At 42.9% G+C, this 57,671-nt stretch carries 52 protein-coding genes and 1 pseudogene (1 of these 53 running past the window's edge); 15 read left to right on the top strand and 38 right to left on the bottom strand.

What is annotated here, in order from left to right; genetic code table 11:
- The first annotated feature begins 216 nt into the window (after positions 1 to 216).
- Positions 217 to 2,148, top strand: coding sequence for a chitobiase/beta-hexosaminidase C-terminal domain-containing protein (locus tag ACYVRA_RS02135; protein ID WP_461251103.1), 1,932 nt, complete (start codon positions 217 to 219; stop codon positions 2,146 to 2,148).
- A 576-nt stretch (positions 2,149 to 2,724) separates the two neighbouring features.
- On the opposite strand, the gene ACYVRA_RS02140 is transcribed toward ACYVRA_RS02135, so the two are convergent.
- A complete protein-coding gene (locus tag ACYVRA_RS02140; RefSeq protein ID WP_461251104.1) occupies positions 2,725 to 3,267 on the bottom strand; it encodes a hypothetical protein in 543 nt (180 codons plus the stop codon).
- A 167-nt stretch (positions 3,268 to 3,434) separates the two neighbouring features.
- Between ACYVRA_RS02140 and ACYVRA_RS02145 the strand changes: the two are divergent.
- Positions 3,435 to 4,046 (top strand): annotated as a pseudogene (locus tag ACYVRA_RS02145) (master DNA invertase Mpi family serine-type recombinase).
- Between the two features lie 99 nt (positions 4,047 to 4,145).
- Here ACYVRA_RS02145 and ACYVRA_RS02150 read toward each other — a convergent pair.
- The 9 genes from ACYVRA_RS02150 to ACYVRA_RS02190 all read right to left on the bottom strand — a co-directional run bounded on the left by ACYVRA_RS02150 (position 4,146) and on the right by ACYVRA_RS02190 (position 15,730).
- Positions 4,146 to 5,825, bottom strand: a complete 1,680-nt coding sequence (locus ACYVRA_RS02150) for an ammonium transporter (RefSeq protein WP_461251105.1) — start codon at positions 5,823 to 5,825, stop codon at positions 4,146 to 4,148.
- A 211-nt stretch (positions 5,826 to 6,036) separates the two neighbouring features.
- The gene (locus tag ACYVRA_RS02155) at positions 6,037 to 8,127 is read right to left on the bottom strand and encodes a glutamine synthetase III family protein (RefSeq protein WP_461251106.1); all 2,091 of its coding nucleotides are present in this window, start codon (positions 8,125 to 8,127) and stop codon (positions 6,037 to 6,039) included.
- A 577-nt stretch (positions 8,128 to 8,704) separates the two neighbouring features.
- On the bottom strand, positions 8,705 to 9,265 hold the full coding sequence (locus tag ACYVRA_RS02160) for a hypothetical protein (RefSeq protein ID WP_461251107.1): 561 nt from the start codon (positions 9,263 to 9,265) through the stop codon (positions 8,705 to 8,707).
- 120 nt (positions 9,266 to 9,385) lie between these two features.
- Positions 9,386 to 10,657: a flagellar motor switch protein FliM gene (gene fliM, locus ACYVRA_RS02165; RefSeq protein ID WP_461251108.1), complete on the bottom strand. Its 1,272-nt coding sequence runs from the start codon at positions 10,655 to 10,657 to the stop codon at positions 9,386 to 9,388.
- Positions 10,650 to 11,675 (bottom strand): flagellar motor switch protein FliG, encoded by a 1,026-nt coding sequence (gene fliG / locus ACYVRA_RS02170; protein WP_461251109.1) that lies wholly within the window; start codon positions 11,673 to 11,675, stop codon positions 10,650 to 10,652. Before fliG ends, fliM begins: the two co-directional genes overlap by 8 nt.
- A gap of 93 nt (positions 11,676 to 11,768) precedes the next feature.
- A complete protein-coding gene (locus tag ACYVRA_RS02175) occupies positions 11,769 to 12,479 on the bottom strand; it encodes a tetratricopeptide repeat protein (protein WP_461251110.1) in 711 nt (236 codons plus the stop codon).
- A gap of 472 nt (positions 12,480 to 12,951) precedes the next feature.
- Positions 12,952 to 13,416 carry a tetratricopeptide repeat protein gene (locus ACYVRA_RS02180; RefSeq protein WP_461251111.1) on the bottom strand — a complete coding sequence of 155 codons (465 nt, stop codon included), beginning with the start codon at positions 13,414 to 13,416 and terminating at the stop codon, positions 12,952 to 12,954.
- An 88-nt stretch (positions 13,417 to 13,504) separates the two neighbouring features.
- Entirely contained in the window at positions 13,505 to 15,415 is a 1,911-nt protein-coding gene (locus ACYVRA_RS02185; RefSeq protein ID WP_461251112.1) for an SUMF1/EgtB/PvdO family nonheme iron enzyme, read from the bottom strand.
- Between the two features lie 129 nt (positions 15,416 to 15,544).
- A complete protein-coding gene (locus ACYVRA_RS02190) occupies positions 15,545 to 15,730 on the bottom strand; it encodes a hypothetical protein (RefSeq protein ID WP_461251113.1) in 186 nt (61 codons plus the stop codon).
- 144 nt (positions 15,731 to 15,874) lie between these two features.
- Between ACYVRA_RS02190 and ACYVRA_RS02195 the strand changes: the two genes are divergently transcribed.
- Complete coding sequence (locus ACYVRA_RS02195) at positions 15,875 to 16,192, top strand: helix-turn-helix domain-containing protein (RefSeq protein WP_461251166.1); 318 nt, start codon at positions 15,875 to 15,877, stop codon at positions 16,190 to 16,192.
- A gap of 86 nt (positions 16,193 to 16,278) precedes the next feature.
- Positions 16,279 to 16,605: a helix-turn-helix domain-containing protein gene (locus tag ACYVRA_RS02200; protein WP_461251114.1), complete on the top strand. Its 327-nt coding sequence runs from the start codon at positions 16,279 to 16,281 to the stop codon at positions 16,603 to 16,605.
- 308 nt (positions 16,606 to 16,913) lie between these two features.
- Here the strand turns inward: ACYVRA_RS02200 and ACYVRA_RS02205 are convergent, their stop codons facing one another.
- The 7 genes from ACYVRA_RS02205 to ACYVRA_RS02235 all read right to left on the bottom strand — a co-directional run bounded on the left by ACYVRA_RS02205 (position 16,914) and on the right by ACYVRA_RS02235 (position 23,971).
- Entirely contained in the window at positions 16,914 to 17,303 is a 390-nt protein-coding gene (locus tag ACYVRA_RS02205; protein ID WP_461251115.1) for a DUF6508 domain-containing protein, read from the bottom strand.
- A 70-nt stretch (positions 17,304 to 17,373) separates the two neighbouring features.
- Positions 17,374 to 18,165, bottom strand: a complete 792-nt coding sequence (locus ACYVRA_RS02210; RefSeq protein ID WP_461251116.1) for an ADP-ribosylglycohydrolase family protein — start codon at positions 18,163 to 18,165, stop codon at positions 17,374 to 17,376.
- A 246-nt stretch (positions 18,166 to 18,411) separates the two neighbouring features.
- Positions 18,412 to 19,245 carry an Rpn family recombination-promoting nuclease/putative transposase gene (locus ACYVRA_RS02215; RefSeq protein ID WP_461251117.1) on the bottom strand — a complete coding sequence of 278 codons (834 nt, stop codon included), beginning with the start codon at positions 19,243 to 19,245 and terminating at the stop codon, positions 18,412 to 18,414.
- 92 nt (positions 19,246 to 19,337) lie between these two features.
- Positions 19,338 to 21,077, bottom strand: a complete 1,740-nt coding sequence (aspS, locus tag ACYVRA_RS02220; protein ID WP_461251118.1) for an aspartate--tRNA ligase — start codon at positions 21,075 to 21,077, stop codon at positions 19,338 to 19,340.
- A 70-nt stretch (positions 21,078 to 21,147) separates the two neighbouring features.
- Positions 21,148 to 21,930, bottom strand: a complete 783-nt coding sequence (locus ACYVRA_RS02225; protein ID WP_461251119.1) for a transglutaminase family protein — start codon at positions 21,928 to 21,930, stop codon at positions 21,148 to 21,150.
- Positions 21,927 to 22,616 (bottom strand): alpha-E domain-containing protein, encoded by a 690-nt coding sequence (locus tag ACYVRA_RS02230; RefSeq protein ID WP_461251120.1) that lies wholly within the window; start codon positions 22,614 to 22,616, stop codon positions 21,927 to 21,929. The genes ACYVRA_RS02225 and ACYVRA_RS02230 overlap by 4 nt, the downstream gene beginning before the upstream one ends.
- Positions 22,598 to 23,971 carry a circularly permuted type 2 ATP-grasp protein gene (locus tag ACYVRA_RS02235; RefSeq protein ID WP_461251121.1) on the bottom strand — a complete coding sequence of 458 codons (1,374 nt, stop codon included), beginning with the start codon at positions 23,969 to 23,971 and terminating at the stop codon, positions 22,598 to 22,600. The genes ACYVRA_RS02230 and ACYVRA_RS02235 overlap by 19 nt, the downstream gene beginning before the upstream one ends.
- A 247-nt stretch (positions 23,972 to 24,218) precedes the next feature.
- Between ACYVRA_RS02235 and ACYVRA_RS02240 the strand changes: the two genes are divergently transcribed.
- The 5 genes from ACYVRA_RS02240 (at position 24,219) to ACYVRA_RS02260 (ending at position 27,154) form a co-directional block, all read left to right on the top strand.
- Positions 24,219 to 25,157, top strand: coding sequence for a M14 family metallopeptidase (locus ACYVRA_RS02240; protein ID WP_461251122.1), 939 nt, complete (start codon positions 24,219 to 24,221; stop codon positions 25,155 to 25,157).
- Positions 25,150 to 26,094 (top strand): M14 family metallopeptidase, encoded by a 945-nt coding sequence (locus tag ACYVRA_RS02245; RefSeq protein WP_461251123.1) that lies wholly within the window; start codon positions 25,150 to 25,152, stop codon positions 26,092 to 26,094. Before ACYVRA_RS02240 ends, ACYVRA_RS02245 begins: the two co-directional genes overlap by 8 nt.
- Positions 26,095 to 26,247: 153 nt before the next feature.
- Positions 26,248 to 26,463, top strand: coding sequence for a DUF3791 domain-containing protein (locus ACYVRA_RS02250; RefSeq protein WP_461251124.1), 216 nt, complete (start codon positions 26,248 to 26,250; stop codon positions 26,461 to 26,463).
- A complete protein-coding gene (locus ACYVRA_RS02255) occupies positions 26,460 to 26,960 on the top strand; it encodes a DUF3990 domain-containing protein (RefSeq protein WP_461251125.1) in 501 nt (166 codons plus the stop codon). Before ACYVRA_RS02250 ends, ACYVRA_RS02255 begins: the two co-directional genes overlap by 4 nt.
- The gene (locus ACYVRA_RS02260) at positions 26,960 to 27,154 is read left to right on the top strand and encodes a hypothetical protein (protein WP_461251126.1); all 195 of its coding nucleotides are present in this window, start codon (positions 26,960 to 26,962) and stop codon (positions 27,152 to 27,154) included. Before ACYVRA_RS02255 ends, ACYVRA_RS02260 begins: the two co-directional genes overlap by 1 nt.
- A 21-nt stretch (positions 27,155 to 27,175) precedes the next feature.
- On the opposite strand, the gene ACYVRA_RS02265 is transcribed toward ACYVRA_RS02260, so the two are convergent.
- The 7 genes from ACYVRA_RS02265 to ACYVRA_RS02295 all read right to left on the bottom strand — a co-directional run bounded on the left by ACYVRA_RS02265 (position 27,176) and on the right by ACYVRA_RS02295 (position 32,701).
- On the bottom strand, positions 27,176 to 27,487 hold the full coding sequence (locus tag ACYVRA_RS02265) for a nucleotidyltransferase domain-containing protein (protein WP_461251127.1): 312 nt from the start codon (positions 27,485 to 27,487) through the stop codon (positions 27,176 to 27,178).
- The gene (locus ACYVRA_RS02270; protein WP_461251128.1) at positions 27,466 to 27,858 is read right to left on the bottom strand and encodes a HEPN domain-containing protein; all 393 of its coding nucleotides are present in this window, start codon (positions 27,856 to 27,858) and stop codon (positions 27,466 to 27,468) included. The genes ACYVRA_RS02265 and ACYVRA_RS02270 overlap by 22 nt, the downstream gene beginning before the upstream one ends.
- Positions 27,859 to 27,949: 91 nt before the next feature.
- Positions 27,950 to 29,386, bottom strand: coding sequence for an Asp-tRNA(Asn)/Glu-tRNA(Gln) amidotransferase subunit GatB (gatB, locus tag ACYVRA_RS02275; protein ID WP_461251129.1), 1,437 nt, complete (start codon positions 29,384 to 29,386; stop codon positions 27,950 to 27,952).
- Complete coding sequence (gatA, locus tag ACYVRA_RS02280; protein ID WP_461251130.1) at positions 29,383 to 30,870, bottom strand: Asp-tRNA(Asn)/Glu-tRNA(Gln) amidotransferase subunit GatA; 1,488 nt, start codon at positions 30,868 to 30,870, stop codon at positions 29,383 to 29,385. Before gatA ends, gatB begins: the two co-directional genes overlap by 4 nt.
- Before the next feature lie 14 nt (positions 30,871 to 30,884).
- On the bottom strand, positions 30,885 to 31,172 hold the full coding sequence (gatC, locus tag ACYVRA_RS02285; protein ID WP_461251131.1) for an Asp-tRNA(Asn)/Glu-tRNA(Gln) amidotransferase subunit GatC: 288 nt from the start codon (positions 31,170 to 31,172) through the stop codon (positions 30,885 to 30,887).
- 18 nt (positions 31,173 to 31,190) lie between these two features.
- The gene (gene asnA, locus ACYVRA_RS02290) at positions 31,191 to 32,198 is read right to left on the bottom strand and encodes an aspartate--ammonia ligase (RefSeq protein ID WP_461251132.1); all 1,008 of its coding nucleotides are present in this window, start codon (positions 32,196 to 32,198) and stop codon (positions 31,191 to 31,193) included.
- Positions 32,199 to 32,323: 125 nt separating this feature from the next.
- Positions 32,324 to 32,701: a RidA family protein gene (locus ACYVRA_RS02295; RefSeq protein WP_461251133.1), complete on the bottom strand. Its 378-nt coding sequence runs from the start codon at positions 32,699 to 32,701 to the stop codon at positions 32,324 to 32,326.
- Positions 32,702 to 32,808: 107 nt separating this feature from the next.
- On the opposite strand from ACYVRA_RS02295, the gene ACYVRA_RS02300 reads away from it, so the two are divergent.
- Positions 32,809 to 33,534 (top strand): DUF4116 domain-containing protein, encoded by a 726-nt coding sequence (locus tag ACYVRA_RS02300; protein WP_461251134.1) that lies wholly within the window; start codon positions 32,809 to 32,811, stop codon positions 33,532 to 33,534.
- Positions 33,535 to 33,548: 14 nt separating this feature from the next.
- Here ACYVRA_RS02300 and ACYVRA_RS02305 read toward each other — a convergent pair whose 3' ends face one another.
- The 3 genes from ACYVRA_RS02305 to ACYVRA_RS02315 all read right to left on the bottom strand — a co-directional run bounded on the left by ACYVRA_RS02305 (position 33,549) and on the right by ACYVRA_RS02315 (position 36,257).
- Positions 33,549 to 34,775, bottom strand: coding sequence for a VWA domain-containing protein (locus ACYVRA_RS02305; RefSeq protein WP_461251135.1), 1,227 nt, complete (start codon positions 34,773 to 34,775; stop codon positions 33,549 to 33,551).
- The gene (locus tag ACYVRA_RS02310) at positions 34,775 to 35,995 is read right to left on the bottom strand and encodes an AAA family ATPase (protein ID WP_461251136.1); all 1,221 of its coding nucleotides are present in this window, start codon (positions 35,993 to 35,995) and stop codon (positions 34,775 to 34,777) included. Before ACYVRA_RS02310 ends, ACYVRA_RS02305 begins: the two co-directional genes overlap by 1 nt.
- 61 nt (positions 35,996 to 36,056) lie before the next feature.
- Entirely contained in the window at positions 36,057 to 36,257 is a 201-nt protein-coding gene (locus tag ACYVRA_RS02315) for a Rid family hydrolase (protein ID WP_461251137.1), read from the bottom strand.
- Between ACYVRA_RS02315 and ACYVRA_RS02320 the strand changes: the two genes are divergently transcribed.
- Positions 36,193 to 36,471, top strand: coding sequence for a hypothetical protein (locus tag ACYVRA_RS02320; RefSeq protein ID WP_461251168.1), 279 nt, complete (start codon positions 36,193 to 36,195; stop codon positions 36,469 to 36,471). The two genes, ACYVRA_RS02315 and ACYVRA_RS02320, sit on opposite strands and share 65 nt — an antisense overlap.
- 100 nt (positions 36,472 to 36,571) lie before the next feature.
- Here the strand turns inward: ACYVRA_RS02320 and ACYVRA_RS02325 are convergent, their stop codons facing one another.
- Positions 36,572 to 38,782, bottom strand: coding sequence for a tetratricopeptide repeat protein (locus ACYVRA_RS02325; protein WP_461251138.1), 2,211 nt, complete (start codon positions 38,780 to 38,782; stop codon positions 36,572 to 36,574).
- 167 nt (positions 38,783 to 38,949) lie between these two features.
- Between ACYVRA_RS02325 and ACYVRA_RS02330 the strand changes: the two genes are divergently transcribed.
- The 3 genes from ACYVRA_RS02330 (at position 38,950) to ACYVRA_RS02340 (ending at position 40,721) form a co-directional block, all read left to right on the top strand.
- Positions 38,950 to 39,114 carry a hypothetical protein gene (locus ACYVRA_RS02330; RefSeq protein WP_461251139.1) on the top strand — a complete coding sequence of 55 codons (165 nt, stop codon included), beginning with the start codon at positions 38,950 to 38,952 and terminating at the stop codon, positions 39,112 to 39,114.
- Between the two features lie 90 nt (positions 39,115 to 39,204).
- The gene (locus ACYVRA_RS02335) at positions 39,205 to 39,849 is read left to right on the top strand and encodes an NYN domain-containing protein (protein ID WP_461251140.1); all 645 of its coding nucleotides are present in this window, start codon (positions 39,205 to 39,207) and stop codon (positions 39,847 to 39,849) included.
- A gap of 53 nt (positions 39,850 to 39,902) precedes the next feature.
- The gene (locus ACYVRA_RS02340) at positions 39,903 to 40,721 is read left to right on the top strand and encodes a viperin family antiviral radical SAM protein (protein ID WP_461251141.1); all 819 of its coding nucleotides are present in this window, start codon (positions 39,903 to 39,905) and stop codon (positions 40,719 to 40,721) included.
- A 160-nt stretch (positions 40,722 to 40,881) separates the two neighbouring features.
- Here ACYVRA_RS02340 and ACYVRA_RS02345 read toward each other — a convergent pair whose 3' ends face one another.
- From ACYVRA_RS02345 to carB (ACYVRA_RS02375), 7 genes are all read right to left on the bottom strand, one after another.
- Complete coding sequence (locus ACYVRA_RS02345; protein ID WP_461251142.1) at positions 40,882 to 42,021, bottom strand: bifunctional chorismate mutase/prephenate dehydratase; 1,140 nt, start codon at positions 42,019 to 42,021, stop codon at positions 40,882 to 40,884.
- Between the two features lie 50 nt (positions 42,022 to 42,071).
- Complete coding sequence (gene aroF / locus ACYVRA_RS02350) at positions 42,072 to 43,085, bottom strand: 3-deoxy-7-phosphoheptulonate synthase (RefSeq protein ID WP_461251143.1); 1,014 nt, start codon at positions 43,083 to 43,085, stop codon at positions 42,072 to 42,074.
- Between the two features lie 21 nt (positions 43,086 to 43,106).
- Positions 43,107 to 44,630 (bottom strand): glutamine-hydrolyzing GMP synthase, encoded by a 1,524-nt coding sequence (guaA, locus tag ACYVRA_RS02355; protein WP_461251144.1) that lies wholly within the window; start codon positions 44,628 to 44,630, stop codon positions 43,107 to 43,109.
- Between the two features lie 134 nt (positions 44,631 to 44,764).
- On the bottom strand, positions 44,765 to 45,160 hold the full coding sequence (locus ACYVRA_RS02360) for a GxxExxY protein (RefSeq protein WP_461251145.1): 396 nt from the start codon (positions 45,158 to 45,160) through the stop codon (positions 44,765 to 44,767).
- Between the two features lie 414 nt (positions 45,161 to 45,574).
- Complete coding sequence (locus ACYVRA_RS02365; RefSeq protein WP_461251146.1) at positions 45,575 to 47,155, bottom strand: hypothetical protein; 1,581 nt, start codon at positions 47,153 to 47,155, stop codon at positions 45,575 to 45,577.
- An 18-nt stretch (positions 47,156 to 47,173) separates the two neighbouring features.
- The gene (locus ACYVRA_RS02370; protein ID WP_461251147.1) at positions 47,174 to 48,850 is read right to left on the bottom strand and encodes a TDE2508 family outer membrane beta-barrel protein; all 1,677 of its coding nucleotides are present in this window, start codon (positions 48,848 to 48,850) and stop codon (positions 47,174 to 47,176) included.
- Between the two features lie 114 nt (positions 48,851 to 48,964).
- Positions 48,965 to 51,532 carry a carbamoyl-phosphate synthase large subunit gene (carB, locus tag ACYVRA_RS02375; protein WP_461251148.1) on the bottom strand — a complete coding sequence of 856 codons (2,568 nt, stop codon included), beginning with the start codon at positions 51,530 to 51,532 and terminating at the stop codon, positions 48,965 to 48,967.
- 480 nt (positions 51,533 to 52,012) lie between these two features.
- On the opposite strand from carB (ACYVRA_RS02375), the gene ACYVRA_RS02380 reads away from it, so the two are divergent.
- Entirely contained in the window at positions 52,013 to 52,279 is a 267-nt protein-coding gene (locus ACYVRA_RS02380; RefSeq protein ID WP_461251149.1) for a hypothetical protein, read from the top strand.
- A gap of 141 nt (positions 52,280 to 52,420) precedes the next feature.
- Here ACYVRA_RS02380 and ACYVRA_RS02385 read toward each other — a convergent pair whose 3' ends face one another.
- The 3 genes from ACYVRA_RS02385 to ACYVRA_RS02395 all read right to left on the bottom strand — a co-directional run.
- On the bottom strand, positions 52,421 to 53,632 hold the full coding sequence (locus ACYVRA_RS02385; RefSeq protein ID WP_461251150.1) for a hypothetical protein: 1,212 nt from the start codon (positions 53,630 to 53,632) through the stop codon (positions 52,421 to 52,423).
- Positions 53,633 to 53,729: 97 nt separating this feature from the next.
- On the bottom strand, positions 53,730 to 55,154 hold the full coding sequence (carB, locus tag ACYVRA_RS02390) for a carbamoyl-phosphate synthase large subunit (RefSeq protein ID WP_461251151.1): 1,425 nt from the start codon (positions 55,152 to 55,154) through the stop codon (positions 53,730 to 53,732).
- Positions 55,154 to 57,671, bottom strand: the 3' portion of a protein-coding gene (locus tag ACYVRA_RS02395) for a PEP/pyruvate-binding domain-containing protein (RefSeq protein ID WP_461251152.1). The gene runs 56 nt beyond the window's last position; only the last 2,518 of its 2,574 coding nucleotides appear in the window; its start codon lies beyond the right edge, outside the window; its stop codon occupies positions 55,154 to 55,156. The genes carB (ACYVRA_RS02390) and ACYVRA_RS02395 overlap by 1 nt, the downstream gene beginning before the upstream one ends.

The following is a 57,671-nucleotide window of genomic DNA, read 5'->3' on the forward strand; positions in this document are numbered from 1 at the left end:
GGGGGTGGGTGTCGGGGGCGGGGGGTTTTTTTTTTGGTGCTCCGCCCGCCGCTGGGGGCGGGGTGGTTATTTGCCCCCCCCCCCCCCCCCCCCATTCCATACCAGCCTAAAAGTAAAAAAACAACGAAATTTAAACTCTATTTTCCCAATATCCTCGGAAATAAGTCTTATAGTAAGGCTTTTTCATATAAAACAACAAAAAAAGGAGAAATTCGTATGAAAACACGGAAATTAATGACCTTGGCGGCTATTATAGCCATTCTAGGCGTTATCGGCGGTTTAACCGCTTGTAAAGAACCCGATTCAACGGTTAAAGTGGCAAGCGTCACATTAAATGAGACCGCCCTTACTATGACCGTAGGCGATGAAATAACGTTAACCGCCACCGTCGCGCCGAGCAACGCCACTAACCAGAACGTTGAATGGTCGTCAAGCGCGCCATCGGTCGTTTCGGTGTTAAACGGAAAAGTAAAAGCCCAAACAGCCGGAAGCGGGAACATCACCGTAAAAACACAGGACGGCGGCAAGACGGCAACGTGTACCGTTACTGTCAATAACCCGCAGCCTAACACCGTTACCACGCCGACCGCAACACCCGCAAGCGGGGAAGTCTCAAACAACACGGCAATCACCCTTGCAACCACGACCGCAGGGGCGGCGATATACTACACTCAGGACGGGACGGAGCCAAGCACGGCAAGCGCCCTCTACAGCGACAGCGCCAAGCCGGTCATAACGGCGGGCAAGCTGACATTGAAAGCGGTAGCCGTCAAAGAAGGCATGACCAACAGCGCGGTAATGACGGAAACTTACACGCTAACGCCGCCGCAGACAGCCGCCACGCCGACCGCAACGCCCGCAAGCGGAGTAGTCGCAAACGACACGGCAATCACCCTTGCAAGCGCAACCGCAGGTGCGGCGATTTACTACACTCAGAACGGGACGGAGCCAAGCACGGCAAGCACCCTCTACAGCGACAGCGCCAAGCCCGTCATAACGGCGGGCAAGCTGACATTGAAAGCGGTAGCGGTTAAAGAAGGCATGACCAACAGCGCGGTGATGACGGCGACTTATACTATTAAGACCTACATTGTAACTTTTAACGCAGACAATGGAACCGCTAATACTACACAAACCGTAGTAGAAGGTGGTACTGTAAATAAACCAACAGACCCAATTAAAATATATTCACCAATTGGATTATATGCAGGAACTCCACCAACTACTTGTACTTTTGTTGAATGGCAAAAAATTGACAATTCTGCATGGAACTTTACTACAGATATAGTTACAGCCAATGTTACCCTAAAGGCAAAATGGATAACTCCAACATCTATTGATTTAACAAATGAAACTGGAAATAACATTGTTGAAAAAGCTGTTTCTTATGTAAATACAAATAGTGGAAGTGAATACACACTTGTTATTGGTGAAGATTTAAGTAGTGTCGCTCCACAAACACTTAATCAGGATGATACTACACTTACAATAACAAGTGATGGAAATACTGAAAGAAAAATCACTCTTGGGAGTAATGGAGCCCTTTTTAGTGTTGGGGGGGAAGATGCTAGTAACGCTCGTAGCTCGAAATTAATAATTAACGGCTTCATAACATTGGAAGGAAAAATGGATAATGATAACCCATTAATTAGAGTATTATTCGGTGGCAGTCTTGATTTGGAAGGAAATTCTAAACTTACTGGTAATGGTATTCGTGGTTGTATGTATGCTTCTGGTGATTCATCTGGAGCTTCTGTAACTATAACGATAAAAGATAATGCGGAAATTTCTGGTAATAGTTCAACTGGAAATGTAAGGAGTGGCGGTATATGGATGTTAAACTATGTTACGCTTACGATGAGTGGCAATGCTTCAATTAAAAACAATACATCAGGCAACACGGGTGGTGGAGTGTCTATTGTTGGCAATGTCGGTTCTGTGTTCATCATGAATGGAGGAGAAATATCAAACAATTCTGCTGGTAATTATGGTGGTGGTGTATATATTAATATCGGAGGAACTTTCAGTGTATTAAATGAACAAGTGAAAGCTAATATTCACAGCAACACAGCACCAAATGGACCAAATGTATATAAATCTGATGATGGTACATTCACTGTTGGAGGTGTAACGGCTGATAGTTTTTAAAGAAAGCGCACGGGTTACTGACACCCAAATTCCATAGTGTACCATAACAGCCGACCACCGCTATATGTAGCGGTGGTCTTTTTAATTTAACTTTAAAAAAAAATATTTTCGATTTCGGTCAAGCAAAAAAGGTAGCGCAGGAGTAACCGACACCACTTTTTCATAGTAGTCAGTAACATCTAAAACTTTACAAAACATTATTCTCAAATTTTCTCTCGCAAAGACGCAGAGGACGCAAAGGACGCGAAGTTCCTGTTCGATGCCTCATTATTGATCAATATATATAATTTTAACAACAAATCTTAAAGGAAAAACGACGATCCTACGAACAACAACCTTTGCGCCTCTGCGCCTCTGCGAGAGGTCTTTTTGTAAACATTTAGTTGTTACAGACTAGTAGTGCCGTTATGCGAAATTTAAACACTACGGGTAGTGTCTATTGCTAATTGTTAATTGCTCATTGCTAATACTGCTTGAAGATGTATGCCTAATAATTCCTTGAGTGCAGCCTGCCCTGACTGTACTAAATAAATTCCTTGGGCATACATCATGTAGTAGTTCGTGGTAGAATTTTCCCTATGAATTACCGTCTAAAATTTTTGTAAGCGTAGGGAATGAAATCCAAAGAGTAACAGGATCACTTTTGCGCGTGTTGACTTTTAAGTGAATATATCCGCTTGGCAATTCCCAACAAGATTCATAGGTCCGCATCTCGTTAAGTAATCTTTCTAAACGTCCCGCAGACGGCGGAGTAGAACCGTACAGCGTTATAAGATCATCTTGTACGGCGGTATAGCATTTCATCAATTCTTCCAGATTATTAGTGTCAAAATAATAAGCTCCGCCTTCCAGTCCATTTTTGGAAAAATACACGACCATATACGCGCGATATCCCGCTACGGATATATCTTTGTAAATTAACGATTGAAAACCGTTTGACGTTTCAACATGAACAGGATTGCCCATTTTAGCCTTAAACGCTTCAATGCTTGTTCCCCATGTAAAGTCTTGTAATTTTACGGTTACTTCTTCCTGCGCGTACAGTGACATTGTTATTAACAACGCATAAATAAAAATTGGCAGCTTTTTAATGGTACACCCCCATTTTATTATCGGCATAACGCGTGGTATCATTTATTCTTTTTATTGCGATTGTTGGAACAGAAATTGATATTTAATGCGCCTGTTTCCCATACAAATCGAAAAAGCGTCATATGAACTGCTTTTTAGACGATAAGTAAAAAGACCTTTTTATGCGGTCATAATAATAATTTGGAGGTATAGCGATGACATATGGCTATATTAGAGTCAGCACTGACAAACAAACGGTTGATAATCAACGGTTTGAGATAGAACGGTTTTGCTCAAAAAACAATTTAATAATTGATGAATGGATTGAAGAAACAATAAGCGGATGTAAAACGCTAGACAAGCGGCGCTTGGGTTCGCTTCTTGAAGAGGTAAAGTCAGGCGACTTAATTATCTGTTCGGAATTATCAAGGCTTGGAAGAAATCTCTTTATGATCATGTCGATACTTAACCAGTTAATGATGAATGAAGTAAGAATATAGACAATAAAAGACAATTACAGGTTAGGTGACAACATCCAATCAAAAGTTTTGGCGTTTGCCTTCAGCTTGTCGGCTGAAATTGAACGTGAGTTGCTCTCTCAAAGAACAAAGGAAGCTCTTGCGCGTAAACGCGCCGAAGGCAAAATTTTGGGCAGGCCTTACGGCAAGAAATCTTCATGTGTAAAACTTTCCGGACGTGAGCAGGATATAAAATTACTTCTTGAAAGGCAGTTTTCAAAATCTGCGATAGGCAGGATATACGGCGTTAGCAGAATGACTGTGGCCGCTTTTCTGAAAGAAAGAATGATTTGTTGTAAGCGGCATTGAAATGGCGTTTACGCGCCTATACTTGTAAAAAAAAACGGCTGGAAACTCCAGCCGCTTTTTTATTACTAATATAATCAGCAATAGTTTACAAACAGTTTTTTATTCATTATCTTGCAGAGCGTCGTATCCTTGCTCTCCCGTGCGTACTTTAACGACATTTTCAATATCCGAAACGAATATTTTGCCGTCGCCAATATTGCCCGTATACAATACCTTTTTCACTGTGTCTATTACTGTTTGCGGCGGTATTTTACATACGATTATGTCAATTTGAACTTTGGGAAGCAGTTTAATGGTTACAGGAGCGCCGCGGTAATATTCGGTATGGCCTTTTTGCATACCATGACCGAGAACGTTGGTAACCGTAAGGCCTGTAATGCCGATGCTGTCAAGCGCGGTATGAAGCCTTGTAAGTTTGTTCTGATTGGTAATGATTGTAATTTTTGTCATCTTCGCGCCGGGCTTTGAGTTGTTTACAACAGGAATTGCCACGCTAGCGGGAACTGCTTCAGCGCTGGATGCGGAATCCGTTGCTACTGCCGTAGCAATCATGAAGTCCGCATAGCTGCTTTCGATGTTGTGTTCGGTAATATCCATACCGGCAATTTCTTCGGCTGGCGCAACGCGCAGTCCGATTGTTTTCTTGATTATCGTAAAGATGATGCACATGGTTATTCCAACCCACGCGGCTACTGAAACAACGCCAAGGCATTGAATTCCAACCATCGCCCATCCGCCGCCGTAAAACAGTCCGCCGTCAAGCGCGAAAAAGCCGGTAAGAATTGTTCCTGCCGCTCCGGCAAGACCGTGTACTCCGATTGCTCCGACAGGATCGTCAACCTTTAATATTTTGTCAACGAACTCTATGCCGAATACGATAACAAACGCCGCCGCGATGCCGATGCAGAACGCGCCGAACGGAGATACCGCGTCACACCCCGCGGTAATCGCCACAAGACCGGCAAGGGCGCCGTTCAGTGTCATAGATACATCAGGCTTTTTGTAGCGGATCCATGTAATGAACATGGTAAAGACCGCCGCAGTCGCTGCTGCCAAGTTTGTCGTAACGAAGATACTGGCGGCTGACACGATATTATCGTCTGTCATGGAAACGGTAGAACCGCCGTTAAATCCGAACCAACAGAACCAGAGAATGAAAACGCCAAGAGCGCCGAGCGTCAGGCTGTGTCCGGGAATCGCGCGCGACTCGCCTTTTTCTGAATACTTGCCGATACGGGGACCGACAATCGCCGCGCCGACCAATGACGCTATGCCGCCGACCATGTGTACCGCGGTAGAACCGGCAAAGTCATGAAAGCCGAGATCCGCAAGCCAGCCGCCGCCCCATATCCAGTGGCCTGAGATGGGATAAATCACGGCGCTGATGAGGAAGCTGTAAATACAGTAAGCCGAAAACTTTGTCCGCTCCGCCATCGCTCCAGAGACGATTGTTGCCGCTGTCGCGCAGAATACCGTCTGAAAGATCAGTAAAGCAGGCGTTGGAAATGATAAATCCAAAGCCGCGGCATAATCGCCTCTGACCATAAAGTCGATGCTGCCGATAACTTTACCGGTTCCAAACATTATCCCAAACCCGACCAGCCAGTAGGTTGGGGTGCCGATACAGAAATCCATCAAGTTTTTCATGACGATATTTCCGGCGTTTTTGGCCCGCGTAAAGCCCGTTTCTACCATAGCGAAACCAGCCTGCATAAAGAATACAAGAGCGGCTGCTATGAGTACCCACATTGTGTCAACTGAAGAAAAAATTGACTCCATAAAATCCTCCTAACAAAAAATTAAGGCATGTGCTATAAAAACACACGCCTTTGTGTGCAAAAATAAAAAATAATCCCCAATGGCGGTTTACGACGTTCCGCCAACGGCGGAATGTAGGGCGGCTACGCCGCCCGTAAACCGCTACGCTAAACGACGTTTTAATGTCGTTTAGCGTGTGTGTAAGCGACGTTTTAATGTCGCTTACACATGCTTACACAACGCTGTAAAGTATCTCGCCGTAATTCGGGTACGGCCAATATTTTTTCGCCACAATCGTTTCAAGCCCGTCTACGTCAATCCTAAGTTCCACCATTGCCGCGAAAACTTTCTCACGGTAGAAATTCGCCTGGTCCGCAATACCGCGTTCTTCTTTAGTTTCCAAAATCGCTTTTTCAAGCGTCGTTAATTTGTTAAGCAGACTGGCGGATAGTTTTGAAATGTTAGTTATCAAATTTTCCTCCAGCGAAGAATCATAGTAACCCAACGCTTTCTTTTTCTGAAGAAGCTTTAATAAATCATTTTGGTAGTCTACGCTGGCGGGGAAAATATCTCCCTTGACCATATCCACCATAGCAAGCGCCTCAATATGGATAGTTTTGCAATACGCTTCCATAAGTATTTCATACCGCGAGTGAATTTCCACTTCGGTAAAAACATGGTGCTTGGTAAACAACTCTATGCTCTTTTTGGAAATAAACGCGGGAAGCGCTTCAACTGTGGTTTTCAGATTGGACAATCCGCGCTTCGTCGCCTCGACTACCCATTCTTCCGCGTAGTTGTTGCCGTTAAAAACGATCCGCTTGTGTTCGCTGATTGTTTTCTTTATCAACGCCGCAAGGTCTCCCTTAAAGTTCTTCGACTTCTCAAGAGAATCCGCGAACTGGCTTAAAGTCTCGGCGACAATTGTGTTTAATACGATATTTGGTCCGCCAATTGAGAATGACGAGCCAACCATACGGAACTCAAACTTGTTGCCGGTAAACGCGAAGGGCGATGTGCGGTTGCGGTCTGTCGTGTCCTTGGGGAAGTGCGGCAAGACTGATACGCCGATTTCCATGTCGAGTTTTTCTTTGTTTTTATAACCTTTGCCTGATTCAATAGCTTCGATAATTTCAGTCAGTTCTTCGCCGAGGAACATGGAAACGATAGCGGGAGGCGCCTCGTTAGCGCCGAGTCTGTGATCGTTTCCAGCGCTCGCGACAGAAACCCTCAGTACGTCCTGATACTCGTCCACAGCCTTAATGACCGCTACTAAGAACAAAAGGAACTGCGCGTTATCATTCGGCGTATCGCCCGGCTCAAGCAGGTTTATGCCGGTGTCGGTACTGATTGACCAGTTGTTATGCTTACCGCTTCCGTTCACTCCGGCAAACGGTTTTTCGTGAAGCAGACAAACAAGGTCATGCCTGTCCGCGATGCTTTTCATCAGTTCCATCGTCAACTGGTTGTGGTCTGTAGCGATATTTGTCGTTGTGAAGATTGGCGCAAGCTCGTGCTGGGCGGGAGCGACTTCGTTGTGCTTTGTTTTCGCGTACACGCCAAGTTTCCAGAGTTCTTCGTCAAGCTCCTTCATAAAAGCTGATACGCGCGGTTTGATGGTGCCAAAATAATGATCCTCAAGCTCCTGACCTTTTGGCGGTTTTGCGCCGAACAGAGTTCTGCCTGTGTAAATCAGATCGGGGCGTTTAAGAAATACTTCTTTATCGATAAGGAAATATTCCTGCTCGGGACCGACGGTTGTAAGGACGCGCTGCGCGGTCGTGTCGCCAAATAGCTTAAGAACGCGGATTGCCTGTTTGCTGATCGCTTCCATTGAACGGAGCAGGGGAGTCTTCTTGTCAAGCGCTTCGCCCGAGTACGAACAGAACGCTGTTGGGATGCACAAAGTCCCGTCTTTGATGAACGCGAAAGAAGTTACATCCCAAACGGTGTAGCCCCTTGCCTCGAAAGTGGCGCGTATGCCGCCCGATGGGAAACTTGACGCGTCCGGCTCGCCGCGGACAAGCTCTTTCCCCGAAAACTCCATGATGATTTTCCCGTCGTTTGTCGGCGAAATAAAGCTGTCATGCTTTTCCGCCGTCGTGCCGGTCATGGGCTGGAACCAGTGCGTAAAATGGGTTGCGCCGTTTTCAACCGCCCAGTTTTTCATAGCGTTGGCGACAACATTGGCAATATCAAGCTCCAAATGCGTGCCTTTTGACATTGTCTTTTTTAATGCCTTAAACACATCCTTAGGAAGCCTGTCCCTCATGACAGTTTCGTTAAAAACCATACTGCCAAATAGACTTGGAATGTCTTTCATCTTAATTTCCTCCAAAAAATAAAATTCCTGTTATAGGTGATTTGCTTATAAAAAAAGCGCTCACCGGTAAAATGGACAAAACCAGCTACCGATAAACGCCTTTGTTTATCCTGGGTAAATATTATTAAAAAGTAGTATTTTTGTCAAGTATTTTTTCTAAAAATTTTCACACAAAGGACACAAAGGGGGAAGAGAATGTGTTAATTGTTACCTAATCTATTATCACAAACGCTGACTAAATCTTTTACAGGTTCCATAAATATTTTACATTTATTGTTTTGCCATTTCGATAAGTTCTAAAATTTCCTTATTTTTAGGAAAACCAGGACTTGCTTCTTCGGTAGCCTTAAAAGCAGCTTGAAATTTTTCAATTGCCTCTTGGTGGGAATTAGCAATGAGGATTAAAGGTCATTTTTTAGTTGACAGTCAGCTAAAAACAGGCTATATTCAAACTATCCCCGCCGGACTTTGTCCGAGGGACCGCCACTGAATGAGGCGGCGGTGGGCTGAAAGCCCGAAATAGCCTCATTTGCCGAACCCGGTTTCGCTTCGTGGAACCGGGCGATTTTTTTTGTAGTTAATGGCCTATTATTGCTCGCAGTTCCTCATAAGACCATGTGTATAGCTCTCCGGTTTTCTCGAAAAAGCAGATTAACGCCCCTTCATCATGCCGGTATTTCAGTTCCCCCGCTATTTTTGCTTTAACACTTCCAATAGATATATCAGACAACAATCTAATAAACACTGAGTGTTTTCTAGTAAGAGTACAGTTTTTTACTAATAATGCGCCTTGTTTGTATCCATGCTTAAATTTACCGCCCAAAGTCGTTCTGGTACCTGATATGGTCTTCATTTCCACAACTTCCCCGTTTAGTACCAAATCAGCACACATATTCCCGCTTTCCCCCTGCATAAACTTTTCCGGTAAAAAATACGCCACGCTTCCCCTGCCGGTTAAAATCCGTACTTGGGACATCTCTCTTACCCATTTTTTTGGTTCTTTTTTTTCTTCAACAAGGCGGCTTTTAGCTACCCAAATATTGTCTTCTTTGGGTATCCATTGTTCATGGGGGAATAAAGCAGAAGCAAGAGCAAGGGATTTTTCTTTAAGGCGAGGCAACTCAGAGCTGTCATTCATTACGGTTATATCTTACCAGTATAAAAGGAAAAAGTGAAGAAGTCATCTTCTCTTACTTATTTCTTATGTTTTATGGAAGACTGAATACAAAAATTTTAAAGTAAAATAATTAATGCAACCTTATTCCTCAGTTTTTTCAGGTGAACCAAGAATATCTGTGATTCTTACTCCAAAGTTCTCATCTATAACCACGACTTCTCCCTTTGCGATAAGGACTCCATTGGCGGTCACGTCTAAGGGTTCTCCAGTTAGCGTGTCAAGCTCAATAATGGTTCCCTTGTTTATTTCAAGTATTTCTTTTAAGGACTTGTAAGCTGATCCAAGTTCAACAGAGATTTTTATCTCCGCCATTGCCAAAACATCCGTTACAGTTTGATTGTTTTTATTTATTTCCATTTTTTTTCTCTCCGTTCCGAATGGATTTTTTACCGCTTCGATAATTTTTATTTGTTTAGGAAACAGTTTGTCTTCTTTTAAAATTTCGCATTGCCATAACCGCTTGCCGTTAATACATAAATAACAATTATTTGAGGCAAGACGGCGCAATGGCAAAATAACCTTTTCTTCTTTCCATTCGGTGATTTCACTAATTGGGAAATTTCGATTAAATAATTCGGCAGTCATCTTGACTGGGATATATTCCCGATTAATCAATGTATATTTCTTAATTGAGGTCGCTTGGGCGCCATACTGATATGCCGCAGTTAAATTATCCAGCACTCCTTTTATAACGGGGTACGGATAAGCGATATTTATCATTCCTTCAATATCGCCCACTTTGGTTTCCAAAGTTATAAGAATGACCATTTCTGTTGGATGAACAATCTGTACAAACTGCGGGTTTGTTTCTATGTAAACAAGTTGAGGCTGAAGATCAATAATTTTAGCCCATGTCTCTTTTAAATTATCTAATAGCCGGGTTGCGGCTCTTTTTATTACAGTTTTTTCAATGCGGGTTAATTCATGTTGATGTCTGGTTCCTTCGCCACTACCGCCGAGTAACAGATCAAAGATAGAAAAAGCAATTGCAGGGTCTATTTCCAAAACAGCGCTGCCATTAAGCGGTTCCATGTTGATAACAGTCATAGTCGTGGGGGTTGGAACGGAGCGGATAAACTCTTCATAGGTAAGCTGATCAACCGAGGCTACGTGAACTTGGACTTTACTCTGCAACATAGCCGAAAGGCTTGCGGAAGCTAAATTGGCAAAAGTTTCATGCGCGACGCTCATGCACCAAATTTGTTCTTTTAAAAATCTATCAGGCCGTTTGAAATCGTAAATTTTAATTTTTCTGGTTTTATCCACCGGCTTGGAATTATCAGGTTTAGTATATTCGGCATTTATCGCTGTAAGTAATTGATCTATTTCATCACTAGTTAAAACTTCAGTCATTATCATTCTCCATATTGTCAGCCTTAGTCTCTGCATTTTCGGAGTCTGACAGGTTTAAGAATATTGATATAATCTTATTTTGAGCGTCCTTCACGTCATTTACGCTGACGTTTTTCAATCTCCGTATATCCCGCCTTAGCTTTAAGCTTTTAAAAAATCCCATATTTTTTGTGATTTTTTTTATTATTTCAAGACTGGTCAATTTTAAGGATTTAAGCAAAGTTGGATAATCCGCTTCCGCTATTATTCTGCTAATATCATCATCGCCAATTGAAATAAGATTTTCCCATTCAAATTCAGTTTTTATACATTCTCCTACTATTAATTTATCTTCCGCACGGGCTATTACGATCTCGTCTCTCTCTTCCAGATAACGGATAATATATATTATTTTCTTTTGGGCTTCTTCTACATCTTTTAACCGTATTGGTCCCATGTAATCCATATCTTCTTTAAGCATAGCGGCGGCGCGTTTGGTCATATTTCTGAAAAACTTGTCCCGAACTTCGGAATTCACGCCTTTAAGCGCCTTTGCCAACTCCTGTGAGTCTACCTCACGCATCACTTTTTGAACGGAGCGGTCGTCAAGCTTTACAATGTCTTCGAATACGAACAACCGCTTTTTAATTTCTTCAGCTAATTCAGGATCTTCGTCTTCCAGAGCCTCAATAATATGTTTTTCAGAAGCGCTGTCAATATAATTTATAATCATTTTAGCGCTTTCCAATCCGCCTGAGTTAAAATAGCTACTGGATAATTTTGACAATTCTTCTTTTAATACCTGTTCAACATCTCCCACCACTTCGGCGCTTACCTTGTTCATCATAATGATACGCCTCAATACATCGCTTTGAATTTCGTTGGGCATATTTTGTAATATTATTGATGACTTGGCGGGTTCCATAAAAGAAAGGACGAGGGCTATGGTCTGCGGATGTTCCTTCCATATAAAGATTAATAAATGCGCTATATCTATTTGGTTGATAAAGTCAAAAGGTTTAACCTGCTGATCTTCCATAATTGTTTGTCCTTCTCCAAATTGCCCATAATTCTCTTCTGAATTTTATTATTTTCATATTAGTATTATACACCACTTTTAAATATTTTGCAATTATTGTTTTGCCTTTTCAACTTTAGCCATTTCAAGAAATTCACGCACGGTATTGTTATTAGGATTGATTTTCAAAGCTTTCTCAAAATCCAAAATCGCATGGTTATAATCTTTTTTCTCATAATACGCAATTCCGCGATGCATATAAGCGTTGGCAAGGGATTGTTTGCAATCAGGGCTAAGTTGGTTAAGTTTTTCAAAGTCTGCGACAGCATTGTCGAAATCACCGTAATCTAAATACGATTGGCCTCTGCTTCGTAAGGCGTTAACAAAATCCGGCGAATATTTTAGAGCGTTGCTGTAATTATCAATAGCCTTGACATATTCTCTTTTAGCTGTAAAAGTTACGCCCCGTATGTAATAGGCAAAGACAATATCTTTTTTTACGGAATCGTCATTCGGATTGCGTTTGAGGTCTTCGGCGTATTCAGCGATTACCTTGTCAATATCTTCAATTTTTATTCCCAAAACCTTTGCCGCGGCTTCAGCTTCGTTTATCGCCGCTTGAGACGCCTGTTCCAAAAAGTATTTTTCCTGTTCTGCCATTTCGATAAGTTTTAAAATCTCCTGATTCTTATAAAAACCGGGACTTGCTTCTTCTGCGGCCTTAAAAGCAGCTTGAAATTTTTCAATTGCCTCATCATGTTTTTTCATTTTCAAACTCTCTATACCCTCATTCATATTTTTATTTATAAAATCACTAACAGACATAAAAACCTCCTTAAAAAATAATACTTTAAAAAAGCCGGTGTGCGCCCATACGGGCGCATCCGGTAATTTTTCTAATACTAGGAATAAATTGACCAATTATTCCCACAATACTTACACTCCATTATATGGTTAGTAACCAACGTACCCATCATTCCACACCGAGGGCACGTTGTGCCTTTATACTTATTCTCTACAGATATATTGATAGCATCTTCCAATTCTCTGTATGGACTATTACCTTCTTTCATTCTCAACCATGTTTCGTAATCTGGTTTCCCGTCTGAATCAAATCCCATAATAAACACTCCTTTCTTAGTTTTGCTTACGAAGAGGTATCAACGATACTTTTTTCTTCGTATTACAAATATTTTAACGTTAATACAGGAACGCCGCCTGCCGTATTAGTTTTTATAAAAAAACTAAATCAAAAATTAGTTACTCTATAGACTCCATATAAAGGTTTTATTTCCCCTTAATACTCAATACTCTTAAGCCAAGCCAGATCATTTTTTGCCTCATTGTTATCCGGGTTTAAACGCAACGCTGTTTCCAGATCGGAATGCGCTTCTTTGAGTCTTTCTACAATACTCTTAAGCTGAGCCAGCTCATTTTTTGCTTCATTGTTATCCGGGTTTAAACGCAACGCTGTTTCCAGATCGGAATGTGCTTCTTTGAATTTTTTTTCCTTAATGTACGCATACCCACGGTTAAGGTAGTAGTTGTCTTTTTGGTTTAGAGTTATGGCTTGCGTATAGTCTGATATTGCTTTAACAAACTCATCAAGATTGAAATATTCACATCCACGGAAAAAATAGGCATCATCGTTTTTCGGGTCCAACTCTATTGCGCGGTTAAACTCTTTTATAGCCGCATTATGGTCACCATCAAATTGATACTTAAACCCTTGTAAAATATACCTTGAAGCATCTTCATTCATAAAAACCTCCTTATATTAAATCTTTAAAAAAGCCGGTGTGCGCTCATACGGGCGCATCCGGTAGATTTTTTTAGACACCTCCAAATTATTAGGGGTTTAAATTTCGTGCCAGCCGGAAACCAACACTTTCTACCCCAATGCTCGGTTTGAAAAACCAACGAGAGGCCGAACGGATAGAAGAGCCTACACTTTTCCACCCCCCGCCGCGCGCAACACGATCATTCCCATAGACTGCGCCCGTGGGATTAGTCTGCGCCAAGCTCAAATAGTCACCGCCCCAGTCCCAACACCATTCAATCACGTTCCCATGCATATCATACAAACCCCAAGAATTAGGCGCAAAACTCCCTACAGGGGTTGCCTTTTTTCGGTTTTCACCTTTGTATTTTTTATTGTACGGAGCTAAGCCATTATAATTCGCTTGTTCGGTTGTGATGTTTTTTCCCGTGTTAAACGGAGTTGTTGTCCCAGCTCGGCAAGCATACTCCCATTCTGCCTCAGTGGGCAAGCGGTACCCGGTTGCGTTTTGGTTCCACTCTACATTTGTCCCATTAATTATATATGCTGGAATCAATCCTTCTCGTTTGCTCAAACGATTGCAATATTCTACCGCATTAAACCATGTTACACTCCAAACCGGCAGATAGTCTTCTTGAAAATTGCTTGGATTTGTACCCATCACATCCTTGTATTCTTTTTGTGTTACCTCGTGCTTCCCCATGTAAAAAGAGCTTATCGTTACTTGATGCTTAACTTCATCAGAATTACGTCTTTTTTCGGAAATGGGACTGCCCATCGTAAAGGTTCCGCCGTTTATCCACACAAAACCGACTGGTGCAGGGAGTTTTTGCGTGGCTACTAGTTGAGTTTCAACAGACTGTGTTGATTGTGATTTAAGAATACCCATTTGTGTAACATTGATAATTATAGAATAAATCAAAACTGCTACTAAAAGGCCAATAATTGCCGTCGCTACAGAAGCTCTTGACTTTCTTCCATAGTATTTCTTAAGTATTTTTATAGATAGAATAAGTATAACAATATTAATAATTATCCACAAAATGTCTATTTTTGCAAAGAAATAAAAGAGCCAGCCAACTAATAAATAACCAACAAGCCCCACTCCAATTACCCCCCCAAGAAGAGCACCAAATAAAGCAAATAAAAATCCACTATTTCCATAGCCTAAACTAAAACCCACTATAACACCGGCAATACCAAATAGAATAGTTACTGTACCTTGCACTAATACTATATAATCCTCTCCAAAAATGAATCTAAAATGGTAAACAGCAATAATCAAAGCTGTTACTAAAAAGCCAATAATTACCATCGCTACTGAAGCTGATGTTTCTTTCGCTTTTTTATCTTTCTCTCTTTTAAGAAGATCCTCCGCTTCCTTGACTCCCTGTGCCGCCGCCTTACGGATTAATTGTTTCCCTTTTTTCTTGATCTTCTTATTCTTATCCTCATAATATATAATGCCCGATTCATATTGTGCATAAGCATACCCTTGTTCCGCTGCTTTGCAATACCATTCAAGAGCTTTCGCATCGTCTTTCGGTACACCAGCATATCCACCATGTTGATAAATTTTACCCAAATCGTACTGCGCCTCGGCATCTCCCTGTTCTGCCGCTTTACGTAACTTTTCGATTCTCTCTTTTTCGGCAGCCAATCTCTTGGCAGCTTCTCTTTCAGCGGCTGCTCTTTCGGCGGCCTCTCTTTCAGCGATCTCCTTTGCTTTACGAACTTGTTCCCTGCTTTCTCTTTCAGCTTTTTCCTTCTCTTCTTTTTCTAAAGGACAAAAACGATTCAAGTCTTTGTAGTTAAGACACATATAACCGTCTTTCTTAAAAACATTAGTCCCTCCAATATCTTTCATTTTATCAAGTAGTCTATTATATTTGCTACAAGATAAGTATTCACCATCTACTTTCAAATTTTCACAACAAGTCCTGCTAAATTTGTCGCCTTGATCCTTAACGTAAAATGGCATTCATTTTCTCCTTTTGCAGTCTTTCCCGCCGTCAAATATTTCTCTGTCCAACGGACAGTTTTATAAACAACCAGTTTAGCTTCATACAACGAAACCGTCCGGCGGTTTAACAAAACAAATACATCTCTACTACTTCCCCCTATAATTTCTACCGCTTGCCCATGCTTCATAGTTACCGCAAGTCTTACAGCTCCTTTCCGCCTTGCATTTCTGTTCACGAGTGCCTGACGAAGGCGTAGTTTCCGCCAAGTAACATTTGTCGTTTTGTTGGTCGTAAAAAGGACACCAACCCGGTACGGCGCGTGGTTTTTGCATTTTGTTTTCCTCCTTAAAAACTCCTTAAAATTGTTAGAATTTAACCAAATCCAATAAGGACTACAGTATATGATTCTTATCGGATTTTGTCAATATAAAGAATATTTTGTCTAATAAAATTCGATATTGGGGGGACATGGATACGTGGACGGGCAGACGATAAAGGACAATTTAGGCAAGAATATCAAAATATTTCGTGCCAGAAGAGGACTTTCTCAGGCAAATTTGGCCGAAAAAGCGAACATTTCCATTCCTTTTTTGAGTAATATTGAACGGGGCATCAAATACCCCCAGCCGGATATGCTGTCAAAAATAGTAAGCGCCCTTGGGGTGGAAGTCAACGAACTTTTTTTAACAAACCTTGAAATTGGCAAAAATAAGAAATTGTTAAAACTTTTATCGGAAGACATGAAAGAAAACGTGAATTTGGCAATGACGGAAGTTTTTAAGCGTTATTCGTAATATTAAAATACTCAATTATTTTGTTTATTTGCTGTATTGTTGCTTTTAAAGCAGGGAAAGATTATATTATTAACTCATAGGCAAATATGGAAAAAACGATACCTATTCAGGATATTTTGGCGAGAAATTTGCGTGATCATCGCCGGAAATGCGGTTTTTCACAGGAAAAACTGGCGGAAAAGGTCGGGATTTCTACCCAATACCTTGCCATGATCGAAATAGCCCGAAGATTTCCGGCCTCTAAGGTTCTTGAACGCCTAGCCGAGGCCATGAATATCAAAGTGTATGAGCTTTTCCTGATAGATTATTCTCCAAGAGAAGAACTTGAACTGCTCCGTAAAGATATAATAAATGAAATGAAACAGACATTTGGTGAAATCGTAGAAAATGCTTTACAATATGCGGCAAAATGACATGAGGCGATAGTACTCTATAACAGCTAAATATTTACAAAGAAGACCTCACGCAGAGGCGCGAAGGCGCAAAGGTTGTTGTTTGTGAGATTATCATTTTTCCTCCAATATTTGTAGTTAAACTAATATATTTAGATCAATAATGGGTCATCGGACAGGAACTTTGCGTCCTTCGCGTCCGCGAACCAAAGGTTCGATGCGTCTTTGCGAGAGAAAATTTGGGAATAATGCTTTGTAAAGTTTTAGATGTTACTGACTACTAGTATATTGGCAAAGTATTTCTTTAATATTTTATTTTTAATACCCTATCATTTACCATTTTTATATGTTTCCAATAATTTTTTAAATAATATTTGCGCTTGACCGGACTCGAATAATTCACCCCATGCCCCAGAATAAAACCTGTCATTGCGAGCGATTGCGGTTAAAAGTTTTAAAATAAATTCTCTGTCTAAATTATTATATTTACTTGCATCTTTATTTCTATAAAATTCCCTTCCTTCTTCCCAACTACTCCAGTCAAATCCTATTATCAATTTATTATCATATAAAAATTGCATCGCTTCATGAGCCAGCGCATTTGTCCAAGTATCAAATGGATCACTTTTATCCAAGTCAATCCATTTGCCATTAAAATTATCAATTCTTTTTATCAAGTTAATTAATTTTTTAATTTCTTTAGTCGTTAAATCATACATAAGTTTTCCCCCAAGTTTAAATATACCATGTTTATATCGTTCTTGCCGTATGCAGTGGCAGCGTATTCATTTATTCTATTCCATATTTTATTGAAAAATTTTCTATGATTTTCAACAATTCTTTCGGTAAAATTCTTAATACATTTTCAACAATATTATCAGGTATCTTTTGATAATAGGCTTCCGCTATTCCGCCAGTAATACAGGCAATTGTATCGCTGTCGCCTCCTATTGAAATTGCCAATCTGATGGCATTCTCAAAATCAGTACTTTCCAAAAAAGCAATAATTGCTTCTGGGACCGTGCCTTGACAACTCTCATTAAATTTATAACCGGGTCTTATGTCATCTATTTTTCGCTCAAGATTATAATCAAATGTATCGATTATGAAATTTTTTATATCATCTTTCTTTTTTCCAGTTCGCGCCATATAAATTGCGACTGCTGTAGCTTGAGCCCCTTTTATGCCTTCAGGATGATTATGGGTAACTTCCGCGCTTTTTTTCGCTTCATTCATTACTTCACCAATACTATCACCATACCACCCAACAGGACTGACTCGCATTGCCGATCCATTACCCCAACTATTATATGGTTCTGGATTTTTTGAATATATCCATGAATGAAAAGTTCCGCCATAACCTCGATTTGGATATTTTCTTCCAAAAGCCTGATAAACCTCTGTATAATTTTTATTATTATTTATAGCGTCCATTGTCGCGATTGTAAGAACACTATCGTCTGTAAAATTTGATTTTTGACAAAACAAGTCAAAATCAATGGATTTTATATTATTCCATTCATACACCGAGCCAATAATATCACCGGCAACAGCCCCAATAATAAATTTTTCTTTAGACATTGATTCCTACTCCAATATTATTAATATTATACCATATATTTATTTCATTTGCTATTCTACTTCGACTGCCTCACATTTATATGCGCTTCGCGAAGCTGATGTTCCGTAAAGATATAATAAATGAAATGAAACAGACATTTGGTGAAATCGTAGAAAATGCTTTACAATATGCGGCAAAATAATAAATTAAATCCTAAAAATTCACACTAAGATCACCAAGGTACAAAGATCACAAAGAGGAATTAATTATAAACTCTTTATTTGCTCTTCAGTAAAACCGGTGTATTTGATAATTTGCTCTATAGGCAAATTATCAGCCTTCATTCTTAAAATATCATCCTTTTTACTTCGCTTTATCCCTTCCTGTATGCCATCAAGATAGGAACCTTCAAGCTGGGATGCGCGATCCCGCCAGGCTTTTAGCCGCCTTTCGTGTTCTGCCTGTACCTGTTCGTCAGAGCTTAATTGGTACAGGGTATCTACCGCTTTCCGTATTTCAGGATTTTTTACCGCTACCATCTCAAATTCCTCCTTCCGCTTGGCTCGCAGAAATTGCATCCATTCCCAGCCCGCGCTCCCGTCGCTTAACGCGGGAACCTTCGGTAATTCCAGGGTATATATCTCTTCAGGGATCACTTCAAAAACAAGCCCGTTATTCTTATTAGTAAACCTGAAAATGTTTACGTATTCGTTTGTTTCCGGAAACAATTCGTAATTGGTTATACAAATACATATTACTTTTTGGATGACATGATACAGCTCGCCCTTGCCTATTTGTTCCACTATAAGTTTTGATTTGTAGAACGAAAGCCTCTGCCCTATGTTTCTTTCAGGATTTACTTGAATTTCAATATCAATCACTTTTCCGGTTTTTGTTTTAACCTTCACGTCTAAAATGCCCAGTTTGTCATCCTCGTTTTCAGGTTTAAGGGAAGTGTCAAGAAAACTCAACTCGTATTCTTCCTGCGGCAGTTCAACAAAGGCTTTAAGCAGGTCGATGAGCATGCTTTTATTGCGCTCGTCGCCAAAGAGAAGCTTAAAAATCCAGTCGTCCGTGGGAGGAAGAATTTTAAAATCCATAAGAAAAGCATAACAAAAAAAACAGACGAAGGCAATGCTACATATGGAAATTATTGCGCTTCTTTGAGAGAAATTTCTTCAAAAAAATCACTCTATTTCGATTGCCTCACCTTTATATGCGCTTCGCGAAGCTGATGTTCGGTAACTTCGCAGGGAGCGCCCATCAGCAAATCTTGCGCGGAGCTGTTCATTGGGAAGGCTACCACTTCGCGGATGTTTTCTTCTTCCGCCAACAGCATGACAATTCTGTCAATGCCGGGAGCCATGCCGGCGTGGGGAGGCGCGCCGTAGTGGAAAGCGTTGTAGAGGGCGGGGAATTTTTTCTCAATATCGGCTTGGGAGTATCCGGCGATTTCAAACGCTTTTATCATCACTTCGGGGAGATGGTTGCGGACTGCGCCGGAGGAGAGTTCCACGCCGTTGCATACGATGTCATACTGCCAGGCTAAAATGTCGAGGGGAGACTTTGTTTCAAGAGCGGCTAGTCCGCCTTGGGGCATGGAGAACGGGTTGTGGGTAAATTCAACCGCGCCAGTTTCTTCATTTATGCCGTACATGGGGAAGTCAACAATAAAGCACAATTCAAATTTATTTTTGTCTATCAGATTTAATTGATTGCCCAACGCCGCGCGAATCTGCCCGGCAAGACTGTTTACCTTAGCGGGCGCATCCGCGATAAAGAACAATGTGTCGTTGGCTTTAAGAGCGAGGTCTTTTCTGAGGGTGTTTTGTTTTTCTTCTGAGAGGAATTTGACGATTGGCCCCTTTAGACTGCCGTCTTCTAAAACTGAAATGTAACCAAGCCCCTTCATGCCGATTTCCGTGGCGAAGGTGAGCATTTTTTCAAAGAAGGATTTTGACTGCAACGCCGCGCCGCCCGCGACGATTCCCCTAACAATGATATTTTTGAATGGCTGAAAATCAACGTCCGCGAAAAATGAAGTTAAGTCGGTGATGACAAGCGGGTTGCGGAGATCGGGTTTGTCCGTTCCGTATTTGAGCAGAGATTCGGCGTAGGGGATTTTTATGAAAGGTACGGGACTTACCTCTTTGTTTGAAAAAGTTTTAAAAACGCCGTACATCGCGTTTTCTGCCACCTCTAAAACATCTTCCTGACCGGCGAATGCCATTTCAAAATCAAGCTGATAAAACTCTCCTGGGGAGCGGTCGGCGCGGGCGTCCTCGTCGCGGAAGCAGGGGGCGATTTGAAAATAGCGGTCGAAGCCTGAAACCATCAGAAGCTGTTTAAAGATTTGCGGGGCTTGCGGCAGTGCGTAAAATTTTCCGTGGTGCTTGCGGCTGGGAACGAGGTAATCACGCGCCCCTTCTGGAGATGATGATGTCAGTATTGGGGTTTGAAACTCCGTAAAGCCAAGTTGCTCCATTTTCGCCCGCAGGAAACTGATTACTTTTGAACGCAGAAAAATATTTTTTTTCACTTCGGGATTTCTCAAGTCAAGGAAACGGTAGCAAAGACGGACTTCTTCCCTTGTGTTTTTAGATTCGCTTATTTCAAACGGCAGAGAGTGGATGGCCTTGCTCTGGATGACCAGCGTTTTGGCGTGAACTTCGACGGTTCCAGTTTCAATTTTTGGATTGACGGTCTCAACGTCACGTTTTTTTACCGCGCCCGTTACCGTGATAACGCTTTCCCTGCCAGATTTATACTCCTCATGTAAAACAATTTGAGTAACGCCGTATTGGTCGCGAAGGTCAAGAAATGTTACGCCGCCGTGGTCGCGGATTGTATCCACCCAGCCTGAAAGCGTGACGGTTTGCCCTGTATGTTCTTCCCGCAGTTCTCCGCAGGTATGCGTTCTGTATTGATTCATATTGATTCTCTTGTGTTATTATGCCAATTATTACGAAATTGTGGAAGTGGCTTCCTTTGAGTCTTTTGCGTTACGATATTTCCATGTTCAGAATTACCGTTTGCATTCCCCGGCATAGGCCTGTGAATACTCCGCGCTCGATGGAACTGTCGGAAAAATCGCGCCCTCTTGAGATGGCGATGTAGTCCTCGTCTATGAGTTTGTCGCGCGTGGGGTCTACGGCGCAGTATCGGTTTCCCGTCCATGCTTCTACCCAGGCGTGGGTTTCTCCGTAACCGGAGGCGAGGCCCGCTACGTAGCGGCATGGGATTTTATCTACGCGCAGGAGGGCAAGCAATATTTGCGCGTAGTCTTGGCAGACGCCAGCGCCTATCTCAAACGCTTTTACAGCCGAAGTTGAATTAGTGGTTGCGCCGCGCTCATAGCGCAGATGGGCATGGACGGCGTGTGAGAAATATTGAATACGCTCCAATATGTCATCCGGGGCGGAACGGCTTATGTCATTGTAGAAATCGGCAAGCACGCCATGCGCGCGAGTTAATTCCGTAGGGTAGAGAAGTATGCGCTGCGGATCGCCTGAGGCGGTGTACGGTTCGTCTGATACTTCCGCTTCTCCTTCTATCCCAAAGCGGAAATGGCTGTGCGGTATGTTGATTTCACCGGCAAGCGCGTTATTGCCATAACTGTCAACGGTTTGCCAGATCGTATCCGGCGCGGGGTCTATTTGCCATGACAGGCTTTTTATCTGCTGCCTGCTGTCGCTTTGCGGCAATATTTTAAGCAGAAACTGGTGCTCTGACGCTGGCGAAGAAAACGCCAATTCCGTTTGATATTGAAAAAGGACTGTCTTCAAGCAGCCTGCTCCTCAAATAGCCTGCTTAGGCTTTCAAGCACTTCGTCCAGGCGGGTTTTGTAACTTTCTTCAGTGGCAAGAACTTCAACCAGCACCGCCAGATGTCGCGCGTTGCAAAAACCTTTACGTACCCGCGCAAGAACATGGCACAGTTTTTCATATTCGCTGTTGATAAGTTTGTAGTTGTACGAGAATCTAAAGTACAAGTCGAGCCTCTCGACAAGTTTGCCGCACTTGACGATCGTACGCGCTTCGCCGCTTGCGATTTTGTCATCTATGCTGCCCCAGAACGCGAGCAGATAATCAATGACCGGCATCAGCGACAAGCGGAGGTTTTTGGCGTTACGGCTTGCGTGGAACGCGTCAAGCGCAAGCTGGATATAGGCAAGCGCCTCACTGCCGATTACGTTCCGGCAGACAAGCGCGTTGTCGTGCGCGAAGCGAAGCGTCGAAGAAATTGTGAAGCAGTCCGCGTCGTCGTATAAATACCCTTTTATAAAACGGCCGTGATCTCCGTACTTGTCCGCAATGTCTAAATTACCGAGGAATTCCCTGTAGGAATTTTTATCCTTGTCCAGCGATATGTCGTGATAGTTGAAGAACGTTTTTAGCGTGGTATAGGCGCGTTCCGCGTATCTTCCGAGCCAGTACAGGTTTGAGCTGTATTCTACTGAGATAGTACCCATGTGTCTTTAAACCCTCCTCCTTGCGAAGAATTGACGATAAACGATCCCTCGACGCGCGAGAAGCGCGTTAACCCGCTTGCCCACACGCGCGTGGTTTTGCCAGTAAGCACGAACGCCCTTAAGTCCGCCTTTCGGGGAATAGTGCCGCCGTTTTCGTCCATAATGTCAAGGTCAATAAAGTCGATGACCTCTTGCGATATAAACCGCCGTGGCTCTTTTTTTATAAGAGCTTTGATTTCAGATAACTTTTCTTCCGACAATTCTCTGCCGAACACTACGCCGTAGCCGCCCGCTTCCGATACGTCTTTTATGACAAGGCGTTTGATGTTTTCAAGCGTAAACTTGAGGTCGTCCTCGTAGTAGGGCAGGTATGTCGGCGCGTTTTGCAAAATCGGCTCTTCGCCCAGATAGTATTTTATCATCTTTGGCACGAAGTAATAAATGCCCTTGTCGTCCGCGACGCCGTTGCCCGGCGCGTTGATTATGGCGACATTTCCCTTGCGGTAGGCGTCCATGATATGCGGAACGCCGATGAGGGATTCCGCCATAAATGTTATGGGGTCGAGGTACTCATCGGAGATGCGGCGGTACACCGCGCCGACTCTCGCCTTGACGCCGAGGTAATCTTTTATGTACAGAACTGCTCCCTCAACGGTTAATTCCGACGCTTTTACAAGTAACGCTCCCATGCGCTCGGCAAAGTACGAATGTTCAAAGTACGCGGCGTTGTACCTTCCCGGCGTGAGTATGACATTCAACCCGCCGCGGTTTACAAAGTCCATTGTTCCGCGCAATAGATCCGAGTAGTCGCGGTTGTCTGTAACATAGTTGTTTGAATAGGCGTCGGGGTCGGCGATTCTGCTCAGTTCCCTCGCGATAAGCGGATATGACGCGCCCGAAGGAATACGCAGGTTGTCCTCCAGTATGTGCCACGCGCCGTCCTTTGCCTGAACAAGGTCGATTCCGGAAATGTGGCTGTACACGCCCTGGGGCGGTATTAAATTTGTGCACTCCGGCAGATACCCCTTGGAGATATAGACAAACTCTTCCGGCACTACTTTGTCGGCTATAATCTTCGCGCTGGAATAAATGTCCCTTAAAAAGCAGTTCAACGCGGTTACCCGCTGGATAAGCCCTTTTTCCAACAGCGTGAATTCGTTATGTGAAATGATACGGGGTATCGCGTCATAAGGGAAGAGTTGTTCGATAAACTCCCCGTTTTTGTAGATACCGAATTTTACGCCGTACCGCGCCATGAGTTTGTTAATTTCATAAGCTGTCGCCACCGACATTTCCATCCCAATTATCCCCTTCTTGCCGCCGTTTGGCGGCAAGCTGACGCAAAAAAAAAGCAACGGCGCCCATTTAAGGTTTGAGCGCCGTTGCTCATCTTTATAATACTATATTTCGCTCTAAAAAGCAACATATAAAAGGCTTTAATTTTTCAGTTACACGAAGTACCCACTGCCCTGACCGTATTCAAGGATTTTATTAGGCATACATCGCGTAGTATGAAGTTTTGCCAAACACAATACATCAAATAAAAGTATTGTATTTTACCAAAGTTAAAAATATAATAAGAACTGTTAAAGGGAGGCTTTGATGATAAAACATGTGTCTGTGGCGGCGCTGCCTGTCGCGGAGAACTTTATTATACAGAAGAACCGTATCGAAAACAAAGCGGACAAGTATTGCAAACGCGTCTGCGTTGTTACGGGGACTCACGGCGATGAATTGGAGGGGCAGTATGTTTGCGCCCGGCTGGCGAAGATTCTTAATGACGGGAAACAGAAGTTATCGGGCATAGTGGATATTTATCCCGCCGTAAATCCGCTGGGGATCGATTCCGTTACGCGGGGGTTTCCCATGTTCGACTTGGACATGAACCGCATATTCCCAGGTTCGTCATCGGGGTCGCTCGCGCGGAAGGCGGCATACGATATTATGCGCGACATTGACGGCGCGGATATGTGCATTGACATACACTCAAGCAACATCTTCCTGCGCGAAATACCGCAGGCGCGAATAAGCGAACAGAACGAAGCCTCGCTTTTGCCATACGCGGTGCTGCTCAATGTTGATGTCGTGTGGATACACGCGTCGGCAACCGTGCTTGAATCGACGCTGGCGCATTCGCTTAACATACGCGGCATAAAGACGCTGGTTGTCGAGATGGGCGTTGGAATGCGAATAACGGAGAGCTACTGCGCCCAGCTTGTAGACGGCATATTGAACCTGCTGCGCGAACTTGGAATGTGGAGCGGGGAAACGGCGCGGACGCGTCTGCCGCTTGTCTCAAAGGATCACAGCGTGGGTTTTCTAAATTCGGACGCGGGAGGAATATTTATTCCCCTCGCTACGCATGGCAGTCATGTAAACACTGGCGATTGCGTCGGCATCGTCATAGACCCGCTTACCGGTTCCGTTGTCGAGGAAACGTTTGCCCCATGCGACGGCTTGTTGTTTACGTTACGGGAGTACCCGGTCGTCTTTGGCGGATCGCTTTTGGCGCGGATTATGGAGGACTCTAAAAATGATTAAAGACATTATATACTCGATCAAATCGCCATATCGGCAGAGCATGGACATTGTAGGGTACACTTTCGGCTCAGGCGAGCGCTCGTGCTGCATAGTGGGGGCGTTGCGCGGCAATGAGATTCAACAGATGGCGATCTGCGCCCAGTTGGTAGACACGCTCAAGCGCATGGAGGAGAACGAGTGCGTTTTACTGGGCAAGAGCGTAATGATCATACCGTGCGCGAACAATTACTCCATGAATATCGGCAAACGCTTCTGGACAATGGACAACACCGACATCAACCGAATGTTCCCTGGATACGATCAGGGCGAGACGACGCAGCGAATTGCTGACGGGCTGTTCAAGTCGGTAAAGGATTATGTCTACGGCATACAGATGGCGAGTTTTTACCGTGATGGCGAATTCCTGCCGCACGTCAAAGTGATGGACACGGAATGTAGAAAGCCTGAAACCTACGAGTCGCTGTCGGACTTCGGCCTGCCCTACGGCCTGATTAGAATACCGCAGCCTTATGACACCGCGACTCTCAACTACAACTGGCAGATTTGGGGCTGTCAGGCCTATTCGTTATTCTCGACATACACCGAGCACATCGGGAAGCAATCCACGCAAACCGCAGTGAACGCGGTACTGCGCTTCCTTATCGCCAAAGGGATACTCAGATGGGCGCTTCACGGCGGAATGCACACGCGCATATTAAACGAAGGACTGATAAGAAACGTCCAGACAAGCAGCGCCGGCATATTAAAAAAATACGTCTCGGTAGGTGACGAGGTTGCCGAAGGCGATCTGCTCTGTGAGATAATTCATCCTTTAGAGGGGAACACGATAGCTAGGATAGAGTCGCCAATGGAAGGGACGATTTTCTTTGCCTACAATAAACAGTTGGTGATGGAGCATACCGACGTGTTCAATATCGTGCCGTTTTCAAATGTATAACGGGGAAGAATTTACCACGAACTGTACCTTCGGTACATGCGCGAACAAGGAGCGAGCAAAGAGGGATTAGTTAGTGTGCGTGAATTTCTTCAAAAAGAGTGAAAATTAGAGCAGGTTGTTGAAATTTTGTCCTTATCATTATATATTTAGAATATGTCGCAGGCAGTGAAAGATTTTTTAGTATATGTAATTGAACTCTGCGCTGAAAGTTATTTTAACGGGAACAAGACAGCCGCTTACAATCAATTAAAAAACACCAATCAACTTTCATTTTATCAGGACACTTATGATACGTCGCATACATTATCTTCCGGATATATTCTTGAAGAAATGAAAGAAAAATTTATTGAATACGGAATTGCCCTATGATTTTATATCACGGCTCGCAGGAAATTATAAAAACCCCCGACCCTTTTTGGGGAAGAAAAAACGTTGACTTTGGACAGGGGTTTTATTTAACCGATCTTAAAGATCAGGCTGTTCGCTGGCTTAACCGCAGAGTAAAAACTAATCCTCAAAAAAAGGGTATTTTAAATTTATATGAATATACTGAAAACAAAAATCTAAATATCAAGGTATTTAACGGTTATTGTGAAGAATGGCTGGATTTTGTCGTTTTGAACAGATCAGGCGGCGTTATTCCGCAAAATATGAATTTCGATATTGTTATTGGGAATGTCGCTAATGATGAAGTTATTGTCGCGGTAGACAATTATATTGCGGCTCTTAAAAAAGGCAGAGTAACAAAAAATACAAAGCTTGCGTTATTGGACGAACTTTCTTTTTCAATGCCAAACAGCCAATATTCTTTTAAGACTGTCATTTCATTAAGCTGTCTGAAATTTATTAAATCGGAAGAATTGTAATGAAAGATACCGCCCTTGTCAGCATGACTATTGATGAAATTGCCGCGCAAAAAAACATCTCTTTGGACGCTGCTTTTGATTTGTTCTACACGTCAAAAGTATGCGAACTGTTAAGCGATAGAGAGACAGGGCTTTTTACTTATGCTCCGCAGGATTTGGCGCGAATGATAGATTGTACAATGACTGACGACTGATGCCTGGGTGGGTACTGATGGTTATATTTCAATGCCGGTTTTCTGTATTTCCTGAAGAAATCCAGCATAGTCTCCGTCTGGAATAACAATATGCGGTTCTATTCTGAAATCAACATTTTTCCGTAAACGCCAAATCGGCACAATTGCGTCTTCGTAATCGCCAACCCATTTATTAACTACAAACGCAATGTCAATATCACTGTCTTTTTTTGAACAATCTTTTGCATAAGAACCAAAAAGATATGCTTTTTCTATCTTCATCGGGAAGTTGCTTTTTTTTACCAGTTCAAGGTATTTTTTCGCTATTAAAATTATATCTTCTCTTTTATCCATGTTATCAATTCCTTTGTCTGCTCAAAAATACTTTGGGTTCTTTCATTGGTTAAATATTTAGCTGTTTTGTTCTTGTAGTCAGGATAACGCGCTTCTATATTGAGCGGATTTAAGTTTTCCAGAAAAAGAATTTGCTTGTCATTTAATAAATTGTAAAGCCCCGTTTGCTGGGCGAGATATTCCAAATCATGTTTAAATGGCGGAGTATCATTTTTTACTTTTGTATAATAGCCCTTAAATATTTTTTCTACCGCTTGATGACACAAAAATCCGGCATATAAATTATGTCCGTTTTTTAGTAATGTTTCCGCAACGGCAATATCATTGTTTGACAAATTAACCCAATATTCAATTTTTTCTTTGTTGGTCAACTGAATCTCCTATAGTAATTATAATGCAAAAATAGCAAAAATATAAGCGTTTTACATCACATTGTAACGGTTTACACTTGGTCGTGGATTATTATGTTCCACTTCTTTTCAGCGCGTCTTCCAGAATTTTTTTCGCCACCTCGGGATTCCCCTTCCCGCCAAGCTTCTTCATCACCTGCCCCATCAAAAACCCAAAAACTTTTTCCTTTCCGGCGCGGTAATCCGCGACTGAGTTCTGATTTTCACTTATAACCGCTTTTACCGCTTCGATTACGGCGTTGTCATCGTTAATCATGAGCAATCCCTTTTCAGCGATGTATTTTTCTGGATCGACATTGTTCGTGAATACGGCTTCAACTGTTTCTTTGTACGCGCTTCGGTTGATTTTCCCGTTTGTAATAAGAGTGATAAGAGCGGAAAGTTTATCGGCGTTTATCGAAAGATATTCCGGCAAGACATTGGCGTTGTTCATCAGCCGCATTATTTCACCGGTTATAAGGTGCGCCGCTTCTACGGGCTGCCCGCTTTGCCGCGCTACGGTCTCAAATAAATCGCAAATATTTTTGTGAACGGTCAGAACCGCAGCTTCGGATTCGGGTATCTTAAAATCGCGGCAGTAGCGTTCGCGTTTTTGATGAGCCAGTTCAGGCAGATTTTTTCTTATGGTTGCAAGCCATGAGTCGTCAATCTCCATCGGCAGCAGATCAGGCTCAGGGAAGTAACGGTAGTCTTGCGCGTTTTCTTTTGAGCGCATACCGTAAGATTCAAGTCTTTCATCGTCCCAACGACGCGTTTCCTGAATTATATGCCCGCCGTCTTCCAGTATTTCAATCTGACGCGATGTCTCATATTCAATTGCCCGCGCGATCGCTTTGAAGGAGTTCATGTTTTTTGTTTCGGTACGCGTGCCAAGTTCGCCGCCTACGGGGCGCACTGACAGATTGATGTCGGCGCGGATGGAGCCTTCCTGCATTTTGCAGTCGGACACGTCAAGGTACAGAAGAGTCTCGCGCAATTTTTCTAGGTAGGCGATTACTTCGGCTGCGTTGCGGAAGTCAGGCTGGGAAACAATTTCTAAAAGAGGCACTCCGCAGCGGTTAAAGTCCATGAAAGTGTTCGCGCCGTTTGCGTCGTGTATCAGTTTGCCAGCGTCTTCTTCCATGTGTATCTCGCGTATGTTGATTGTCTTTTTTTTGCCGTCAACTTCGATGTCGAGATGACCGTCTCTGCAGATTGGAGCGTAGAGTTGCGATACCTGATAGGCCTTTGGCAGATCGGGGTAAAAATAATTTTTACGGTCAAACTTGCAGTATTTGGTAATGTTAAATCCAAGAGAAAGCCCGAGCCGAAGAGCGTACTCCACTACGGAGCGGTTAAGCACGGGCAATACGCCAGGCATTCCCGCGCAGACGGGGCAGACATGGGTATTCGGCTCGCCGCCGTAAGCGACAGTGCAACCGCAGAAAATTTTTGACTTTGTTGAAAGTTCGGTATGAACCTCAATGCCGATTACGGTTTCCCACTTCATGCTTTAATCCCTTTTGGTTTTTGCAAATGGTAATCGGTACGGGATTGATAAACCTTCGCCGCGCCGATAAGTTTGTTTTCAGAAAAAGCGTCTCCGATGAGTTGGAAGCCGATTGGCAAACCGCTGGAATCAAATCCGCAGGGAAGCGCGACGGAAGGGAGTCCCGCTAAATTGATCGACACGGTGTAAATGTCTCCCATGTACATCTTCATCGGGTCGCCTGAATTTTCCCCGATACGGTACGCCGTTGTGGGCGCGACAGGGGAGAGTATCATGTTGTACTTTGTGAACAGCGCCGTGTATGCGTCTTTGATAAGAGAGCGTACCTGCAAGGCTTTTTTGTAATAGGCATCGTAGTACCCGGATGAAAGCACAAACGAGCCGAGCATTATTCTTCTTTTTACTTCCAGTCCGAAACCTTCGTTGCGTGAAAGGCGGTACACTTCGGAAAGAGACTGCGCGTTGGGGCTGCGGTAACCGTATTTCAAGCCGTCATAACGCGAAAGGTTTGACGACGCTTCGGCGCACGCGATAATGTAGTAGGTGGGGATCACGTAATCCATAAACGGCATTTCAAATTCTTCTATAATAGCACCAGCCGCCTGAAACTCCTTAGCTGTCGCAAGAACGGCGTTCTTTACTTCATCGTCAATACCGCCCGCGAAATAATTGCGAGGCAATCCAATCCTCACGCCTTCCAAGTTTGATTTTACTTCGCCTTCACCTGACCACTGCAAGTGGTCAGGAAATTCAAACGAGTTTTTTATGACGCAGGTGCTGTCCCGCGCGTCAGGCCCTGAAATGATCGACAACAGAGCGGCGCAGTCGTCAATGTTTTGCCCGATTGGGCCGATCTGATCGAGAGACGACGCATACGCCACAAGCCCGTAACGCGACACTGAACCGTAAGTCGGCTTGATGCCGGTAACGCCGCAGAATGAGCAAGGCTGGCGTATGCTGCCGCCCGTATCGGAACCGAGAGCGATGGGCGTCTCTCCCACGGCTACGGCGGCGGCGCTTCCACCAGAGGAACCGCCTGCGACACGCGTAGTATCCCAGGGATTATGCACCGCGCCAAACGCGCCTGTCTCGCTTGAGCCGCCCATAGCGTACTCGTCCATGTTGAGTTTGCCGATTACTACCATGTCTGCTTTTTCCAGCTTTTCAATAACCGCCGCGTTAAACACGGGCGTGTAGTTACCAAGCATTTTAGACGCGCATGTTGTTTTTATTCCCTCTGTAGAAATATTATCTTTAATGGCGATTGGCACGCCCGCAAGCGGTGAGAGCAAACTGCCGCAGTCAATCCGCGACTGAATTTCTTTTGCGCGCGCCAAGGCTTTCTCTTTTGATACCGTAAGAAAAGCGTTATAACGGCTGTCGTTTTTTTCGATTGATTCAATGTACGCGCCAACTGCTTCAACCGCGCTAATTTTTTTTGCTTTGATGAGTGCGGATAACTCCAATGCGCTTTTTTCAAACATAGCCGTCAACCTTTTTACTCGACCGTCTTTGGAGCGATAAACATTTGATCGTTCCTGACAGGAGCGTTTTGCAGTATTAGCGAGCGGTCAGACGAAGGGCGCACTTCGTCATCACGAAAATAATTTACATTGTCAAAGGGATGACTGCGCTCAACCACGCCGTTAGTGTCAATTTCACTAAGCCGCGCCATGTAATCGAGAATCTCTTGCAAATCGCCAGTCAATCTGGTTTTTTCGCTATCTGAAAGCGTAAGGCAGGATAAATCCTCCAGATACGCGAGCAGTTTATCGTCTATTTGCATGATAATCTCCGTTTGTTACTATAATAACTCAATTCCGGCGGACTTGCAGCCTGATACTGTTTTTTCGTCCCATACGGAAACCTGCACTTCTCCGACATGCGCTTTTTGAAGCAGAAGCATGCACAGTCTTGACTGTCCGATGCCGCCGCCAATTGACAGCGGGAGTTTGCCCTCAAGCAGCATTTTGTGGAAGGGCAGTTTTTTGCGGTGATCGCATTTTGCTTTGGCAAGCTGCGCGTCCAGCGATTTATCGTCAACTCGAATTCCCATCGAGGAAATTTCAAAAGCGCACCCAAGAAGATCATTCCAAAAAACAATATCGCCGTTTAACGTCCAGTCGTCATAGTCCGGGGCGCGTCCGTCGTGCTTGATGCCCGATTTTAATAAATCGCCTATCTGCATGATAAAGGCGGTTTTGTTTTCTTTTAAATAGGCGTTCTCGCGCTCTTTCACGGACAGTTTTGGGTACGCGTCCTCAAGCTGCTGAGTCGTAATAAATTTCACATCACGCGAAAGGTTGACTTTTAAAGCCGGATATGTCTCTTTAATTTTATCCGCCGTATCGCAGATTGCGTTTACAATGGCGGTTACGGTCTTTTTCAATAATTCCTCATTGCGCGAAGCCTTGTCGATGGCCACTTCCCAATCCCATTGGTCAACGTAAATGGAATGAAGGTTGTCCATCTCTTCATCGCGCCTGATGGCGTTCATATCGGTATACAAACCTTCACCAATGGGAAAACCGTACTGGTACAACGCCATGCGTTTCCATTTGGCAAGCGAATGTACAATTTGCGCGGTACCATGAGTCTCTTTTATCGCAAACTCAACCGGGCGCTCAACACCGTTGAGGTTATCATTCAAGCCCGTTTGCGGCTCGACAAAAAGCGGCGCGGATACACGCTTGAGGTTAAGAGCGCTTGACAGATTATCCTCGAATATCCGCTTTATCATTCCAATAGCTATTTGGGTTTCATAAATCGGCAAAATTGGCCGGTATCCGTCCGGTACAATCAATTTACTCATTTCATACTCTCCATTAGTAAAAAAAATAGACGCGGCAGACCCAAGTCCACAGCGCCTTTGCTGTTCATTACAAACTTATAATAGCGCAAAGCGGTTAATGCTGTCAAGTATTCATAGTGACACAATTAATCGGAAACTTTAGCGATAACTTCGACTTCAACAAGAACTCCGCGCGGCAAGGCGGATACGGCCACGCAGGACCGCGCCGGTTTTCCGGTAAAGTACTGTGCGTAAACTTCGTTGAACGCGGCAAAATGATCCATGTTTGTTAGAAAACACGTTGTCTTTAATACTTGTGTAAAATCGCTCCCCGCCGCCGCAAGTACCGCCGCGATATTTTGCATAACTTGCTCCGCCTGTTCTTTTATGCCGCCCGATACCACTTCCCCTGTTTCCGGCGACAACGGGATTTGACCGGAGGCAAAAAGAAATCCGTCTGTTACGATAGCCTGGGAATACGGGCCTATTGCTACGGGCGCTGAATTAGTTGAAATTGTTTTCATGGGGGTATTATACATTTATATTTGTATTCTTTCAATAACTAAAAGACGTGATTGACGCGCTTAATTGGCTTTATTAAACTAGTGTTAAAAGTATAAGGCGATAAACTGTGATTAATGTTAAAGAAACTCCCAAGACTTATGAATCATGGCTTGAGGCCGTGAAACAGGGCTGTATATCCATTAAAAATGTTCCTAAAGAATTCAATACGGCGGAAATGTATATTGAAGCTGTGAAGCGGAACGGCAGAGTCCTTGAACTTGTCCCTGAAGAATACAAGACAGGGGAAATGTGCGTTGAGGCTGTGAAGCAGAACGCGGGTTTTCTTAAATATGTCCCTAAAGAATTTAAAACGGTGGAAATGTGTATTGACGCTATGAAGCATAACGCGTGTTTCTTTAAATATGTCCCTAAAGAATTCAAGACGGCGGAAATGTGCATTAAAGCTGTGAAAAGTTACGGCAGAACCCTTGAATTTGTTCCTAAAATATTCAAGACGGTGGAAATGTGCGTTGAAGCCGTGAAAAATTACGGAAGAGCCCTTGAATTTGTCCCCCAAGAATTCAAAACTGTGAAAATGTGCATTGATGCTGTAAAGCAGAACGCAAATGCCCTTGTATTTGTTCCCGAAAAATTCAAAACGGCGGAAATGTACATTGAGGTTGTGAAGTATAACGCGGACGCGCTCCAATATGTCCCCGAAAAATTTAAAACGGCGGAAATGTGTCTTGATGCTGTGAATCATGATGTCAGATTACTAAGATTTGTCCCTGAAAAATATATAACGCGAGAGTTATTAAATGAAGTAACAATGCAGGAAGGGTTTTTTAAATAATAATCCTAGAATAACTAGAAGATGAAATCACTCAATTTTTTATTAGTTTCGTTAAATATTACCGGATACATGGGATATGGTCCGTCGTAATCATCAGGATTATCGGTTAAAACAACTGTTTTATCAGCCAGTATTGGCGGGTCGGGCCATGGTGTGTATGAGTCAGTCATTACGACGATTAAATCAGGATTCCATTTATTTTCCAGAATATAGCGAAGTCCCGCGCCCATATCAGTTCCGCCGCCCGCTTTGCTTTTAATTGTTTCTTTTTTTAAATCGAATCCGCGCATTATATTTTGGACATCTGTATCTACTTCAAGTATTGAAATATCAATTGCCATATCCAGAATATCAATCATGCTCTTCATAATGCCGTACATTTTATCTGTTATATTATACATTGAACCGGAAATATCCATTATGATTACCAAAGATATTTTTATTTTTCTGTCAATAAAAACGGGAAGGATAATATCGGGGGTATGGACATACCTGCGGTTTGCCTTTTCAAATGTTCTGTATTTATATCCCGCCGTAATTTCCGTTGTTTTTGTTGAAATGATATTTTGAAACACCTGTTCCCAGCGGTATTCTCTTTTTTTTATTTTGCGGTTTATGTCATAGGCGTCATTTTCCGTCCCTATGTTTTTTTCATGCTCTTTACATTCCTTAATTAATTCATTTATAACATTTTGAATGTTGTCGTTATAACCATTCATGTTGAGATCATTATTTGGCATTTTGCTTTGCCTTTGCGCGCTTTTTTCTTTTATTAAAAGCAAATATTCTTCGTAGGTTTTTCTTTTGGGAAAATTAAAAAATTTCGCTATATACGCGTCTTCGGGCAAACTAATTATAGGCGAAGACATATTTTCCCGCGCATATCCTTTATATATCTTAATGTCCTTTGCTATTATTTCATTTATCTCAATGTCCATTGCTATATTGTGGATATCAAAAGGTAAAGTGTTTTTTAACGAATTATTCATGTATCTTGCATGATGACTGTTCATATAATGAAGTATTTCGTGGAGAACGATCCCGTTTAATTCCCCGTCTGTCAGTGTTTTTACAAACGACTCATTATATGTTATAACAAGCGAACAGTTAATGTTCATTGTATCCGTATTTTTATTATCCGGCATAAACCGCAATTTTGTAATAGCAGGATAATAATATGGAAACAATTCCCCAATTTTTTTTGCGGCTAAAAGCGCACGGAACTCAGGAGAGTAGTCCACTATATAGGCCTGTTTGAGAATTTTTCAAGCGCTGTTATGTGTAAAAGATTCCAACATGGGATACGTTTGCTGAATTCGCGGATATCTTCTTGTTTGAGCGTTTTACTTTTCAAAAGATGTTTCATGTTTGAGAATAAGTATTTCATTATCAGGTTATCATAAGATGCGTAATTTCCGTAGGCGTTATTTTCATTATGAAGAACATTAAGGATTTGTACCCAAAGTTCAAGATATTTTTTCGGGTCTTGTTCCAGATAATATACCAAAGTAGACATTATCTGAGAAACATGATCATGACGGTCAGGATAAGGCAAACGGAATTCTTTTTCTTTCCCGACTAAAGCTGGTAAATCAACCTCAAGTCCTTTAAAATCTTTAATGAACCTGATAAATAAATTTCCGGCGGCGTTCCCTATACATCCCTTTATCAGTTCATTTGTATATGACGAATCATTTTCGTCAAGGACAGACAGGATTTTTACCGTCATATCCCATGAACGCGGAGTAGGATACGCGAATTCATGTGGATCTGATATAGTTCCGTCAACAGGGAAGGCGTCAAGGAATTCGGGATGTTGCTTAACAAAATTTACAACCGCAAGACGGTAATTATTGACTTTCTTTATTTGGTCTTCGTCCTTGTTAATTTTGGCTTCTTCATAATTTTGCCAGCCGGATATAAACCCGTCCATAAAGAAATCTATGTTCATATTGTAAAAGATATGGCAAAAACGATTCATCAAGGCAAGGCTCATGTTATGCGTGCCGGTTATGTTGTTATAATTTCCGGCGGCTACCCGGTATATCGTTTTTGGAATTTCAAATTCGCCGAACTGGCAATCTTGAATAATTGACAAAAGCGCGACTTGAATTACCGGTGAACATGTGGTTATTTCGTCAAAAAATAAAATGCCGTCCGGGTTGTTCTTCATTATCTGAACGTATTTTGGCTCGGAGAACTTCAATGTTTTTCCGCCGTCTCCGCCCTTCCCGTCTATTAAGTAAGGTATGCCCGAAAAATCTGTAGGATCAGATTTGTTTCCGGATCGGATTTCGGTAGGCCGTCCTAATGTTTTCCCCAAAAAATTAACGGTGCTGGTCTTACCGCCGCCGGGGTTTCCCCAGATCATTGTGGGTATTTTGGTGTGATAGAGTCCGAATAATAATTTGAAGAGTTGATTTTTGTTCCAGTTATAGATGGGGGTTTCTTGTTTAGGCATGGGATTAGTTTAGCGAAAAAGGGAAGGTAGGGCAAGGGGGGCGGCGTACATAGCGATACAATTAGCCGGAAATTTTGGCAATGACTTCAACTTCAACAAGGACTCCGCGCGGCAGGACGGATACGGCTACGCAGGAACGAGCAGGTTTGCCTGTAAAGCACTTCGCGTAAACTTCGTTGAATGCGGTAAAATGTTCCATGCTTGTCAGGAAGCACGTTGTTTTTACCACCTTTGTAAAATCGCTCCCCGCCGCCGCAAGCATCGCCGCTATATTTTACATAACTTGTTCCGCTTGCTCTTTTATGCCGCCCGAAACAACGGCACACGTTTCCGGCGACAATGGAATTTGCCCTGACGCAAAGAGCAGTCCGTCTGTTATAATCGCCTACGAATACGGACTGATTACTGCAGGCGCTGAATTTGTTGATATTACTTTCATGGGGTATTATCCATTTTTATTGGGTTGTGATCAATAAACTATCAGATTGTTTTTTGATATTTTAAATTTTTAAGAACAATAAGCGGTTATCTGGTTTTATTATTTAAACAAATTTGGACCAAAATATTCTATATTGTTTAAAAAAATAGGTCTGGACATATCTGTTTAGCCTTGCAGCAATCTTCCTTGGCTTTATCATTATCCCCCAAAAGTTTATAGACATCACTCCGGTGATAGTATGCTTCGGCATAACGTGGGTTTATTTCGATTGCTTTATTATAATCTTCTATTGCACGATCAAAATACTTCATGTATTTATAGCAAACTCCCCGCCTTAAATACGCCTCTGAATCGTCAGGCTTGATACTGATGAGTTTGGTAAAATCAGTAATTGCACTCTCTATATTGCCGTTCATAAACAGTAAACAACCTCGGTTAAACAAGGTGTTTTCATGTGTTGGATCAAGCAGAAGCGCAATATTAAAGTTAGCCAATGCGTTTTTGGTAAATTGTTCACCCAGTTTATTATACAGATTACCACGGTTGTAATACCCATTAACATAAAAGGGATTTAATAATAATGCAATTTTAAGACATTCGATTGCCTGTTCATAACTACCTGCTTTATCAAACTTAAGCCCCATATTAATTACTTTTTCACAATAAAATTCAGTTCTTGAAGGGAAGGATGAAATAACTTTTTCTGTGGGATTGAAGTCGGAATGAATATTAACAAATATCATTCGCAAATCATCTGTCTCCTTTATGCGATTAAGCAATTTCTGCTTCTCTGCTCCAAACATTTCAAGGGCATATCCGTATCCGTAATAATCATTTATATCCTTTACTTGTCTGGGATTGCAAAATCTGTTAATAACAATAGCTTCCAGAAGAAATTGCCCCAAATATGCTCCTGCATAAGCAATACCTTCGTTAAAAGCCTTTTTATAGCCATCTACTATTGAGTCTTGTGCTTCTTTATTTTCTTTTAACTTTTCACCTATTTCAAAAACCTTTGCCCTTGCCTTTAACCATTGGGAAAAAAACTTTTTTGAATTATAGCATTTGCTTTCTATGGCTGTAATAATTTCATCTGATTTTACTGGATCAAATTTTTCTTGATGCTGATATACAAGACACATATAAATTAAATCAATCTGCTCTAAAAATTCAAGATCATTTTCTGTGTAAAATTCTTCTGGTTTTCTGTTTTCATTTATCATAGTTACTATGTCTATTATTATTTTTTCTTGCTCTATTTCAGAAATATCTAAAATTTCTTCCATAGCTTTTTTAGCATTTTTAAGCAGATACAGTCCTATTAAACGATGTATATGTGTTGTTTTACCTTTTTTAAGCAGAAAATCTAAAATAGGCTCTAAAATTTTCCATGTAGGGTTATAAACATCCTCATTACGCCAATTTAAAATATTTTCATCCAGATTGAAATTCGTTTTTGGGGATCTGTTATAATCAAAAAAATAGGGATACTTAATTTTTGACTTTGGAATTTCCTCAATAATTATTTTGAGGGTATCAAGATCGTTTTCTATAAATTCTTCGACAGCCTCTTTATACAATTGAGTAAAATTATCTGCCTTCTCGTCATTGCTGAGTAATTCATATAATTTAGGCTTTTCTGTTCTCAAATCGTCAATTTTTAAACTATACGAATCTTTTAGTTCTTTATAAAAAATACCTCCATCATTATATAGTTCGTTAAGTACTTCTTCTAAAGATACCGTTTTATATAACTTTGGATATTCTATGTATTTTCCTTCCCAATATTCTTTTATTTTAATACGAAAACTATTTCCTGTTCTTTTAAAATCGTTATCAATATCAAAAAAAATTTTTTCATAAGTATCAGTCAAAAATTCCATGATAGAACCTCTTGAAATTTTATATACACTGCCATCATCTAAAGGTATTCCTTTTAGTAGACGATTGTAAATGAAACAGAATACTTGTTTTCTCAGATGAAACATTACCGTTTTGGATTTTAGTTTTTCAAAAGGCGTATGCCAAGTGAGTGCGAAAAAAAACTGCCATGTAAAAGAATCAACTATTATCATGGCGAGAGGGGAAACATTATATTTACCTTCTAAGATTTCTTTGAAAAACAAAGCAAAGTACCATTGGGGACTTCCTTTTGTTGCAGTTTCAAATTCTGAATAAGTTCCTTGACCATCATAAATCCTCTCTAATTTCTTTTTATACGCTTCTGGTTTATTTCCTTCCTTTTTAACAAGATCAAGGATGACAATTTGCTCAATAGTGTCAATTAATAATCCCGTTGCCTCTCCGAATGTTACATTTCCATATCTATCTTTTTCCTGTCTTTTCATGGCTAATACAGTATATCAAGATAAAATTAATATTTAAACCTCAAATTTAATTAAAAAACAGTTTTTTGTCGCCTTTTTTCGCCATGCAAGGGTATCAAAAAACACTTAATATGCATCTAAGATTCCTGCGTATGCGGGACAAATTCTTAATTTTTAGGGAGCTATTTATGGCAAAAGGAAGTAGCGGTTTTAAAGGCGGCGGCGGAAAATCTGCCCCAAGAGGCGGCAAGGGAGGCGTTGGATTCGTTCCTTCAAGACCAGGCGGAAACAAGCCAAGTATGACAGGAAATCCATCTGGTTTGGGTAGAGGAAACCTGCCGCCAAAAGGCTAAGGTAAACCACGGGAACACGGGAGAGTATTGTTTTTTGCAATCAACTTCCGTGTTCCCAACATTCTCAAAAAAACAATGGAGGAGAAATTTATGGAGAAAAAATTTGCAGTTTTTATTGACGGGGATAATATCTGCGCAAAGGATTATGTATCGGCAATTAGGGAGATAGCAACCTATGGGGAAATATTAATGAAACGGGTATACGGCGATTGGACAACTTCCAATATGAATACATGGAAAGATGTTCTTGTAAAAGAACCAGCAACACCCTGCCAGCAATTCCGTTCAGGGAAAAACGCCACTGATACTCGAATAATTATGGATGCTATAGAATTAATGTTCCAAAACGCCAATGTTAACGCATTTTGTATAGTCTCTACCGATGCGGATTTTTGCGGACTGGCTCAGCGGTTGCGCGAGAATGGAAAATATGTTCTTGGTATAGGAAAAGAACATTCAAAACCAATCTGGCAAGAGACTTGTGATAAATTTGTAAAACTTGAAAGTCTTAACTGCGAAGAAACAGGTGTTTTGCTTGAAAGACCAAGACACTTTGGCTTGATCGAGAATGATCGAGGGGTTTTTTATTGTTCGCTTACTGATATCGACGGCGATATTAAGAACATGGCAGAAGGGGCACAGGTAACATTTAGAGTTCTTAAAGAACCTGATTCGTTGCAACATGAAAAAAGGAATCAGCGAGGCAAGGCGGCTAATGTACGCCTTGTTGCGTGAAATCTTTATAAACACTTGCGTATGCAGGTGTAATTTTTAACTAGGAGAATATTATGTCAAAAGAATATATAATCAACTTGCATTTATTGGAAAATTGTAATTATCGCTGTAAACATTGTTTTGCTCATTTCGATTCCACCGGAAGACTTTCTGTTCATGACTGGAAAAATATCATTGACAATATTACGAAAAGAACTACTGTCTCCCGTTTTAATCTGGCGGGGGGCGAACCGTTATTGTATAAGGGAATTGATGAAGTGATTGAGTATATCAACGCTAAAAATATTCAAGTCTCTCTTATCACTAATGGACATCTTTTATCAGAAGAACTTATTCGCAAATTTAAAGGAAAAGTTTCGATGATTGGTTTAAGTATAGATGCGTTCCAACCTGAATTGCTGCTAGAAATAGGGCGTTGTACTCAAACTAATGAAATTCTTTCTCCTGATAGGTGTGTTGCGTTATGTAAGTTTATACATGAAAATGGCATACATCTTAAAATAAATACTGTAGTTTCAAGACTGAATCTGCATGAGAATTTTACCGATTTTATTAAGACTGTATGTCCAACACGATGGAAAATATTAAAAATAAAACGGTTTTCCAATAACAGTTTTGACAACGCCGAACTGGAAATAACAGATGAAGAGTTTAACAAGTTCTGCTCAACCCATGCTTCACTTTCTCATATCGCGGAAGCTAGTTTAAAAAATTCCTATATAATGATCGATGCGAGGGGAAAGCTAGTTGATAATAGCGATGAAACATATAAGGTTATCGCTGATTTATTGAGGGAAGATTTTAAGACAAGATTTAATGCTATGAGTTTTAATACAAAACTGTATGAATCCAGATATAAAAAAGCTAGTTGAATTTCTATAGAAAATTTTTGCCCTCCGCTTGGACGGAGGGCTTATTATTTCTTACGCGGATTGTAAAGCGATGAAAAAACCTGACTCCAATAACCTTATATCTCCTGATAACCTTAATTTCGCGCAGCCGAATGGCTGCGCATTATAATCGAACAGGAGATTATATCTCCTGATAAGTCCCCAAATAATCAAACATATCCGTCTCCTGCTCAAGCTCCGCCAGCACCTGCTTCAGTTCATCAGAAATAACTGGCGTGTCAATGTCAAAATAAAAAAGAAATTCAAAGGCTTGTCCGGAAATGGGGCGGCTTTCCAATTTATTCATGTTGATTCCGTGCGCGTAAAACTTAGCGAGGACGTGGTAGAGGGAGCCGGGCTTGTGTTTCAACGCCAACATAAGGCTTGTTTTATGCGCTCCGGGATAGATTTCAGGCTTTTTAGAGATGCAGATAAAGCGCGTGTAATTGTTGTCGGTGTTCTGGATGTTGAATGACAGCGCCTGCAAACCGTACAGTTCCGCGCAATCGCGCGATGAAATAACCGCCGCGTCAGTCCTCCCTGAATTTGCCGCTTGCATGGCGGCCATTGCCGTATTCGCGCACTCAGTAACCTTTACGTTTTTCCAAGATTTTAAAAAACGGCTGCATTGGCGAATCGCCTGTTCGTGCGAAAACACTTCTTTAATATCGTCCATCTTCGCGCCGGGCGCCGCCAGTAACGTGTGCGTTATCGGCAATTTAACGCTTCGCACAATGTAAAAGCGGTAACGGTTCATAAGGTCGTACACTTCGTTGACTGAACCGGCGGAACTGTTTTCAAGCGGCACTACGCCGTAACGGCACAAGCCGCCGTCCACCGCCTGAAAGACACCTTCAAAGTTGTTGAAGTAAGTGATGTCAGCGGGAGAGAACAATTTGTCGCAGGCGGCTTGTGAATACGCTCCTTCCACGCCCTGACACGCGACAATAGCCCGCGAAGGAAAACTGTCGCTCATATGCTGAACCGCGTCTTCAAGCAATTTCTTTACGGCCGAATCGTAATGCTCCTGCGCCTTCTGATGACTGTGGCTAATCTCGAAAATGGAAGAAAACAAAACCTTGACATACCCCGAAAGCTCAGGCCGCGCCTTTTCGCAAAGCCTGTACAGAATTTTTCTCTCATGCTCCGTATCAATAACAGGCAGCCCCTTTTCTTTTTTCTCCTTTTCCATCTCCAGCGCAATCCCCATGCGCTGTTCAAACAACTTCAGTAAATTGTCATCAATATTATCAGTTTCCTGATTCAGCTCATCAATCCCCATAATCCTTCCTCTCTTTCTTCTTTTTTATTTCTTCTCTTTTCTTTTTTCTTTTATTTTGTACTTTTCCCAACAATATCTAAAATCTTCTGAACATCACGCGCCAAATCGGCGAAAGCTTCCGGCTTAATCGACTGCGGCCCGTCGCACAGCGCATGGGCTGGATCGTTGTGCACCTCGATGATCAATCCGTCAGCGCCTGCGGCGGCTGAGGCCATTGACAGCGGGTACACAAGAGCCGCGTCACCGGCGGCGTGGCTTGGGTCAATGATGACGGGCAGATGGGTCAGCCGCTTTAACATCGGCACGGCTGAAATATCTAGCGTATTACGAGTGGAAGTTTCAAAGGTGCGGATGCCGCGCTCGCATAGAATAATTTTTCCGTTTCCGCCTGACATGATGTACTCGGCGCTCATCAAAAGTTCTTCGAGCGTATTTGCAAGGCCGCGTTTAAGTAGGATTGGCTTTTCCTGCCTGCCAAGTTCCTTTAGCAGTTCAAAGTTTTGCATATTGCGCGCGCCGACTTGAATAAGGTCAACCTGCTCGAACATTGGCAGATGGTTAGCGTTCATTATCTCGCTGACTACGGGCATTCCCGTAAGTTCCTTCGCTTTTAACAAAAACTCAATGCCCTCATCGCGAAGCCCTTGAAACGAATAGGGAGAAGTGCGGGGTTTGAACGCTCCGCCGCGAAGAAGATTCGCTCCCGCCTCTTTAACATGTCGCGCGATACCGCAGATCTGTTCAGCCGATTCTACGGAGCAGGGGCCGGCGATAAATTGAAAATGACCGCCGCCGATTTTATACCCGTTCATGTCTACGACAGTATCGTCCGCGTGAAATTTGCGGTTGGCGTTTTTGTATGGTTCGCTGATCCGCTGTACGCGTTCTACAATGTCCATGCCGCCGACAAGTTCCGCGTTAAGGCTATGCGTGTCGCCTATCAGTCCCAACACAGTTTGATAAACGCCTCTGTTTACGTTGACGCGCAGTCCTTGATTCTCAAGCCATGAGATCAGATTTTCCAAACTTTTTTCATTCGCGTCTTTTTTAATAACAACAATCATAAATAACCTTTAATAAAAAATTTATTCCCACTCAACCGTCGCCGGAGGTTTTGAAGTAATATCGTAAACAACGCGGCTTACGGTAGGAATTTCCGCCGTTATCCGCGATGAAATACGGTCTAACAATTTGTGGGGCAGGGGAGCGTATTCACAAGTCATAAAATCATCAGTCTTCACCGCCCTGACCGCGATTACATAATCATAAGTCCTGTCGTCGCCCTTAACGCCTACAGAGCGCGTATTTGTAAGGACGCAAAAATATTGATCCGGTTTGTCCTTCATTCCGTCAAGTTCTTCGCGGAGGATCGCGTCAGCCTTTCGTAAAAGCTCAAGCTTTTCTTCAGTAACTTCGCCAATGACGCGGATGGCAAGACCGGGGCCGGGGAACGGCTGGCGGTTTACAATTGACGAAGGCAGGCCTAACTTTTTACCCATGACGCGCACTTCGTCTTTGAAAAGGCGGGACAGGGGTTCCACAACTCCGTTAAAGTTGAGTCCTTCGGGAAGTCCGCCTACATTGTGATGGCTCTTTATAACCGCGCCGTGTTTGCCTCCCGATTCAACTACGTCGGGGTAGATTGTTCCCTGCGCCAGAAACGGAATATCTCCAAGTTTGGCCGCTTCTTCTTCAAACACGCGGATAAATTCCTCGCCGATGATCTTGCGTTTTGCCTCTGGTTCCGTCACGCCTTTTAATTTTTCAAGGAAGCGGTCTTTCGCGTTGACTCGGATAAAATTAAGTTTTTCCTTTGAAAAGACGCGCTCTATTTCATCGCCCTCGTTTAACCGCAATAAACCGTGATCGACAAAGATGCAAGCAAGCTGTCCCGGTATTGCTTTAGATAAAAGTTTCGCGCATACGGAAGAATCAACTCCGCCCGATAAGGCGAGCAGAACATTATCACTACCCGCTTTTTTTTGGATTTGCTTTATTTGCGTTTTAATATAATCATCAAGTTTATAATCTCCCGAAGCGCCGCATACGTCGTATAAAAATCTGCTGATAATTTTTTCCCCGCCTTTGGTGTGTTTTGTCTCGGGGTGAAACTGAACGGCGTAAAGTTTTTTCGCTTTGTTTTCGCAGGCGGCGACGCAGACCGATGTTTTTGCGGTTTCACGAAAACCTTTTGGCAAACGGGTTACGGCGTCTCTGTGGCTCATAAGGGCGGTAAAAGGCTCTTTCTTGCTTCCAAGTATCTTTGACGTTGTTTTTGCCGGCGTTACGGTTACGCGTCCGTATTCGCCTTTGTTTCCGTACGCGACTTCGCCTCCAAGCGTATAACACATAAGATGCATTCCGTAACAGATGCCAAGAATAGGTATCCCCAACGAGAAAATTTTAGGATCGCACTTGGGAGAATCGGACATATATACGTTGCTTGGCCCGCCTGTCATAATAATGCCGATGGGTTTTAGTTGTAAAATTTCATCAATTGTAATGCTGCCCGGTTTTATTTCCGAATAAACCGACAACCCTCTGACAGTCCCCGCGATAAGTTCCTTATACTGCCCGCCAAAATCCAACACCAATACCAACTCGCTCATTGATAAACTCCTTTTTTTAACTATATCATTGACGGGAAATAATGTTAAGGGGAGAAATAAGGCCATTGAAAAAAAGCCCCTCGCAAAGGCGCAAAGGCGCAAAGGGTTTTGTTCGTAGGATTACCGTTCTTCCTTCAAGATTGGTCTGTAAGACCGTTAACGGTTCTTATTATTCCATCTTTCATAACTTCTGCGCCAAAATTTAAGATAAAACCAAGTTTTGTATTGGTTAATTTTAAATAAGTTAATAATTGTTTTTTGTGTACGCCTGTAATTTTTTCTGTTGATTTTAGTTCAATTATTACTTTACCTTCAACAAATAAATCTACTCTAAACCCTTCCTCAAAATATTCACCTTCATATTCTATTGGAATAGATACTTGTCTTTGGACAGATAAACCTTTTTTAAATAACAGTTTCATTATGATCACTTCATAAACGCTTTCCAGCAGTCCCGGTCCTAATTTTTTATGTAAATTTACGGCAGTATCAACTATGATAGAGCTGATTTCATTTTCATTCAATTCCATAATTAATTCTATCTAATTCATACAACAATTACCATATCTTGTTCAACGATAATCTCTCGAATCATGCCTCTGCCAATTTGCGCCTTCTGAGACTGTAGGAAAAGTATTTTTCGCAAAGAATATCACGCAAAGAACGCAAAGGCGCAAAGTTGTTGTTCGCAAGATCATCGTTTTTCCTTCAATATTTGTAGTTAAACTAATAGATTTAGTTAATAATGGGCTATCGTATAGGAACTTTGCGCCCTTTGCGTCTTCGCGCCTTTGCGTGAACCTCTTTTCCGAGGTTTTCCTACAGTCTCTCGCGCCTTTGCGAGAGTAAATTTGGGAATAATACTATTCGTGTGTCAGTTGCCTCACGTCTCCAAAAAAAAGCCGCCCGCGACGGACGGCTTTTTAAATCTTTAAAAAAGTGCGTTACAACTTTATTCCTCCTAATTGACCATAAGCTCTCCAGCAGTTTACTCCGTCAATGAAGATGTTTAAACCTGTTGTGGTAAGATTGCCGAAGATGATAAGGTCGTTGTTATACTTAAAGCCGGGCGCCAAAAGTAGGTTGATTGTCCGGTTTTTGTCTTTGCTTATCTGGTAAAAAGGATCAAGAGTGATGGTTATTCTGTTTATTCCCGGCGCCGGGTCTAGATTATTAGGGTTGCGGGAATCGTAACTTACGTCTTTTATGGGGAGAAATACAAAATTATCCAACTTTGTAGAGCTAGTTAAATTGTTGATATTGCTGTTAGGGTTACTGTAATTATAAGCCAGTTTGACGTTTTTATTGAATGTAGCGGTGTCCAACGCGCTGAGCCAGTGTTCAGTTGTAGTTGTGTTTGGAAGCGTACCGGTAGTTACATCTATTCTTTTAAAATAAATTTCCAGTTTGACATTTCTCCCATCGGCATCTGAACTAACATTGCAGTAGTCAACTGGCGAATTTGTTTGTAACTGCCTGTTTGAGTTATAAAACATTATCGGATCAGAAGTGACCATGTAATTTTTGTAACTTGCGTTAGTACTGCCAGTTACAGCGATTTTTTGCTTTATGTCAAGAAAATTCTCAGCAGTTGTCAGGTTTTTCATGCCGATGGCATAAGCGCGGTATATATCCCCGTCTTGCGGAGTAACGCTGACGGCAAGATACCAATCGCCGTCAGCATCGCTGGTTGTATCGGAATCGACTGATTTAACCGATCCCATATCCACCCATGTTTTGCTTGCCGCGTCGTATTTCTGCAACTTTATCTTAGACATTAGAGCTTCAATAACGGCTTTCTGCTGTGATTTTAAATCTGCAGAAGAGTAGGAACCTAAATCAAGAGTGGCAATACAAATGTCTTGCTCGGTCAGGATGGTAGTTACGGTGTTAGTGGAAGTTGTCTTAGCAATAATATCAAGAGAAATATTTATTTCAGGTCCGGTAAATTTGTTGTTAACGCCGCCGGAGGGCGTTACTGCGCTGTACACGTCATCGTAAACAGCTTCGCCCGCAATTCCGTCATCGTTAGTGTCCAATTTTATGCCGTTTGCGAAAGTGTACTTGGTTGCGTCAATTTTTATCACAAAGGTTTTATCCGGAACGGCTGTCAATCTGATTGTAACATCTTTTAAATGACGGCTGACAAATTCAAAATCTACATCTGATTCTTTAGTACTTACTTCGGTATATGAAGATGTGCCGTTAGTGAATGTATACATGCTTATAAATTCTTTTAAGGCGGCGGTTGTTATATCTCTACTTAAAATATCCGCTTCGACGGGAAAAGTAATTTTTATTTCCCTCTGCGCTTCTGTCGGAGTGTCGGGAGGCGCCTTATAAGTAATGGTATTGGCGGATAATACCGGTATATGATTGCTAGTGTTGACGTTATCATACTTAGGGTTTTTTGCGTCCCTAATCTCGGTGAAATCGCGCTGGGTCAGTTCAACTTCCGGCGTACACGCAAGCATCGCCAAAACGATAATGGCTGTTAACGCGGTAATTTTTATTGTTGTTTTCATATTATGTTCCTCCTTTAATTAAAATTTAAACGTAAAGATTACGTTTACCGTAGCCAGATCCAAGTTAAATCCATTTCCCGATCCTATACTTGAATTTACGCCCATATCTAACGTGGCTTTTGGAGTAAAATAGAAAGTAAAACCGCCGTAAAGGTTAGCTGACCACTGGTTCCAGGATTCGGTGATAGTAATGGAATCATTGCCGTTGTTACCGGTAGTGGGAGTTACCGCCTTTCCTTCTGTTACATTTCCAAAAGCGTCTATTGTCGTAGTCATTTCAATGCTGTCAACGCTATTAGGTAATCCTTTAATTTCACTGTGGGTATAGGCGGTCGGAATTGCGCCGATTCCAGCGTTGATTGTAAAACGGTTTGGGATCAGTTTGTAGCTTGCGCCCATGTTCAGGTTCAACGCTATGTTGAGAGACGAAGTTTCAGTATCTCGATTACTATATGAGATGGTTCTTTTAGTTTCTACGTAGTTCATCGAACTGTCCGCTTTATATTCGCTTTTTATGATTTGATACTGGTCAGTATAACTGGATCTGGATTCGGATGTAAGTGTTACCGGAATTGATGCCGAAAAGCCAAGCTTAAAGTTTTCAGCCGGATCGCCTACTATTTTGTATATCGGGGTAATTGAATGCTTCATATAAGACGGTTTAGTAATAGTCAGATTAATATCGGTCGTAGTTTCGGTACGGTCAAAATAATCGGTCACGCGGTCAACATACCCATTCCCAGTCCAACTTACTGTTCCATCAACATTGCCAGATAATCCGGTAGCATCGTAGCTGTTGTTGTACAGGCGCATGTCAAAACCGTATTTTAATTCAAGCGTGGTAGTGTTCTTTTTGACAAGGTCTATTTTTATACCAGCTACTCCGTATGGCTGCAGTAATCCCTGATTATTTCCCGCTCCGACAGTACTTACAACATTCTGTTTTACCCCGTAGACTTCGGTATAATTTTGAGAATTGGCAACCAATATATTGTTGTAAATTTGCAAGCCAAGATCAACATAGGGCATCAGTGTCGCGCTGCCAACGGCGATGCTGGCTCCCCAGCCAAGATACGGCTTCAGATACCCTTGGCTTCTTTCGTAATTAACAGTCGCGTTCTGATAGTCTATCCGTCCATCCAGATAGTCAGTTACAGTAATGGTTCCTGTTCCCGGGTTCCCGTCGGAAGCAAGCCACTCTAAAAATCCTATCTTAATTCCATGTTTCGCAACGCCTATTAGGAATTCAATCTGGTTGGCGCTTTCCTGCCATTTAATCGCGCTATATGAGGTAGTTTCCGTAGTCTGATGCAGTGTTTCGGTGTCATTGTCCCAGACGGGGGTTATGGTGTGGGTTTCAGTAGTGTTAGCTACCCTAAATATATTGCCCCTGTACCATGCGCCTAAATAGAGACTGCCGAAATTATAGGCAAAACCGGCGTCTAGCACGCCTCCCGCGTCAGCTCTGCCTGTTAAAAAGCTGAACAATTTAGCGTCTTTGAGGACGCCTGAATACTTATTGTAATTAATAAAATTGTCCACGTCACTTTTAAAGATGCCCGCAGTAGCCATACTGGTGTTAGACGATAACGAACCAAGGGTAGCTGCTGGGGTATTTGTCTGCGCCTTAACAGGCATAGACAAAACGAAGATCATTACGGCGGTCAACGCCATAACTAAAGCCTTTTTTTGCATATGATTCTCCTTAAAAATTAATTTTGCATAAGATTTTAGAACATAGATCCCTAATGTTAAATAATATACATAATATTTTATCGGAAGTCAATATATATTTACTGTAAAAGTACGTTATATTTCGACCGTGCCTTCAAAGACTTTTACGCAATCGCCGGTCATGTATACGACATCTTCTGTATAACGGATGATTAAGTTTCCGCCGGGAAGGCGCACTTTAATGTCGGTGTCCTTGTCGCAGTGCCCGTTAAGGATTGCGGCTACCGCGGAAGCGCAGGCGCTTGTCCCGCTCGCCTGAGTCTCGCCGCTGCCGCGTTCCCAAAGGCGTATTTTTAAGTGGTTTCTGCCCACAACATTGACAAATTCCGCGTTTACCCTGTCTGGGAAAAGCGGATCGTTTTCAAATAACGGGCCTATTTCGCTTAGGTCAAGATCGTCAAGGTTATTGCAGAAAACAACGGCGTGGGGATTGCCCATGGAGACGCAGGTGATTTCGTACTCGGCGCCGCCGATGGTCACTTTTCGCGCAATCGCGTTATCGCCTTTTAAATTGACGGGGATGTTTTCCGGGCGCAATTCGGCGCGCCCCATGTTTACTTTTACGGATGATACTAAACCGTTGCGCGTGGAAAGATGGAGTTCCTTTACGCCGCTTTTTGTTTCAATTTTCATATCGCGCTTTTTTACAAGCCCGCTGTCGTACAAATATTTTGCCACGCAGCGGATAGCGTTCCCGCTCATGCCGCCCTCGCTGCCGTCAAGATTGAACATCCTCATTTTCGCGTCAGCCGCGCCTGAAAAGGGCGGCAATATCAGCACAACGCCGTCGCCGCCTACGCCCTTGTGCCTGTTTGACAAAAACACCGACAGCGATTCGGGGGAGTTAATTCCTTCGGTTTTAAAACAGTCAAAGTAAATAAAATCATTGCCGCAGCTTTGCATTTTTGTAAACGGCAATTTCATGCGCTTAGTCCGCAGGTTGTTAATGTCAACTAATTCGGTATTTATTTCGCTGTACCCGGAAAGCAAACCGTCAGCAAGCGCGTTTGCCGTATCAACCGACGTAAGGCACGGTACGCCGAGAGAACAGGCTTTCCTGCGGAGTTTTACGTCGTCTAACGCCGGGTCTCTGCCTTTCTTTGACGTGCAGATCACGTAACTTACCGAGCCGTCAGCCAAAAGTGTTTCCGTATTGACTTCCTGATTGTCGCATATCTTGTCTATCGGCTGAACCTCGAAACCTTTCGCCTTTAGATAACGCGTTGTTCCACGAGTCGCGTAAAGCGAGAATCCGGCGCGTACAAATTTTTCCGCTACATCCCGTATCTCCGCCTTGTCGCTGTCACGCACTGTTATAAGCACTCCGCCCCGTTTTTTCATTTTGTATCCCGCCGCGATAAGGCCTTTGTATAGGGCTTCTTCAAGGTTCTTGCCGATGCCTAGAACTTCGCCCGTGGATTTCATTTCAGGGCCTAAATGCGTATCAACTCCGGCAAGTTTTTCAAAGGAGAAAACGGGAACCTTAACGGCGACATACGGCGGTATTTTTCCTATGCCGGGAGAAACTCCAAGAGCGGAAAATGTTTGGCCGACGCTCATTTTTGTGGCAAGCTCGCACATTGGAATACCCGTAACCTTGCTAAGATACGGGACGGTACGGGAGGCTCTTGGGTTGACTTCGATAACGTAAATGTCGTTTTCATAAAAAACATATTGAATATTGACAAGCCCCTTAACGTCCAAAGCCATGCACAGTTTTTTTGTAACGTCAAGAATTCTTTCAGCTAACGCGTCGTCTATGTTAATGGCGGGATACACCGCGATGCTGTCACCTGAATGAATGCCTGTGCGCTCGATATGTTCCATTATGCCGGGAATTAACACGTTCCCGCCTTTCCCGTCTGGTGTAGGGCGGCCGTCGCATAGGGCGTCAACTTCTATCTCCGGCCCTTCGAGGTATTTGTCTATTAATACCGGGTTCTCCTGTTTTGAACGCAAAATTATTTCCATATACTCGCGGATATCGTCCTGAGAAAACGCTATGATCATGTTCTGTCCGCCAAGCACATAAGAGGGGCGCATAAGGACGGGAAAGCCTAATTTTTCGGCGGCGGCCAACGCTTCTTCTTCCGTTAAAACTCCGTACCCCTTTGGGCGTTTGATTTGCAATTTTTCAAGCAGTAAGTCAAACCGTTGTCTGTCCTCGCAAATGTCTATGCTGTCCGCCGAAGTGCCAATTATATTCACGCCGCGCTCGTGAAGTTTTTTTGTCAGCTTGATTGCAGTGCCGCCGCCAAACGCCACGATAACTCCGATTGGCTTTTCAATGTCAATAATGCTCATCACGTCGTCAATGCACAGCGGCTCAAAATAAAGCCTGTCCGCGGTGTCAAAGTCCGTAGATACGGTTTCCGGATTGTTGTTAATTACGATGACTTCGTATCCTAAACTTTTCAGCGTCCACACGCAATGCACGCAGGCGTAGTCAAACTCAATTCCCTGCCCAATACGGATTGGCCCCGAACCGAGAACCACAACTCGTTGTTTGCCGCTCTTTTGAATAAAGGGCAAAGCTTCGTTCTCAGTACCGTTCTCAATAGAATAGAAATATGGCGTTTTAGCTTCAAATTCGCCGCCGCAGGTGTCTACCATTTTGTATATTAGGGGTGTAATTGCAGTCATAGCTTATTTATACCATATTTCGGGTGGTTGTTCTAGAAGAGTTCTCACTATTAGTCTATAACATCTAAATATTTACAAAAAGATCTCTCGCAAAGGCGCAAAGGCGCGAAGTTTATGTCCGATGGCTCATCTTTGATCTAGATATATTAGTTTAACAACAAATCTTGAAGGAAAAACGAATATCCTGCAAACAACAGCCTTTGCGCCTCTGCGTCTTTGCGAGAGGATATTCTTGGGAATATTTAGTTGTTAAAGAATACTAGGATCACAAAGAACACAAAGGAAGAGGGGGTTTTTGTCCGAAGGCTTAGCTTGGGCTTCACGATAAGATTAGGGACAAAAACCTCTTATCTTCCCTTTGTGTTCTTCTCTTACTTAGTGTTCTTTGTGTGAATTTCTTTGGAAAAATTCCAATATTTGACAGACGAGGAAAAAAGGGCTAAAATTATTAAGATAATCAATCAAGAGGAGGGCATAGCGATGGCTGTAGACACTTTGATAAACATCACTAAAGACGAAATAGAATATGCGCGAATGACTACTCTGATAAAGAGCGAACTTGACTGGCGGAGCGGGATAGCAGACGCGGAAGACAAAGGCCGTAGGGAAGGGCATAGGGAAGGCCATAAGGAAGGCCATTACGAAGCCAACATTATAAACGCGCGAAGAATGAAAGCTGATAATATGCCCGTATCTCAGATTAGTAAGTACACCGACCTCTCTCCGGAGACTATTGCCCAGTTGTAGATTAGTTGATAGTGGGGAATAGGACTTTTATCGCAAAGAGCTCACACCAAGAGCACAAAGAGACAAAGAACACAAAGGGAGAGGGATTTAAATAAACAAGGCGAGCCTTTTGGCCCGCCTTGTTGTTAAGTAGTTCTTCGCTTATTCATTCTGTTCAGGGCGTTGTTGTGCCGCTAACATTAACGATGAGAGGTCATAAGTGGTATAGATCATTGTAGCTGCTGTTAATGTTTCAATGCCGGTAAACGCTTGGAGTGCGCCGAGTTCCTTGACTTTGTAGAACGGTGCGGGTAAATCGCCACTTGCCAATAATTGCACGTAGTTTTTTCCTCCAGACATGAAAACGCAAAAACTGTTCAGTTCTATTCCGGTTGAAGGAATGGTTTGACCAATTGCAGTGGCTAAAACACCGCAATTATACTCATAAACATAAGGACCAAAGTCTGAATATTTAGCTGACGGATTGGGAGTGGTACTGTTGAAAGTAATTTGCGACTTGCTGACGTAAGTTTCTCCGTCGGCCAAAAAACCTACATAATACGAACCTTCCCCTGTCCACAGAGTATGATTATCATCTGTATTATTGTACAAAGTAACAATTGCCCTGCTGCTACTTATTACACTGCTTCCGGAAATTTGCGGAGTTAATCCAATGATATTATTTGTATTAAATAGACCAACCATGATTTCTGTTCCATTGGAAAATTTATCTAAGCTTATTAGTCCGGTAATTGTAATTGAACGCCATGATGTGGCGGTTCCTGGTTTTTTATTCGTATAAAAACTATTCAGGGCTGTATTAAGACCGGTGTATCTGGAATCAAGGGTCCCAGTGGAGCCTTTCGCTGTGCTTATCGCAGAATTAAGCGCGGTCATAATGGCAGAAGTAACCCAGTATTCCTGCGGGATTACGTCTGTTCCGTTGCTACTTATTGTAACCGTTTCTTGTGCTTTTTCTGCCTCGGTAATCAGGGCTGTAAGATCATCTTGGGTAAAATTGCTAGATTTAGTTCCCGTTCCTAAATGTACTTTAAATATTGCAATTGCCGTACTCAGGTCGCCTACCGCTTTATCCACTTTCGCTTGAGAAGTCGGAAATGTTTGTATTCCTACTGCAACAAGAATTGCCGCTCCAAATGTATCCAAATCACTTTGAAGAACCCACTTCCTGCCCTGGGCAACTTCACCTGCGCTTGTTGCTACTTGTACCCCTTCTTTTGCCGCATTCGCTTCGGCAATTTTAGCCTCCAGTGCGGTTAGATCATACTGACTATTAATTGTATTAGTTACATCTTGGTCGCACCCCGCAAACAGCGTTAACGCTGTCAATAAAATAACTAGAAATTTTTTCATATTTTCCTCCTATGTAATATAATATATCACCTTTAAAAAAATAAAACAATAAGAGTTAATACAAAAATTTCTTTGTGTTCTTTGTCCCTTAGTGATCTTAGTGAGAGCTCTTTTCGATATTTTTTTCGATATTATCCAAACCATGTAAAAACCAGCGGTCTACCTTAGTAATCGCGTAAAGCTCATCCACGCTGATGCCGCGCTTTATCGCCTCGTACAGCACAAACAGGCGCTCGTCGGTTACCGTATTCAGAAGGGCGCGGATTTCTTCGGTTGATTTTGCGGCAAGACGCGGCATTTCAAGGCTGTTTAGGCCTATCTCCGCGCCGCGGACGGCTTTTATAAGCGCTTCCTCAAAAGTGTCGGCAATCGCCATGACTTCGCCGGTGGCTTTCATCTGGGTGCCAAGCTCTTTTTGCGCGTACACAAATTTGTCAAAAGGCCATTTGGGGAACTTCACTGCCACATAGTCAAGAGTCGGCTCAAACGCGGCGAATGTATTGCCGGTGACGGCGTTTATTATCTCGTCTAGGGTATAGCCAATGGCGATTTTTGTCGCGACTTTCGCGATGGGGTAACCCGTCGCCTTGCTCGCTAGAGCGGAGGAGCGCGATACGCGCGGATTTACTTCGATGACCGCGTATTCAAAACTGTCGGTATGCAGGGCGAATTGTACGTTACAGCCGCCTTCAACTCCTAGGGCGCAAATAATATTTAACGCGGCGGAACGCAGCATTTGATACTCTTTGTCGGCCAGCGTAACGGCGGGAGCGATGACGATGCTGTCGCCCGTGTGTATGCCGACAGGATCGAAGTTTTCCATTGAACAGACTGTGATTACGTTCCCTACGCGGTCGCGCATCACTTCAAACTCGATCTCCTTCCAGCCTGTGATGGATTTTTCGGTTAGAATCTGATGTATCGGCGAGAGAGCCAGCCCGTTAGAGGCGATTTCTTTAAGCTGTGATTCGTTTGCCGCGATGCCGCCGCCGGTGCCGCCAAGAGTGAAGGCGGGACGCACAATGACAGGGTAGCCGATCTCATCGGCGAAAGAAATTGCCGTCTGCGCGTCTGTCGCGATTACCGAAGGAATCACGGGCTGGCCGATGCTTTGCATTGTCTCCTTGAACAATTTTCTGTCTTCAGCTTTGTCGATGGTTTGCGGCGAAGAGCCGAGAAGGCGCACGTTCATTTTTTCAAGAAAGCCGTCGCGGGCAAGCTGCATGCAGAGAGTAAGTCCAGTCTGCCCGCCTAGGCCGGATAATATGCTGTCGGGGCGTTCTTTTTCGATAATGCGCTTGACTGTCGTAAGAGTCAAAGGCTCAATGTAGATTTTGTCGGCGATGTTGTTATCTGTCATTATGGTAGCCGGGTTGGAATTGACAAGGACAATCTCAATCTCATCCTGCCTCAGTACGCGGCAAGCCTGCGTTCCCGCGTAATCAAACTCAGCCGCCTGCCCAATGACAATCGGGCCTGAGCCAATTACCATCGTTTTTTTTATGTTTTTATCGAGAGGCATCAGAGTTTATCCTCAGTGTCTTGCTCCCAATAAATAAGCAGTTTTTGGTTCGTAATATCGGAATGTAAAATTAAACCGGGTGTTTGCGCTATGTGTATCACGGACTCCCATTTTTTTTCTTCGGGGAATAATTCCGCGAACAGATTTTCCCGCGAAAAAATTTGATCGGGACAGAATATGATTCCCGGTTCCCCGTCAAAAACGGCGGCGTAAAAAATATCAGACTCCACAATGTCTTGGAAGAAATGGCTGCCAAAAGACAACTCAGGCACTATGCCCGCTTTCAAGTACGATACTTCGCACAGGGCCGCCATGTTGCATAATTCGCTAAAATGAACAGGAACTCCCAGGGAGGGCGTAGTTGTTCCCCACCTTCCCGGCCCCATTAATAAAACCGTTTTGTCTTTTAACTTCTGATTGATAAGGCCGACCGTTCTCGCCGCCTGATATTTATCATTATCCGTCAGCTCAAGATATTCAGTCACCTTGACAAATACGACATAATCAAAATGCAGCCTGATATTGCCTCCCATAAAATCGCCTGTGGATGAGAAAAATATTTGTTCTTGTTTCGGCTGCGGGGCTTCCATAACCCTGCCAAGACCTTTTGTTTGCAGGGGGCGGCATTGCAGAAGATTAAAACGGAAATCGCCATTTGGATCAAAATTAGCGGTAAACTCAATATCCACGGGATAGTTATAGGCGGCGCTTAAAGTTGAAAGAACAGTGCGGACAAATTCGGGAAAACCTGTTTCAGTTAAAAGTTTTTTAAAATCAGGTATTCTGGGAGTATATGTATAGTTAATTCTAAGTTCTTTCATACGATTAATGGCCGCGTTATCTGTAGTAAAGAAAATATTTTTATCGGTTTTTAAGTCGCCGTCCGCAAGTTTTTCAAGAGGCGCTTCCGACAATTTGTTATTATGAAGGTCAAGCACGTCGGCTTTATGCTGGGAAAACTTTTTTTCATCGCCATAACTGACGGGCGGCCCTTTATTCGGACAGTCCAATGGGACAATTTTCGCGTAATCGCCTGAAACGCGGTCAACGGCGCGGGTTCCAAGACCGAATACGATCCGCAGCATACCGGCTTCAGGGTTCATTGATTTGTCCCACACGTATAAATTGATGGAATTGCCTACGCCGGCAATGTGTGGAAAAAATAATTCGTCGTAATGGTTGCCTGAAACGCGCTGGACAAGGATAGCCATCTGCTCATCCTGATTGGTAAGGCCTCTTCGCTGGCGGTAAGAAAGAGCGTCGTCGTTCATTGTGCTGGCGTAGACGGTGCGGACCGCCTGCTCAAAAGCAGTGTAACGCTCTTCGGGCGTGCCTTGATTGGCGCAGAAGACGCTTTCGTACTTGCCGGCGAAGGCGTTGCCAAAGTTGTCTTCGCGCAGTGAGCTTGATCGGACTATAATGGGTGATTGTCCGAAATGTTCCAGCATCTGTATAAACTGCTCTCTGATAATATCGGGAAATTTTCCCTGCCGCATCTTTTCCTGAAGTTCTTTCGCGACCGTGAAATACCCTTCGTTTGTTTTTTGCTTAATCCGCAAATCCCACAGCCCGTTATGCACGATGTAAGTGTAGAAAATATCTGAACCCAGATAATACGAGTCGTGCGGCTCCCAATGATTTCGCATAATGTCACCGGCTTCTTTCTCCAGAATCTTCCTGGCAAGAAGCATTCCGACGCTTTTTCCGCCGATAAAACCCGTTCCTATTTCCCTCTCCGCGATATCAAGAATATCCCTAAGCGTAAAATATTTGTCAATAAGGTTTGTTATGCGTAATTCCTTGCCGATAATCCAGCTTGTTAGAAGCTTCTTCATTTCTTCCTGGGACTTTTCATCGCTGCTAAGGGATGAACGCGCGTGATCAAGTTTAATCTGCCAGTAATCCCTGGGCTGTCCGCCCTTGCTGACCCGTGAAAACAAGGTCGCCGCGTCCGCGCTTGACGTAATAGTGACCGCTTCATCGCCGTCAATCAAATGGGGAAAAAACATCGTGGGCGAATATCTTTCCCATACTTTAAGCGGGTGAATATAGAATTTATTGTCAACATTGTACACGTCCATTAAAAGTTGAGTGGTTTCCCTTATGCGGGCGATTGTGTCGTGGGTGAGGGAGCCCCTGATAATGGCGAAATAAGCCAGAGTGTCAAGTATAAACAGAAAGGGGCATGTTATGCGGAAAAAATTGCCTACCATCATATCTGAACTCCAGCTAGTTAGAAGGTCGCTAAGACAGTCAAACACATAGAAAGCCTTTAGTCCTTCGCGGTCGATAATATCATGAACTTTAAGGGCGAATAACTCAAAACCTTCAGATGTATCTAATTGATACATGATAGAGGGTTCGTTATCCGCCATTACCTGTTCATGGTTTCCGAACCGAAAGTAGACAATCCTGCGCTTGTCCTGTTTTGCCTGGCGGATATACGGGCGCAATACATGGAGATAATCTTCTATGGACTGTACCTGCCAAACCACATTATCACCTAACCTAAACATG

It is taken from the genome of Treponema sp. R8-4-B8, from assembly GCF_054786175.1.

What these genes read in the sequence shown, in the direction of transcription:
- ACYVRA_RS02135 (WP_461251103.1), top strand. Translation starts at nt 217, where the DNA reads ATGAAAACACGGAAATTAATGACCTTGGCGGCTATTATAGCCATTCTA.
- ACYVRA_RS02140 (WP_461251104.1), bottom strand. Translation starts at nt 3,267, where the DNA reads ATGCCGATAATAAAATGGGGGTGTACCATTAAAAAGCTGCCAATTTTT.
- ACYVRA_RS02150 (WP_461251105.1), bottom strand. Translation starts at nt 5,825, where the DNA reads ATGGAGTCAATTTTTTCTTCAGTTGACACAATGTGGGTACTCATAGCA.
- ACYVRA_RS02155 (WP_461251106.1), bottom strand. Translation starts at nt 8,127, where the DNA reads ATGAAAGACATTCCAAGTCTATTTGGCAGTATGGTTTTTAACGAAACT.
- ACYVRA_RS02160 (WP_461251107.1), bottom strand. Translation starts at nt 9,265, where the DNA reads ATGAATGACAGCTCTGAGTTGCCTCGCCTTAAAGAAAAATCCCTTGCT.
- fliM (WP_461251108.1), bottom strand. Translation starts at nt 10,657, where the DNA reads ATGACTGAAGTTTTAACTAGTGATGAAATAGATCAATTACTTACAGCG.
- fliG (WP_461251109.1), bottom strand. Translation starts at nt 11,675, where the DNA reads ATGGAAGATCAGCAGGTTAAACCTTTTGACTTTATCAACCAAATAGAT.
- ACYVRA_RS02175 (WP_461251110.1), bottom strand. Translation starts at nt 12,479, where the DNA reads ATGTCTGTTAGTGATTTTATAAATAAAAATATGAATGAGGGTATAGAG.
- ACYVRA_RS02180 (WP_461251111.1), bottom strand. Translation starts at nt 13,416, where the DNA reads ATGAATGAAGATGCTTCAAGGTATATTTTACAAGGGTTTAAGTATCAA.
- ACYVRA_RS02185 (WP_461251112.1), bottom strand. Translation starts at nt 15,415, where the DNA reads ATGCCATTTTACGTTAAGGATCAAGGCGACAAATTTAGCAGGACTTGT.
- ACYVRA_RS02190 (WP_461251113.1), bottom strand. Translation starts at nt 15,730, where the DNA reads ATGCAAAAACCACGCGCCGTACCGGGTTGGTGTCCTTTTTACGACCAA.
- ACYVRA_RS02200 (WP_461251114.1), top strand. Translation starts at nt 16,279, where the DNA reads ATGGAAAAAACGATACCTATTCAGGATATTTTGGCGAGAAATTTGCGT.
- ACYVRA_RS02205 (WP_461251115.1), bottom strand. Translation starts at nt 17,303, where the DNA reads ATGTATGATTTAACGACTAAAGAAATTAAAAAATTAATTAACTTGATA.
- ACYVRA_RS02210 (WP_461251116.1), bottom strand. Translation starts at nt 18,165, where the DNA reads ATGTCTAAAGAAAAATTTATTATTGGGGCTGTTGCCGGTGATATTATT.
- ACYVRA_RS02215 (WP_461251117.1), bottom strand. Translation starts at nt 19,245, where the DNA reads ATGGATTTTAAAATTCTTCCTCCCACGGACGACTGGATTTTTAAGCTT.
- aspS (WP_461251118.1), bottom strand. Translation starts at nt 21,077, where the DNA reads ATGAATCAATACAGAACGCATACCTGCGGAGAACTGCGGGAAGAACAT.
- ACYVRA_RS02230 (WP_461251120.1), bottom strand. Translation starts at nt 22,616, where the DNA reads ATGGGTACTATCTCAGTAGAATACAGCTCAAACCTGTACTGGCTCGGA.
- ACYVRA_RS02240 (WP_461251122.1), top strand. Translation starts at nt 24,219, where the DNA reads ATGATAAAACATGTGTCTGTGGCGGCGCTGCCTGTCGCGGAGAACTTT.
- ACYVRA_RS02245 (WP_461251123.1), top strand. Translation starts at nt 25,150, where the DNA reads ATGATTAAAGACATTATATACTCGATCAAATCGCCATATCGGCAGAGC.
- ACYVRA_RS02250 (WP_461251124.1), top strand. Translation starts at nt 26,248, where the DNA reads ATGTCGCAGGCAGTGAAAGATTTTTTAGTATATGTAATTGAACTCTGC.
- ACYVRA_RS02255 (WP_461251125.1), top strand. Translation starts at nt 26,460, where the DNA reads ATGATTTTATATCACGGCTCGCAGGAAATTATAAAAACCCCCGACCCT.
- ACYVRA_RS02260 (WP_461251126.1), top strand. Translation starts at nt 26,960, where the DNA reads ATGAAAGATACCGCCCTTGTCAGCATGACTATTGATGAAATTGCCGCG.
- ACYVRA_RS02265 (WP_461251127.1), bottom strand. Translation starts at nt 27,487, where the DNA reads ATGGATAAAAGAGAAGATATAATTTTAATAGCGAAAAAATACCTTGAA.
- gatB (WP_461251129.1), bottom strand. Translation starts at nt 29,386, where the DNA reads ATGAAGTGGGAAACCGTAATCGGCATTGAGGTTCATACCGAACTTTCA.
- gatA (WP_461251130.1), bottom strand. Translation starts at nt 30,870, where the DNA reads ATGTTTGAAAAAAGCGCATTGGAGTTATCCGCACTCATCAAAGCAAAA.
- gatC (WP_461251131.1), bottom strand. Translation starts at nt 31,172, where the DNA reads ATGCAAATAGACGATAAACTGCTCGCGTATCTGGAGGATTTATCCTGC.
- asnA (WP_461251132.1), bottom strand. Translation starts at nt 32,198, where the DNA reads ATGAGTAAATTGATTGTACCGGACGGATACCGGCCAATTTTGCCGATT.
- ACYVRA_RS02295 (WP_461251133.1), bottom strand. Translation starts at nt 32,701, where the DNA reads ATGAAAACAATTTCAACTAATTCAGCGCCCGTAGCAATAGGCCCGTAT.
- ACYVRA_RS02310 (WP_461251136.1), bottom strand. Translation starts at nt 35,995, where the DNA reads ATGCCTAAACAAGAAACCCCCATCTATAACTGGAACAAAAATCAACTC.
- ACYVRA_RS02320 (WP_461251168.1), top strand. Translation starts at nt 36,193, where the DNA reads ATGCTTGTCAGGAAGCACGTTGTTTTTACCACCTTTGTAAAATCGCTC.
- ACYVRA_RS02315 (WP_461251137.1), bottom strand. Translation starts at nt 36,257, where the DNA reads ATGCTTGCGGCGGCGGGGAGCGATTTTACAAAGGTGGTAAAAACAACG.
- ACYVRA_RS02325 (WP_461251138.1), bottom strand. Translation starts at nt 38,782, where the DNA reads ATGAAAAGACAGGAAAAAGATAGATATGGAAATGTAACATTCGGAGAG.
- ACYVRA_RS02330 (WP_461251139.1), top strand. Translation starts at nt 38,950, where the DNA reads ATGGCAAAAGGAAGTAGCGGTTTTAAAGGCGGCGGCGGAAAATCTGCC.
- ACYVRA_RS02335 (WP_461251140.1), top strand. Translation starts at nt 39,205, where the DNA reads ATGGAGAAAAAATTTGCAGTTTTTATTGACGGGGATAATATCTGCGCA.
- ACYVRA_RS02340 (WP_461251141.1), top strand. Translation starts at nt 39,903, where the DNA reads ATGTCAAAAGAATATATAATCAACTTGCATTTATTGGAAAATTGTAAT.
- ACYVRA_RS02345 (WP_461251142.1), bottom strand. Translation starts at nt 42,021, where the DNA reads ATGGGGATTGATGAGCTGAATCAGGAAACTGATAATATTGATGACAAT.
- aroF (WP_461251143.1), bottom strand. Translation starts at nt 43,085, where the DNA reads ATGATTGTTGTTATTAAAAAAGACGCGAATGAAAAAAGTTTGGAAAAT.
- guaA (WP_461251144.1), bottom strand. Translation starts at nt 44,630, where the DNA reads ATGAGCGAGTTGGTATTGGTGTTGGATTTTGGCGGGCAGTATAAGGAA.
- ACYVRA_RS02360 (WP_461251145.1), bottom strand. Translation starts at nt 45,160, where the DNA reads ATGGAATTGAATGAAAATGAAATCAGCTCTATCATAGTTGATACTGCC.
- ACYVRA_RS02365 (WP_461251146.1), bottom strand. Translation starts at nt 47,155, where the DNA reads ATGAAAACAACAATAAAAATTACCGCGTTAACAGCCATTATCGTTTTG.
- ACYVRA_RS02370 (WP_461251147.1), bottom strand. Translation starts at nt 48,850, where the DNA reads ATGCAAAAAAAGGCTTTAGTTATGGCGTTGACCGCCGTAATGATCTTC.
- carB (WP_461251148.1), bottom strand. Translation starts at nt 51,532, where the DNA reads ATGACTGCAATTACACCCCTAATATACAAAATGGTAGACACCTGCGGC.
- ACYVRA_RS02380 (WP_461251149.1), top strand. Translation starts at nt 52,013, where the DNA reads ATGGCTGTAGACACTTTGATAAACATCACTAAAGACGAAATAGAATAT.
- ACYVRA_RS02385 (WP_461251150.1), bottom strand. Translation starts at nt 53,632, where the DNA reads ATGAAAAAATTTCTAGTTATTTTATTGACAGCGTTAACGCTGTTTGCG.
- carB (WP_461251151.1), bottom strand. Translation starts at nt 55,154, where the DNA reads ATGCCTCTCGATAAAAACATAAAAAAAACGATGGTAATTGGCTCAGGC.